Below are 56485 nucleotides of genomic sequence, written 5' to 3'. Positions count from 1 at the left end.
CCCAGTGCCGGCACGATTCTGCTGGGCGGCAATCCGGTCAGTTTCGACACCACCGCCGACGCCCTGCACAGCGGTATCGCCATCATCTATCAGGAGCTGCATCTGGTCCCTGAGATGACGGTGGCCGAGAACATCTATTTGGGCCAACTGCCCACTCGCCACGGCCTCATCGACAAGGAGCGCCTCTATCAGGATGCCAGCCGCCAGCTGACCCGCCTGGGCATGGATATTGCGCCAGAGACCCCGCTCAAATACCTCTCTCTTGGCCAGTGGCAGATGATTGAAATTGCCAAGGCGCTCACCCGTGACGCCCGTATCATCGCCTTTGACGAGCCCACCAGCAGCCTCTCCTCGCGCGAGATTGAGCAGCTGTTTAGGGTGATTCGCCAGCTGCGTGACGAAGGCAAGGTGATTCTTTATGTCTCGCACCGCATGGATGAAATCTTCGAGCTGTGCGATGCCATTACCGTCTTTAAAGATGGCCAGTATGTGCGCACCTTCGAGCAGATGAGCGATGTAACCCGCGATCTGCTGGTCAAAACCATGGTGGGACGCGAGCTGACCGATATCTATGACTACAGCCCGCGTCCCCACGGGGAGATGGGCCTGGCGGTGCAGGATCTGTGCGGCCCGGGACTGGCCGAGCCGCTTTCGTTCGCGGTGCGCCGCGGCGAGATCCTCGGCATCTTCGGGCTGGTGGGTGCCGGGCGCAGCGAGCTGATGAAACTCATCTTCGGCGCTGAAAAGGCCACCGGCGGCACCATTGCGGTGTATGGCAAAGAGGTGCCAATCCGCAACCCCATCGACGCCATCCACAGTGGCATCATGCTCTGCACCGAAGATCGCAAGGCACTTGGCATCATTCCGATCCATTCGGTGCAGGAGAACATCAACATCAGCGCCCGCCGTCACAAGGCGCGCCTGGGCTGCATCATCGATCAGTCGTGGGAGAACGAGAACGCCCGGCTGCGGATCCGCGACATGAAGGTGAAGACTCCGTCGGCCAATCAGACCATCGCCAACCTCTCCGGTGGCAACCAGCAAAAAGCCATTCTCGGCCGCTGGCTGTCAGAGGACATGAAGGTGATTCTGCTCGACGAACCCACTCGCGGCATCGACGTGGGCGCCAAGAACGAAATCTATAACGTCATCTACGATCTGGCCCGCTCCGGCATCGCCGTGGTGGTGGTCTCCAGCGAGCTGCCAGAAGTGCTGGGGATCTCGGATCGCATCCTGGTGATGCGTGAAGGCCGGGTTGCTGGCGAGCTGCTGCACGGGGAAGCCAACGAGGTCAACACCCTGAACCTGGCCATGCCGGCACGCCACTGAGAACGATTGCTCAATTCAAGGAGATGCATATGGTAACCACCACACATTCTGTAGCGAGCGAGCACAGCGGCGCCGGAGCCCAGACGGTTCGGACCCTGGCCCGCGTCTGGGATCAGTACGGCATGCTGGTGATCTTCGCCATCCTGTTTGCCCTGGCCTGCCTGTTTATTCCCAACTTCAGCAGCCTGATTAACATGAAGGGGTTGGGGCTGGCGGTCTCGATGACCGGCATGGTCGCCTGCGGCATGCTGTTTTGTCTGGCGGCTGGCGAGTTTGATATGTCAGTCGGCTCCATCGTGGCCTGCTCGGGGGTCGCCTGCGCGGTGGCCATCAACCTGACCGAAAGCATCACCATGGGGGTGTTTGCCGGGCTTGGGGTGGGTCTGCTGTTTGGCCTCATCAATGGCATCGTGGTCGCCAAGTTCAAGATCAACGCCCTGATCACCACCCTTGCCACCATGCAGATGGCGCGCGGGATGGGCTATATCATTTCCGATGGTAAGGCGGTCGGGATTGCCGAAGAGTCGTTCTTCGACATCGGTAACTCCGCGTTCTTCGGGATCCCGACTCCGGTCTGGATCACCATCGTCTGCTTCATCCTGTTTGGTCTGCTGCTCAACAAAACCACTTTCGGCCGTAACACCCTGTCGATCGGTGGTAACGAAGAGGCGGCTCGTCTGGCCGGTGTCAATGTGGTGCGCACCAAGGTGATCATCTTCACCATGACCAGCCTGATTGCCTCGCTGGCCGGCATCATCCTGGCCTCACGCATGACCTCGGGCCAGCCGATGACCTCGATTGGCTTCGAGCTCATCGTCATCGCCTCTTGCGTGCTGGGTGGGGTGTCGATGAAGGGCGGGATCGGCAAAATTTCCTATGTCATCGCCGGGGTTCTGATCCTGGGGATAATGGAAAATGCCATGAACCTGCTCAACATCTCGCCGTTTGCCCAGTATGTGGTGCGCGGCCTGATCCTGCTCGCCGCCGTGCTGTTTGACCGTTACAAACAGGTGCGCAAGGCGCGTGTTTAAGGCACTGTCGGAAGGGCCAGCCAGACGCTGGCCCTTCCTGTTTTTGTCCATGTTGCCACGCCGCATCACAACCGGCGTCGCAGCGCAATCATCCATATGGTCGGCAGGAAGTGTGAGCCGTTTCAACCAATCGATTATTGATACAGGGTTTATTAAGCGAGGCAAGCTAGCATGAAAACGATTCCTTGGAACCTGGACATAAGCTACGCCCCCATGATGCCCAAAGATCAACAAGGTGTGCAGAACAATCCCCTGCTGCCCGGGTATGCCTTTGATGCCTTTCTGGTCTCGGGCCTGACCCCGATTGAGCAGGGCAGCGTACTGGATTTCACCATCGACCGCCCGCTCGGGATGAAGGGATATATCATCAATCTCACCACCCGCGGCAAGGGCTATATCTATACCGGAGCGCAAGAGTTGACCGTCGAGCCCGGCGATCTGCTGTTGTTTCCGCCCAACACCATCCACCACTACCGGCGCGCTGATGACAGTGATAGCTGGTATCACCGCTGGGTCTATTTTCGCCCCCGCGCCTACTGGGCTGACTGGCTGAAATGGCCTAATACGCGCGACCACATCGGCTTGATGACGCTGCCCGATGCCGCCACCCGGCAGGAGTTCGATGACCTGTTTCAGGAGATAGAGCAGCGCCATAAAGAGATCCGCCCCATGTCCGAGCAGCTGGCCATGAACCGGCTCGAGCAGCTGCTGATCCGCTGCTATGAGCAGCACGCCCAGGCCAATCAGGCGCCGATGGATCCGCGTATTCTGCAGGCCTGCCAGATCTTGAGCGAATCGCTCTCGACCGAGATATCGATTGAGGAGCTGGCCGAGCGGGTATTTCTCTCCCCTTCGCGTCTTTCGCACCTGTTTCGCTCTCATGTCGGGGTGAGCATCGTGCGCTGGCGCGAGGACCAGCGAGTCATACGCGCCAAGCTGTTGCTACAGACCACGCCGATGCCGATCGCGGTGGTCGGCCAACAGGTGGGCTATGACGATCAGCTCTATTTCTCGCGGGTGTTCAGAAAGCGAGTCGGGTTAAGCCCCAGCGAATACCGCAAAACCACCCACCACTTCTGTAACTAGGCCACCCGGGCCGGGGCAGAGTGCACCGGCCAATTTTTTCATTCGATCCCCAGCCGCAGCAGAATGTGCTCTAATGGCACTCACTTAGTTGCTGCCATTGCTCATTGCGGGAGTTTCCATGCTGCATCGTCTGGCCATTGCCCTCTCTCTCTCCCTGTTTGCCTTGCCAAGCGTGGCCTCAAGTGATGGCGATGGCTGCGATTTCTGGCTCGACGACTGCCCGCTACCGACCTATCCCTTCCTCTGGAGCGGCAACGACACCCGCGCCAACCTGATGCTGCTGCAGGCAGAAAAAAAGCAGCTGACACTACCCTTTGAACAAGCCGGCGATCCGCACGCTGCACGTCTGCTCTCCCCCTTCAACATGGTGCGGGTACCGCAGCCCGGCAAGGGTGATGATGCGCTGGCCAAGCTCAACACTGCCGTAAGCGCCGTGGATGCCAGCTTGCCGCCACTGCTCGATGGCTATGCGCTCGGTGAGCCCGGCGAAGGACGGGTTATCTCCAACCAGCCGGCCAACGCCTTGCGCTTTATCGAGGTGCTGACCGCTGATCACGCCTTAAACCCCGCTGAGCGCACCGAGCTTGCCACCGAGCGCCTGCGTCTGCTACGCGGTGAAAGCGCCATCTCGCCGGCCACCGTCCCGACAGCGCAGGCTGCACCGCTATGGCAATACCTGACGGCAGCGCGCGCGTTTTATGATGGCCGTTTTGCCGAGGCACTGACCGCATTTCGCACGCTCTCCCAAGCCAACCAGCCCTGGATTGCCGAAACCGCCCAGTACATGGTGCTGCGCACCCTGCTCAACCAAAGCATGGAGGGCGCCCATGACGAATATGGCTTTGTCGATATCAGAAAGAGTCACAAAGCACTGCTGGCCGAGGCGCTTGGCGCAGGTCAGGAGTACCTCAACCGCTACCCGCAAGGGGAGTATGCCGACTCGACCAAGGGGCTGTTTCGCCGCCTGCACTGGATGGCGGGAGAGACGACCCACTTGCTGGCTGACTACCAGAGCGAGCTCGACAAAGTGAGCGATCTGCCGACCCTGCAGGCACTGGTCAGCGAGCTCGATCAGACCCTGCTCAGCGCCCATATTGGCAACGACCAACTCCCGCCGTATGACCAGACCGGTGATGCGCCGCTGACCTTGCTCAATGCCTTGCGCGGTCTTCGCAGTGACCAGTGGCGCGGCGGGGATTGGAATGACGAACAGTTCGCGGCAGCCCGTCAGGCTCTGTTGGATAAACAGCAGCCAGATATGGTTCGATATCTGGATGCCAGCGTGCTGCTGTTTGACAAACAGGATTATCCGGGCGTCCTGGCGCTGATCCCAAGCAGTGATGAGGCACATGATACGCTGGGGTTCAGCCTGCAGATCTTGCGGGGGCTGGCGCTCCAACAAGGCAACCAGTTACCAGAAGCCACGCTGCACTGGCAGCAACTGCTCGCCAGCCGTGATAACCCGCAGCAGCGCGCCTTTGTCGAGATGATGCTGGCAGGGGCCTGGCTGCAAGCCGGCTTGCCCGAGAAGGTATTTGCCGCCGACTCACCAATCACTCAGGTCAGGCTGCGCAGCCTGCTGCTCAAAAAAACCGCTTACCGTGACCTGCTGCGCCAGCAGCGCGACAAGGGAGCCAACGCGGTCGAAAAACAGGTCGCGCTGCACACCCTGCTGGTGCGGGATCTCGAGCTCGGAGATCTGAAGGCCGTACTCGACGATCTGCGCTATATTCCGGCCGATTACCGCGACCCAGAGCCCTCGAGCGAGACCCCCTGGTTGCTGCCACCCGATGCCGACATCGCCCTCGGCCAGTTCCAATGGAAAGGGGAAGGCACCCAGCCAGGTTATCACTGCGAAGGGCTCGAGCCCGTTCTTAAGAACCTCATCGCCAATCCCAAGGATGGCCATGCCCTGAACTGCTTTGGCGAATACCTGCGCCTGAAAGCACCTCATATTGACAGCGCGGCCGAAGAGGCCGGTATGTGGCCCCTACCGCCCTTTGCCGATCCGTTAGCCGGCGAGCAGCAAGGTGCCACCACGCTGAGCCGCCTGCGCCTCTATCAAACCGTGATGACGCTGCCCGGCGTCGAACCGGAAGACAAAAGCTATGCCCTCTATCGCGCCGTGATGTGTTATGCCCCGTCTGGCTACAACGGTTGCGACGATCAGGAGATCAGCAAGACCCAGCGCAAAACCTGGTTTGATACCCTGAAATCGCGTTATCCGGGCTCCCCCTGGGCGAAGAAACTGCGTTACTACTGGTAATGATGCATCGCTTCAGCCGGGCGGTACTGCTGCTCGGCGCCGCCTTGGCGCTGCCGGCTTATGGCGATGCGCCTGTCCGAGTCGATGCCAGCCGCTATCAGGCATTCTGGCTCTGGTCGGGCACCCGACCGCAGCCGGTATTGTCGGGGGCGGACACCCTCTATTTGCAGCAAGGGGAGATCCTGGCCCGTCCGGCCGGTCCGCGCTTCTATCCACTGGGCCGACAGCCCAGCCGCCTGCCGGTCAATCGACTCTGGCTGGTGGTCAGGGTCAATCTGCTGCCGCTAACCGCTATCCACCACACTCGATTGGCCCATCTCTGCCAGCGCTGGCGCGCGGCGGGAAATCCCCGGGTCGGGATTCAGATTGATTTTGATGCGGCCACCCGCCGGCTGGCTGACTATGCCGACAACTTAACCCGGATCCGCCAACAGCTCCCAACCTGGTGCGGCCTGAGCGTTACCGGTCTGCTCGACTGGGCCAGTCAGGGGGATGTGACGGTACTAAACCGCTTACCGGTCGATGAGTTGGTGATCCAGACCTATCAGGGGCGCCACAGCGTCCCTGACGTTGAGCGCTATCTACCGGCGCTGCTTAAACTAACGCGCCCGTTTCGGATTGGGTTGGTTCAGGATGGACAGTGGGACATGGCGTGGGAGCAGGCGCTGGCCCGCTCGCCTTGGTATCGCGGGGCGGTGGTGTTTTTGCTCAATCCCCGCCAGGGAAAATAACGCACATCAAAAACCAAGGGGCCCGCAGGCCCCTTGAGATACGCAATTACGACTTCGCCGGTTTCTCTTCCGGCTCCTGCCAGCCACCGCCGACCGCCTTGTAGAGGGCGACCTGGTTTTGCAGCAGCGCCAGACGCGTTGAAATCAGCGTCTGACGGGCGCTGAACAGGGAGCGCTGGGCATCCAGACGGGTCAGATAGCTGTCGACCCCCTGGTTGTAACGCAGATCTGCCAGCGTGAAGTAACGCTCGTAAGCCTTGACCAGCGACTGCTGGGCATCGAGCTGATTGACATACTCCTTCTGCGCAATCAATCCGTCCGACACTTCCTTGAACGCCGTCTGTATAGTGCTCTCGTAGGTCGCAACCGCCTGATTGGTCTGGATCTTCGCCACATCCAGCGAGGCTTGCAGCTCGCCGGCATTGAAGATGGGCAGACTGATTTGCGGTGCAAACGACCAGGTTCCCGAGCCAGCGTGGAACAGATCCGACAGATCGGTGCTGGCACTGCCTGCCTTGGCGGTCAGGGAGATGGACGGGAAGAAGGCTGCACGAGCCGCGCCAATATTGGCATTGGCCGCCTTGAGGCTATGCTCGGCGGCCAGAATATCCGGGCGCTGCAGCAGCAGACTGGAGGGCGCCCCCACCGGTACATCCGGCAGTGCGACGCTCGCCAGCGATCCCGGCAGCGAGATATCCTTCGGCCAACCGGAGCCAAGCAGCAGGGTCAGGGCATTGCGATCCTGCTCTACCACACGGCGATACTGGGCCACACTCACCCGGGCACTCTCCAGCGAGGTACGGCTTTGCGCCAGATCCATCTCGGACGAGGCGCCCAGATCGTACTTCTTCTGGGTCAGTGCGAAGGTTTCCTGCTCGGTCTTGTAGGTCGATTCGGCCAGATCCAGCAAATCGCGATCAGCCAGCAGGGTCAGGTAGGCATCCGCCACCGACGCCACCAGCGCGATATGGGTGCTGCGACGGGTCTCTTCCTTTGCCAGCCAGGTCTCCAATGCCTGCTCACGCAGGCTGGCGACGCGGCCGAACAGATCCAGCTCGTAGCTGCTGATCCCGACCGTACCACTGAAGCTGTTACTGATAGAGGCCTGCCCTGAGCTGCTCGACGCCGCCGACGTGCGTTGACGGGTCATACCGCCGTCAGCGGTAATGGCCGGCAGCGAGTCAGCCCGCTGAATGCGGTACTGCGCTTCATACAACTGCACGTTGAGGATCGCGACCCGCAGATCGCGATTGTTCTCAAGGGCGGTGGTGATAAGACGCTGCAGCACCGGATCGGTGAACTGCTGATTCCAGGCGCGCGGGGCCACCGCATCCTGATTACTCGACCACTCTGCCCCTTGCGGCAATTCAGGACGGTCGTAATGGGGGGCCATGGAGCAGCCCCCGATAAGCAGGGCCACGGTCATGGCCAGCAGACTCTTAGTCATGATGTACGTCTCCCTGAACACGCGAACGCTCGGCGGCAGTACGATGGCGGGTGAAATAACGCATCACCAGCACAAAGAACAGCGGCACGAAGAAGATGGCCAACGCAGTCGCACTCACCATCCCGCCAATCACACCGGTACCGATGGCATGACGGCTGTTGGCACCCGCGCCAGAGCTGGTCGCCAGCGGCATGACACCCAGAATAAAGGCGAGCGAGGTCATCAGGATTGGACGCAGGCGCATGCGCGCTGCCTCAACCACCGACTCGGTCAGACTCTTGCCGTGCTTGTCATACAGCTCTTTGGCAAACTCCACGATAAGAATCGCGTTCTTGGCCGACAGACCTATGGTGGTCAGCAGACCCACCTGGAAGTAGACGTCGTTCTCAAGTCCACGCAGGGTAGCCGCCACGATGGCACCCAGTACCCCGAGCGGCACCACCAGCATGACCGAGAAGGGTACGCTCCAGCTCTCATAAAGCGCGGCCAGAGACAGGAACACGACCAGCAGCGAGATGGCGTAGAGCGCCGGCGCCTGCGAGCCAGCCTGCCGCTCCTGCAAGGAGAGACCAGTCCACTCGATGCTAATCCCTTGCGGCAACTGCTTGACGATCTCTTCGATGGCAGCCATGGCTTCACCGGTACTCTTGCCTGGCGCGGCTTCACCGACGATCTCCATCGCTGGAACACCGTTATAGCGCTCCAGACGCGGCGAGCCAAAGCTCCAGTCGGTCTTGGCAAAAGCCGAGAAGGGCACCATCAGGTCGCTGTCATTACGCACATACCAGAGGTTGAGATCTTCAGGCTTCATGCGAAACGGCGCATCGGCCTGCAGATAGACCTTCTTCACCCGGTTACGATCGACGAAGTCATCGATGTAAGAGGCCCCCCAGGCAATCCCCAGCGTGTTGGTGATGTCACTGATCGACAGCCCTTGCGCCAGCGCCTTGTCATAATCGATCTTCACTTCAAACTGCGGCGTATCTTCCATCCCGTTCGGACGAACCCGAACCAGATTGGGGTTTTGCGCCGCCATGCCGAGCAGTTGGTTACGCGCCTGCATCAGCTTTTCATGACCCAAGCCACCACGGTCTTGCAGATAGAAGTCAAAACCGGTGGCCGTACCGAGCGAAGGAATGGCCGGCAGGTTAAAGGCAAACACTTGGGCTTCCTTGATGCTCATCAGATAGCCCATGGCACGGCCGATGATGGCATTAGCACTGCGGTCGGCCGAATCACGCTCACTCCAATCCTTGAGCTTGATAAAGGCCATACCGGTATGCTGACCACTACCGGCGAAACTGAAGCCGGAAACCGTCAGCACCGAGGCAACATTATCCTTCTCTTTCTCTTGGAAATAGTTGCGCATGTTGTCGAGCACGGCTTCGGTGCGCTCGGTAGTCGCCCCGACTGGCAGTTGGACCATGGCCATCAATACGCCCTGGTCCTCTTCCGGCAGGAAGGAGCTCGGCATACGCATAAACAGGGTACCCAGCACCGCCAGCAGGATGGCGTAGAGAACGCCAAAGCGCACACCCTGACGCACCACCTTGCTGACACTGTTCTGATAGCTGTTGGCACTGCTGTCGAACATGCGGTTGAACCAACCGAAGAAGCCCTTCTGCGCCCCAAATTCCCCATGTGCCACCGGCTTGAGCAAAGTGGCGCACAGGGCCGGCGTCAAGATCAGCGCAACCAGCACCGACAGCACCATGGCCGATACGATGGTGATTGAGAACTGACGATAGATGGCGCCGGTCGAACCACCGAAGAAGGCCATCGGAATGAACACCGCCGACAGGACCAGCGCAATCCCCACCAGGGCACCGGTGATCTGGTCCATCGATTTACGCGTCGCTTCGAGCGGCGAGAGATCCTCTTCGCTCATCAGACGCTCGACGTTCTCCACCACCACGATGGCATCGTCCACCAACAAACCTATCGCCAGCACCAGACCGAACATGGTCAGAGTGTTGATGGTAAAACCAAACGCCGCCATCACCCCGAAGGTACCCAGCAGCACCACCGGCACCGCGATCGTGGGGATCAAGGTGGCGCGGAAGTTCTGCAAGAACAGGTACATGACGAAGAAGACCAGCACGATCGCTTCGATCAGGGTCTGTACCACCTCCTCGATGGAGATCTTCACAAACGGCGTGGTGTCATACGGATAAACCGTCTTCATGCCGCTCGGGAAATAGGGTTCCATCTCGGTAATCTTGGCTTTGACCTTGGCGGCTGTGTCCAGCGCGTTGGCGCCGGTGGCCAGCTTGATGGCAAACGCCGCTGTAGCCTGACCATTGTAACGGGCATTCGCGGCGAAGCTTTCACCATTGAGCTCGATACGGGCCACATCGCTTAAGCGAACCTTGGAGCCATCCTGCTTGACCTTAAGCAGGATCTGACCAAACTCCTGCGGCGAGGTCAGGCGGCTCTGACCCTTGATGGTGGCAGTAAACTGCTGACCATCCACAGCCGGGTTGGCCCCGAGGCTACCAAAGGCAACCTGGGCGTTTTGCGCTGTGATGGCACTCTTGATATCGCTCGGGGTCAGGCTGAAACTGTTGAGCTTGTTCGGGTCGAGCCAGATGCGCATGGCGTACTGGCTACCGAACACCTGCATCTCGCCGACACCATCAACCCGGCTGATCGGGTCCTGGATGTTGGAGACCACATAGTCAGCCAAGTCGTGGCTGTCCATGCTGCCATCGGTCGAGATGAAGCCTGCCACCATCAGGAAGCTACTGGTGGTTTTCTGCACCTTGATGCCTTGCTGCTGCACGGTGTCGGGCAACATGGTGGTGGCTTGCTGCAGCTTGTTCTGCACCTGCACCTGAGCGATATCCGGGTCAGTGCCCGGCTGGAAGGTGATGGTGATCGACACCCGTCCCGACGAGTCACTCTGGGAGGACATATAGAGCAGGTTATCCAGGCCGGTCATGTTCTGCTCAATGATCTGGGTCACTGAACTTTCCACGGTTTCAGCCGAGGCGCCCGGGTAGGTTGCCGAGATGGCAACCGCCGGCGGCGCAATGGTTGGGTACTGTTCGATAGCCAGACGATTAATGGAGAGCAGACCGCCCAACATAATCATCAAAGCAATGACCCACGCAAAAATCGGTCGGTCAATAAAAAATCTTGCCATCAGGAATTACTCCTTGCCCTGCTGTGCACTGCCGTCGGTCACATCATGGGGATTCACTGCCGCGCCGGCTTTAATCTTCTGCAGACCGGCAACCACGACGCGCTCACCCGCCTTAAGACCAGATTCCACCACCCAGTCCTGACCTTGCGACTGGCTCACCACCACGTCACGGCTTTCCACCTTGTTCTGGGCATCCACCACCATGACCGTCGAGCCGCCACGGGCGGTACGCACCAGCGCCTTTTGCGGCACCAGCAGACCATTGCTGCGCTCACCTTCAGCGATGGTGGTACGCACAAACATCCCCGGCAACAGCAGGCGATCCGGGTTCGGCACCAGCGCGCGCAGGGTGACTGAGCCGGTGGTTTCATCCACGGTCACGTCAGAGAACTGCAGGGAGCCTTTTTGCGGATAGGCCGTGCCATCTTCTAAGGTGACATCAACCGGAACGCTCTTGCTAACGCTGAGTTTGCCGCTGGCAAGCTGCTGTTTGAGTTGCAGCAATTGGGTCGTGGATTGGGTCACGTCCACATACATGGGATCAAGCTGCTGGATAGTCGCCAGCGCAGTGGTTTGCGATGCAGTGACCAGTGCCCCTTCGGTGATGCTCGACTTACCGATGCGACCAGAGATGGGCGCAGTGATTCGGGTATAAGCCAGATTGATGCGGGCGCTCTTGAGCGTCGCCTGCGCAGAGGCAATGTCGGCAACGGCCTGCTTCCAGCTGGCGTCTGCATCGTCATAGTCCTGCTGGCTGATGGCACGGGCCTTGACCAGCTCGCTGTAACGCTCGGCCTTGAGGCGGGCGCTCTGCTCGGTGGCTTTAGCCTTGGCCAACGTGGCTTCAGCACTGGCGACCGTGGCTTCGTAAGTGGCCGGGTCAATCTGATAGAGCAGTTGGCCGGCCTTGACCTCGCTGCCTTCGGTGAACAGGCGCTTGATCACAATCCCGCCCACCTGAGGACGCACTTCCGCTACCCGCCGGGCGCTGGTGCGGCCACTGAGCTCACTGGTGATCTGGATGGAGCTGGTTTTGAGGGTTACCACATCCACCGCTGCCGGCGGCATCTGCCCCTGCTGGGGAGTGCCCTGCTGTTCACCACAACCGGTCAGCGCTCCGCCCGCCATCACGGCAAGGAGGATTGCACGCGCGATAATATGTTTATGCATGAAGGATCTACGCCTCTGTCTACCTGACTGATTTGAAGAAGCAACCATCGCCCTGTGCCATGGTTGGTAATTGTGCACGAGTGCAGTAATATACAAACGTTCATGTATGTATGTAAGTTGGTTTATCAAATTTTTTACGTAACAGCCTGTAAGTGCTAGGAGTCCTCTCTCACCATGGTCCGTCGTACAAAGGAAGAAGCCGAGCAGACACGCAGCCATATCATGGCGACTGCCCTCGATCTGTTCTGCCGGCATGGGCTGGCCAAAACCAGCCTGACCGACATCGCCCAGACTGCAGACCTTAGCCGGGGCGCCATCTATTGGCATTTTCGTAATAAAGAGGAGTTGTTCGTGTCGCTCTGGGAAGAGCTGTGCGCCCCTCTGGCTGAAAACATGTACGCCTGCCTCAATCCCGACGAGCCGGATCCCCTCGGCAGGTTGCGGATATTTTTGCATCAGGTTATGCACAAGATAGTGACAGAACCGGCTCACCGCCAAATGTTCAGCCTGATCTTTCATGTGGAATCGCTGGAGGGAGAAGGGGTAGCGCTGCGCGAGCATATGCGCCAGCAATCGATCCGGTTTCACCGCGACCTCGAGATGACGCTGCTTAACGCCCGCAACCACGGACAGTTGCCGTCGCACGCCGATCCCAAGCGATTGGCCATCCTGATGCACTGCATGCTTGATGGCTACATCATCAACTGGCTGCATTTTCCGGAATACATCAACCTGGAAGAAGAGATCGACTTTATGCTCGATACCCTGTTTGGCCTCTTCACCATTCAGAGGGTTGACAACGATATTCTCACCCCAAATGCGTGAACTCGATCGTTGGCTGGCACGCTTGCCGGCAAACAGCCACCTGTTGATTAGCAATGATGATGGCTACCTCTGCCGCACCCTGTTGGCCCAAGAGATGGTCGTTAGCGCCTGTTGCGACACGCTAGACGCGGCCATGCGCACCTCGGTGGCAGCCGGCCTGCCGGTGCGCGCAGCAACGGTTTTGCACTGCCGCAGCGTGGTGCCGTTTGCCGGTGCTTGTCTGTGTGATGAAACCGCCCCCGATGCGGCGACGCTGGCGCATCTGGCCACGCAGCTGGCCCCGGGTGCAGCACTACTGTGTGCTCATCTTCCCTCCGGCTGGAACACCACCTGCTGGCGCCGTGACGGTGCGCTGCTGATACGTCTGTAAACAAGGGTGCCAAGCGGGTTTTCTTTGCCTTGCTCCTTGATTACACTCGAACGGTTGTTATCCACGGGAGATTGGAATGCGAAACCTGCTGTCGGGCGCCTGCCTGCTACTGCTGGCCGCCTGCTCCAGTACTCCGCCCCCCGCGCCCCATCCGGTCAGGCAAACTGCCTTTGACGGCTTTTATCAGCAGTGGCGTGGCGTACCCTATCGCATGGGCGGCACGAGCCCGGCCGGGCTCGACTGCTCGGCGTTTACCAAACTCGCCTACCAGCAGGTGCTGGGTCTCTCTTTGCCGCGCACCACTGAATCCCAGGCTCAGGTCGGCATGCCGGTGGCGCGCAGCCAGTTGCATCATGGGGACTTAGTGTTCTTCAAGACCGGCTGGAATCAGTACCATGTCGGCGTCTATACCGGAGAAGGGGAATTTATCCACGCCTCCACCAGCAAGGGGGTGATCCGCTCCCGGCTGGATAATGTCTATTGGCGTCAGCACTACTGGCAGGCACGCCGCGTGGTCGCCACACCGCTGCGGGTGCAGTGACGCCACACCTCGATTTCGGTCACGAAACACCCTGAAAAGCTTGAAAAATAAGCAAACAAACCCTTTTTTGCGACCAACCAGACTTTTTTCTCACTCTTTTTGGTTTTCGGGGTTCACAAGCGCACGGATTCTGGTAGTATGCGCCTCGCACTTGGGGAGGGGTTCCCGAGCGGCCAAAGGGATCAGACTGTAAATCTGACGGCTCTGCCTTCGAAGGTTCGAATCCTTCTCCCTCCACCATCATCAAGTGCAAAAAGTAGGAATTCCCGTGGAGGGGTTCCCGAGCGGCCAAAGGGATCAGACTGTAAATCTGACGGCTCTGCCTTCGAAGGTTCGAATCCTTCTCCCTCCACCATTTTCCTACATACCCCGTGGAGGGGTTCCCGAGCGGCCAAAGGGATCAGACTGTAAATCTGACGGCTCTGCCTTCGAAGGTTCGAATCCTTCTCCCTCCACCATCATTCAGAACCCTCGGCTAAGGCCGGGGGTTCGTCGTTTCTGGCACTTCACATTTCTGGGCACGGTCATTTGACCCCATCTGACCCCGGTGTTAGCTTCTGGTGAAAACAGAGTGTTAACAAATGCCTATGGACAGCACCTTCACCATCGTCATCGCTGATGACCACCCCCTTTTTCGTGGCGCCCTCTATCAGGCGGTGCACCTTGCCATGAGCGAAGCCACCCTGCTGGAAGCCGACTCAATCGCTTCACTGCTGACGCTGCTCGCCAGCCATCAGGAAGTTGATCTGCTGCTGCTCGATCTGAAAATGCCGGGTGCCAACGGGCTGGAAGGGGTCGCACATCTGCGCGGTCAATACCCTGAACTGCCGGTGGTAGTGGTCTCGGCCAGCGAAGATCCGGCCATCATCCATCAGGTGATGCGTTTAGGCGCGCTCGGGTTTATTCCCAAATCAGCGCCGATGAAAACGCTGGTGGAGGCGCTCTCTTGCGTGCTGCAGGGTGATACCTGGCTGCCAGCCGATCTTCCCGCCGATGACGAGTCAGGGGACGATCTTGCCACCCGTCTTGGCAGCCTTACCCCGCAGCAATACAAGGTACTGTTGATGCTGCGCGATGGCAGCCTCAACAAGCAGATTGCCTGGGAGCTCAATGTCTCGGAAGCGACCATCAAGGCGCATATCACCGCAATTTTCCGCAAACTGGGGGTGAAAAACCGCACTCAGGCGGTGATTGCCCTGCAACAGTTGGAGTTACCCCCTACTTAATACTCACGGGCGTTGGGATGATCGCTCGACAAAAAGCACGAGCGTGCCGTATTCTGAGAGCCTTACGCCTACTCCCACGTTTATCATGAGCAAAGCCCAGACCACTCGCGAGGCGATCCTGCGGGAAGCCTTTGCCCAAGCCAGCCAGTTCGGGCTCGAAAGCCTGACTATTGGCGATTTGGCGCAGCGCTGTGCGCTGTCAAAAAGCGGTCTGTTTGGCCATTTTCGCTCGCGGGACAATCTGCAACTGGCGGTGCTCGAATACGCCGCAGAGGTCTTTCGCGAGCGGGTCATCACCCCGGTGCGGCAAGAGACTCATGAGAATCAAGCTGATAAACTGCGGGCGCTGCTGCGCGCTTGGCTGGCCTGGAATCAGGATTTCAGCGGGCGCTGCATGTTTCTCGACGCCTGGACCTCGCCGCAAAATGGCGCGGTCCAGCAGGGAGCCCGTCACTTTGTGCACGACTGGCTCACCTATCTGCAGCGCCAGATACATCAGGGCATCGAGCAGGGCGCCTGGCGACCTGAGCTGGATCCGTGGCAAGCCGTCTATCGCCTCTACAGCCTCTATCTTGGCGAGCAGGTGTTTGGCGATCTGGGATTAAGCCAGCATCCCGACCAGCGTTTCTGGCCCGAGGTCGAGGCGTTGTTGGCAAGTTGGCGCCACTGATTTTTTTAAAACCGATAAAAAAGCACGAACGTGCTAAAAGGATGTGCCATGAGCAGCAAGATCTACTTCAACACCGCTGGCCGCTTCTCATTCAAGCGCTGGCTGACCGGCATGAGCACGACCCTGCATCACCGGCTGGCCCCGCGTCATGCCCGCAAGCTGGCGCGCGATCTGCTGCTGACGCCTCAGCGTGATCAGCGTAGCAACGAGCCACCAGCCGGTCTGGTGCAGCAAAACGTGGCGACGGCCGAGGGCAGCCTGATGACCTACCGCCTCGGCGACGGACCACTGTGGCTACTGATGCACGGCTGGTCAGGCAGCAGCCGCCAGCTGTTTCCCCTGATGCAAGAGATTGCCGCAGCCGGCTTTACGGCGCTTGCCTATGATCATCCGGCGCATGGCCAGAGCAGCGGCCATCATGGTCACCTGCCCCGTTTTGTGCGCGCGCTGGAAACACTGCTCGACACCCTGCCGGCGCCAGTCGCGGTCACCGCCCACAGCATGGGCGCCGCGGTATTGCTCTCGACACCGCACCCGTCGCTGCAGCACTGCCCGCTGCTACTGGTGGCGCCGGTTCTCGATTATGTGCCGCAACTCTATGGCATGGTGCGCCGCTCGGGTTACTCCATGCCGCTGTTTAGCGAGGTGGTGGGCGAGATTGAACAGCAATACCGGATGCGACTGGCCGATGTCGACCCCTTGCAAGCACTGGCAGGGCGGGTGAAACCGGTGTTGATCGTCCACGATAATCAGGACCGCTTTGCCCCTTATGCCGATTCCCAGAAGGCCGCCCGCCTGCCAGAGGTGACCCTGCTGACCACTCAAGGCGAAGGGCATGGTCGTATCCTGGCCTGTGATGCACTGAAAGAGGCGGCTCGTTCACTGGCCACCATGATTCAATCGGGCAACGGAAGTCACACCACGATGGCGCACGCTGGCTTATAGTTAACGGCATACAGGTTGGCATTCCTTCTCAAGGATACGCAGTATGTCGAGACCCAATACCGCGCTGCTGTTGACCGGAGGTGGCGCCCGCGCCGCCTACCAGGTCGGCGCTCTCAAGGCGATTGCCGAATTTTATCCCCGCGACACCCCTATCCCGTTTCCGATTCTCTGTGGTACCTCGGCCGGCGCCATCAATGTCACGGCACTGGCCTGCTATGCATCGCGCTTTCTGCTTGGAGTACGCAAACTGGAGTGGGTGTGGCGCCGCTTTGATACCGACCATATCTTCAGCTTCTATCCCGGCAAACTGGTACGCCGTCTGTTGGTCGAGGGATCGGCCGGCCTTATCCGCCCCATCCCCAACCCGGCCTTCAACCTGTTTTCCCAAGAGCCGCTGCGCCAGTTACTCGATGAGCTCATCGACTATCGCAAGATTGACGAAAACCTGATGTACGGCAGTCTGGAAGCACTGGCCATCACGGCATCGGACTACATCAACGGCCTCTCCACCACCTTCTTTCAAGGACGCCCCGCTCACCACGCCTGGGAGCGCGCCCGCCGCCACGGGATCAGCACCACCATTGGCACCGATCACCTGCTCGCCTCGGCGGCCCTGCCCTTTATCTTTCCACCCATCGGGATCGAGGGCCATTACTACGGCGATGGCTCGATTCATCAGCTCAGCCCACTCAGCCCGGCCATCCATTTAGGTGCCGAGCACTTGCTGGTGATCACTCTCGAATCACCGCGCCATGAAACCCGTCTGCGCGAGGCGCTGACCACCTCGGACATTGCCAGCCACCTGCTCAACACCGTTTTTACCGATACGCTCAACTCCGATCTGGAGCGACTGTCGCGCATCAACAAAACGCTGTCACTGATCCCCGAGCGCGAGCGGCGCCATCTCAACCTCAAAGCGGTGCAAAGCTGCGTGCTCAAGCCCAGCCAGGATCTGGACGAGCTGGCACTTCCCTTCCTCAGCCGGTTGCCGGTCAAGGTGCGCCGCTTGCTGCGCGTACTCGGGGTTAGGGGGGATCACGCCAGCACGCTCGCCAGCTTTCTGATGTTTGTGCCGGGCTACTGTCAGGCACTGATTGCGCTGGGATACCAGGATGCGATGGCAGAGCGCGAGCGCATCCAGACATTTCTGGGGTTGGGAAACGGCAAGTAACGAGTGCGTCACAGGCCAAGCAGCAGGCGCTGCTCGGCCTCATCAATGGCAATGTTGTGGCCAAACAGCACCACTCTATCCCCCTCTTGCAGGACAATCCCCGCTGCGGGCTCCAGCGTGATATCCGCGCGCTGAATCGTCTTGATGGCGATGGCCAGACCCAGCTGATCAATCTGCTTGCCGACGGCCCAGGCCTGCGCCGTTAACAACACCGGGTGCAACCGCTCGAGCACCCTGTCATCCCCAGGCGCCGAGCCACTTTGATCACCCCAATAAAACCCATGCAAGAATCGGTATTGGCTACGTCGCTCCTGCTCCATACGCCGGATAATGCGGCCAATCGGGATCCCGCAATGAGCCAACACCTGAGACACCAGCATCAGCGCCCCTTCCTGGGATTCGGGGATCACCTCATGGGCTCCGCCACTGCGATAGGTTTCGAGATGCGTATCATCACGGGTACGCACCAGAATGCGTACCGCGGGCGCCAACTCACGCACCAGCGCTAAGATGGCCTCGATGCGTCTGGGATCATCAAAGGTGATGATCAGCATGCGTGCCCGTGACAAACCAGCCGCCAGCAAAATCTCGCGCCGGGACGCATCACCAAACGACACCTGCTCACCCGCCAGCTTGGCCTCACTGACCCGTTCAGGATCAAGGTCAAGCGCCAGAAACGGCAACCCTTCGAGGGTCAGAAACCGGGCGCAGGTCTGACCGGTACGGCCAAAACCGGCGATGATGACATGGTCACATTTTCCAAGGCCCGACTGGGCGACCTCGGATTGTGATAACAAGCGGGAACGGGTCAGTGACGCCGCCCAGGTCTGCGACTGATTGACCAGCCAGGGGGTAACGGCAATCGACAGTACCCCGCAACCAACCAGCAATGATGCTTCCCGACTGTCGAGCAAACCATGCTTGGCAGCCAGGGCCAGCAGCACAAAGCCAAACTCCCCCATCTGACTGAGCATGATGCCGGCCGCGAGACTGTCGCGTTTACGCTCCCCCATTAGTTGACCGGCCAGCATCACCAGCACCGCCTTGCACAGGATCAGCGACAGCACCGCCAGGCTCACCCAGGCCCAGTGCCGTGCCACCAGTTGCCAATCCAGCCCCATGCCGACGGTGACAAAAAACAGTCCCATCAACATGTCGCGAAACGGGCGGATATCCACTTCCAGCTGGTGTCGGTAGTGAGATTCACCCAGCATCATGCCGGCTAAAAAGGCCCCCAGCGCCATCGACAGTCCCAACCATTGGGTCACCCAGGCGGCGAGCAGCGCCACCGTCAGCGTGGTCATCACAAACAGCTCATCCGAGCGCGCCTTGGCCACCTCAAAAAACAGGTAAGGCAGCAACCATTTGCCCACGGCCAACAAACCGGCCAGCGCCAACACTCCTTTGCCACAAGCCAGCAGCACCACCGATACCAGCGCCCAGCCCTGCACGCTGGGCTCTGCCAGGATCGGAATCATCACCAGCAAAGGGATCACCGCCAGATCTTGCAATAACAGCACGCTCACCCCGATCTGGGCGCGGGCGGTATGCAGTTGGTTGAGCTCGCCCAGTTGCTTGATGACCACCGCCGTCGAGGACATGGCCAGCGTACCACCGACCACCAGCGCCTGCGGTAAGGAAAACGACCAGGAGGAGAGCACCAGCACGCAGACCCCGGTAGTCAACAAGACTTGTAGCCCACCAACCCCTACCACTAGCCTGCGCATGGCAAACAGGCGCGGCAGCGAGAACTCCAACCCGAGGGAGAACATCAAAAAGACCACACCAAGCTCGGCCAGGGTGTGCATCACATCACCGGACGGGATCAAGGCGATGCCATATGGACCCATTAACACGCCCACCAGCAGGTAAGCCAGGATCACCGGCAGCTTCAAACGGCGGAAAACCGCCACCAGCAGCACCGCCAGCAGCAGCAGGATAAGCAGGTCACTGTGCACGTTTTTCCTCCCGAATGATTGGCTTAAGTCTAGTCAGGGGAAACGGACGAAGCGTGTTCACTTTCCGGCATGAGCTTTGCAATGACACAGGGAAGTCATAGCAATGCCGTCAAGGAGTACTCTGTGGACAATACAGCCATGGGAATGTGGAGCCAAGGGATCGAGCAGTGGGTCAGACAGGCCGAGCGCCTGACGCCGCTGCCCGACACCGAGCGTTTGCTGCTGCTCGACCAACTGCTGGCCCAGCAAAGCCTTGACGAACTACTGGCAACCTTTGCCAGTCAGGTGGCAAGGATCGTCCGGATCCGCTCGCTGCGCTTTGAAGGCAACCAGAGTTACAACCTGTTAAGCGGTGAAGGTGCGCCCCACCACCACAGTGCCGAGATCCGGGCACAGACCATGCGTTTGGGGGTGTTGCACTATGGCTTCGAGCAGCCGCTTGGCGGCAGCCAACTGCGCCTGCTGCAGCAATATCACCACCTGCTGGCCTTGCCGCTGCGCCTGATGCTGCGGGTTGAACAACTGCAACAGCAGGTGCGCCTCGATTATCTGACCGGGCTGGGTAACCGGGCTCATTTCGATGAGTCCATCGGCCGGGCGGTTGAGCAAAATTGCCGGGAGGCCAGTGGTCTGGTGCTGGTACTGCTCGATCTCGATCACTTCAAACAGATCAACGACACCTGGGGCCATCCGGCCGGAGACATGGTGCTCAGCCGCTTTGCCCATCTCTTGCGCGATGTGATTCGTACCTCGGATCAGGCGTTTCGGCTGGGTGGGGATGAGTTTGCCTTGATCTTGCAGCCGGCAGAGTCTCACGCCTGGCAACCGGTCTGGCATCGTCTGGATGAACAGCTCAAGCTCCATCGCGAGCTCTCCACCTTCTCGGTGGGTTGCAGTCTCGGGGCTGCCAGCTGGAAATCGGGGATGAACGTGCATCAGCTCTATGAGCTGGCCGACGCCGATCTCTATCTGCACAAGCAGCAGCGCCGCTAGGCGCGCTGCCACTGCCAACCAAGGCGCGCCTCGTCCGCCTCGGCGGCAAACCCAGCACAGACAAAGACCCCGAGCACCGCGGCCGGTGTCTCGTTGTAATAGAGAATCGGAATGCTGCCGCGCAGCCACGGGGCGATGGCGTATTCCTGCCACAGCTTTTTAAGCCGCCGGCTGCCGGCTCGTCCCACCGGGTGCAGCCTGCTGCCATCTTCCACACTAAAGCGAATCGAGAGCTTCTCTCCTGACCTGGGTGCGCGCAGCGCCCCCTGCGGGTTGGGCAGCACCCGCAGCCGGCCCAATCCCGCCGGCAGCGTCAACCAGTTGTCACCATTGAGCATCCCTTGCCAGTCAGGAGCAGGCATGTGCAGCGCCGCTTGTGGCAGTACCACCAATCGCCCCTGATAGCGCCGGGCGCACCACTGCTCCCAGCAAAACTGCGGCTCAGCATCGGTCCGTGCCAAGGCAACCTCCTGCCACAACCGCTGTAACTGCTCACGGGATAAGGTGGCCGCCCCCAGGCTTCGTAGCCAAAAACGGATCACATTGGCCCGTCGCGGCGCATTGAGCTGCTCGAGCGGCGCAATCAGCAGCTGACCTGACACCATCACACCGGCTGCGTCCTGCTCGGCCAGCTCATCGAGTAAATCAGAGCTCTCGGCGCAGAGCTCAGCACTGCGGGCCGCCGTCGTCACCATCGCAGGCCAGCGCTCACGCAGGAGCGGCAACAGATGCAAACGCAGGAAGTTGCGATCAAAGCGATCGTCCTGATTGCTCTCATCCTCGACCCAATCCATACCCAGTGCCTGCGCCGCCTCAAGTAACTGCTCCCGTGCCAGCGCGAGCCAGGGGCGCAGCAGTTGCCCGCCGGCAAACGGCTGGGATGGGCGCATCGCGCCAAGGCCGCGCACGCCGCTACCGCGTTTTAACGCCAGCAACAGCGTCTCCAGCTGATCGTCACCGTGATGGGCGGTGAGCAGCAATCCATCGGGTGGCAGATGCTTGGCTAGCGCCTGATAACGCGCCGTACGCGCCTGCGCCTCCAGGCTCTCGCCATTGCCGGGGGAAAGTTGCACCCGCTCGGCCACAAAGGTCACGCCCAAACCTGCGCAGCGTTCGCGGCAAAACGCCAGCCACTGGTCGGCATGAGCACTCAAGCCATGATGCACATGAATCGCCTGCAGCCGATCGCGCCAATCGGGCTCGGCAGCCAGTAGATGCAGCAGCAAGCAGGAATCGAGTCCGCCACTTAATGCCAGCCGCAGCGGCGCCTGGCCGGGATAAGCGGCAAGCTGGGTAGCAAGAGCGTGTCGGGCAGCGGTCAGAGCATGGTTCATGGCTATTTAGGGTCTGGTGGCAAGATCTCCCGGCGGGAGCAAGGCATCATCATAGCACTGCCATCCACCTGGGTTAGAGCGCAGCGCGTGGCTTATCAAGGCAAAACCGTGCTGCTACAGTAATTTATCACGCTTGATAGCCGCCGCTGACAGGGGAGTCCATGGCAAACACAAGAAGCAAGGTACTGCTGGTGCTGTTGGCCGCGCTGGGGGGCTGCACCAAACCCTCCGAGCCTCACCTTACCAGCGGTCTGCCCACCGCTGATCGCCCCAGCCAAGTGCTCCCCGGCGATGACTTTTATCACTATGCCAATGGCCATGCGCTGGCCCGTCAGCTGCCAAGCCCGGTGGATGCGCTGCAGGCTAAAACCCGCGCCGAACTCGAGGCGGTGGTGACTGATGCGGTGCAACGCCGTGGGCCAACCGCAAGCGCCGCGCAGCAAATCGCAGATCTCTACGCCAGTGCCATCGACAGCGCCACCCGCGAGCGAGTGGGCATCGCACCGATCACCCCCCTGCTGCGTGATATCGACAACATCCAAGATGCCACCACACTGGCGCAGGCCATGGCGCAGCTGGCACAAACCAGCGAACACTCACCGCTGGCTATCTGGATTGGCGCAGTGCCACTTCATGGGCACCAGCCTGCGCTGACCATCACACCCGCAGTGAGTACCGTCTCCCCCGAGCCGCAGAGCGTTTTTGCCTTGCTGGTTCGAAGCGGTATCAAGCCGGCCGATGCCAGCAAACTGGCGCCCCGCGTCGTGGCGCTCAACGGAAAATTACGGGCGCTTGCCGAGCAGCGCGGCGCCTATCAACAGCTCGACCCCCGCTCGCTCATCGCGCTGTATCCCACCTTTGACTGGAGAAGTTGGCTCGATAGTGCTGGCCTTGCCGGGCAACCGACTCTGTTTGCACCCAGCGACTATCTGGCTGGGCTGGGTGCACTGCTGCAAGCCACGCCACTGCCCGATTGGCAGGCATACCTGCGCTGGCAGTTGATGGTCGACTGGGCACCCTATCTTGATAGCGCGAGCGCAGCTCTCGTCGGTGCCGCGCCCCTTGCTCAGCGCGAGCAGGCGCTGGGGCTGGTCCATCACTATCTTGGCAACCAGCTTGGTCAGCGCTATGTAACCCGCTTCTTTGCAAATGACGCCAAGGCGCGGGTGACCCGTATCGCCGAGGGGCTGCGCCGCGCCTACGCCAAGGCGCTGAATGATGCCAGCTGGATGAGCCCGGCAAGCAAAAAACAGGCGCAAACCAAACTGGCGCAAATGGCGTTCAAGATTGGCTATCCCGACGCCTGGCCCGATACATCCACACTACGCCTTGAACCGGACGATCTGGTCGGCAATCTACTGCGCATCAAAGCGTGGGATTATCGCCGCCAGCTGGCCAGTCTTACATCAAACGCAGCACTCTCGAGCTGGCCTGTCACGCCGCAGACAGTCAACGGGTTTTACCGCCGCAGCCACAACGATCTGGTGTTACCCGCCGCCCTCTTGCAACCCCCCTTCTTTGACCCCAATGCCGACGAGGCCATCAACTACGGTGCCATCGGGGCGCTGATTGGCCATGAGATGAGCCACGCCTTTGATGAGCAAGGTGCGCGCGTCGCGGCCGATGGCACAGCAGGAGCGCCGTTAAGTAGTAAAGAGCTGCGAGATTATGCTGCGCTGAGCGAAGCTCTGGCGACCCGCGTCGCGGCAGGCAACCCGGCACTTGGTGAGGCGCTCGTCGCCGATCTGGTCGGGGTGACGCTGGCGCTACGCGCCTATCACGACTCACTGCATGGCGAAGAGGCTGCGCCGATTGAGGGTTACAGCGCCGAGCAGCGCTTTTTTCTGGGATGGGCGAGGTTGTGGCAGCAACCCGAGGCCGATAACGCAAGCAGCCAGCCACCTGCGCCGGCTATCTTGCGGGTCAACGCCATCGTCACGCAATTTGCCGAGTTTTATGACGCCTTTGCCGTGCAACCCGGCGCCAAGCTCTATCTGCCGCCAGAGCAGCGTGCCCACCTCTGGTAAGAAGCGGACACGACTCATGGATTAGAGACGGGCATGTCTCATGGATGAGAGACAGGCATGTCTCATGGATTGAGACGGTCAATCCAGCCATCGAGCCAGGCCAGCGCCGGGCGCTCCGGCTGATCCTCTTCGCTGGCATCAATCTCAAGGCGCGGCAGCAAGGGCTTGGCACCGAGCTCTTGCAGCAACGTATCGAGCGTTCGTCCGGCGCCACAGAAGGTATCACCATACACGCTGTCGCCCATGGCAATCAGGGCATATTGCAGCGGCGCAAGCCAGGGGGCGCGGTTTTTCAGATCGTCGGCAAACGGGGCCAGATTATCGGGAATATCGCCCTGCCCGGTGGTCGAGGTCACCAACAGCAAAAAGCGTTCAGGCGAAAGATGCTTGGCACGCGCCTCTTCATTGATGGTGACGCGATGACCGCGCGCTTCGAGGCGTGCAGCCAATCGCTCGGCCACCAGTGCGGCGGCGCCATAAACAGTTCCGACAATCAGATCGACCTTGGCCATGACACGCTCCTGTATGCAATGAGGAGCCTTGAGCATGGCATACCGAGTGCCTAGTAGTCACTCTCGCTGGCAGGCCAACCCAAACGTTCAAACAGGGCCAGCACCTCTTCCCCAAGTGGCGCCTGAATACGCATCGGCACGCCGTGCACCGGATGGGTAAAGCTTAAGCTGCGTGACACCAGCAACAGGCGATCGAGCCCGAACTGCTCTTTGAAAAAGCGGTTATGACGGCCATCGCCGTGGGTGGTATCACCGATGATGGGGTGGAAAATATGGTCCAGATGGCGGCGCAGCTGATGCTTGCGACCGGTCGCTGGATGCAGCTTCACCAGACTGTAGCGACTGGTCGGGTGCTTTTTGGAGACCGCATGAGGCAACTCGACTTGGGCCAGTGAACGGTAATGGGTCACGGCCTCCTGGGCCGGGCGATCCGGATCGCTGAAGGCATCGGCAATCTTGTCGAGCTGCTCTTTGAGCGGATAATCGATGATCCCCTGCTCCGGCACCCAACCACGCACCAGCGCCAGATACTCTTTGTGCACCTGGCGATTGGCGAACGCTTCGGTGAGGGTGCGGGCCGTTTGCGGGTCGAGGGCAAACAGCAGGACACCGGAAGTGGGGCGGTCGAGGCGATGCACCGGATAGACATGGCGTCCACCAATCAGATCGCGTGTCATCTGCATGGCAAAGCGGGTTTCGTGCTTGTCGAGCCAGCTGCGATGCACCAGCAGTCCCGACGGCTTGTTAACCGCCACCAACCAGTCATCCTGATACAGCAAGGTCAAACTCATCGATCCACCACTTTCCCCGACAACACCAGATCAAAGCGGCCAATTAGGCGCAGCAGATGCTCCACATCGGCCAACTCCTCTTTGTAGACCTCGGTCGCCATCGGATAGAGGGAGACACTGCTCGGCAATTCGGCCTCAAGCAGCACCAATTGCTGCATGCGCGGGATCAGGATGAACTGGATCCACTGATCGAAACTTAAGGTATCGACGCAAAACGGGAGCTGGCTGGAAAGCGCCTCGGCGCTGGGAGCCTCACTTTGCCAGCGGCCAATCCGCTGCATCTCGACGGTCAGCTCGCAGAGCAGATCACTGACCAGCAGGTGCTTGTTAAACATGGGAATACTCCTCTGGCTGGGCGGGCCGACTCGGGCCACGCAAGGGGGCGCCACTATACCATGCCGACTGCGGCTAAACAGTTACGCGGGGCCGATTCCTTGAGGATCGGTCACATGGCCGCTTTGCGCCACGCGTCAGCCTCCCTATAATCGGGCCACCCCTTGCGATTGACCAACTTGAATCACGCCATGTCCCGCATCGATACCTTGACCCAATTTCTCACCGAAGCGGGTACCCGCTTCGAGATCTACGATCTTGGCCGCCAACTGCGTCCGCTGCCGCTCGAACAGTTCCAGCGCATTGAACAGCAACATGAACCCTACCCCTGGCCGCTGCAGCAAAAAGCCTGGCTGGCGGTTCACTTTCATCAGAGCGAAGGCAAGCATTTCCTCTGGTTTTTGCGCTTTGCCCTCGATGAGCAGGGGCTACTGATGAGTGCCGGCCCCAAACAGTTTATGGAGTTGGTGGTCGAAACCCTCGGCTATCAGCTGACCGGCGAGCTCGATGAGAGTAAAGCCGACAAGCTGGCGAGCAACCCGTGGACCTTCCGCCCGGCCGAAGCCAAGATGGCCTCGCTGCACGCCCGGCTGGCCCGCCAGCTCGGTCAGGAGCCGTCGGCCTTCTTCGCGCCGCTGTGCCACTACCTGACCCAGCCCGCCACCCTGCCGTGGCAACAACTCGGCGTGCAGGGTTTTTCCGATCTTGCCGAGCGCATCGACGATCCGACCTTGCTGGCACTGGTGTGCAAAAGTTTGCCCACCCTGCCCGAGCCGGTGCTCTGCGCCCTGTGCCAGGCACTCGAAGCCGTCCCTCTGCCACCGGCCCTGCAAGGCGCACTGCTCGAGCGCCTTGGCCGTGAGCAGGAGCGCACTGAAGCCAATAACGAGACCATCGCCCATCTTTGCCGTGCCCATGCCTCTTGCGGTCCGCAGCCGCTGCGCCGCGCCAAGCTGTTGACGCTGTTGCAAACCCGTCCCGATCCGGCGCTACTGCTGGCTATCGCCGGGCGCCTGGCAGGCGATCTGGACGATGAGGGACTACTCGACACCTACCTCGAGACACTGGCGCAGACCGATATCAGCCTGTTTGCCTCCCTGTTTGGCGAGTTGGTGATGCAGCCACGCCTGCGCGCGCCTCTGCTTGGCAAGTTGCGCGACCCCAACCGCAGCGCCGCGCTCAGTCAGGCGATCGGCCATCTGTTCAAGGCAGCCCAGGCCTGATGCTGACCGATATATTCTGCATCCTGCTGTTGCTGCTCGTTGCCGCCTTGTTCTGGCGTGAACGGCAGCATAGCGAGCTGGCCGCGCTGGCCCTGCGCCGTTACTGCAAAAGCCAGGGCCTGCAACTGCTCTCGGTGGCGTTGGCCCACCGCCGTTGGCAACGCGGTGCCCTGACGCGCAGCTATCAGTTCGAGTTTTCGAGCGATGGTGAGCAGCGCTATCAAGGGGTGCTGCGCCTGCGCGGTCTGCAGGTCGAGGCGATCGACTTGCCCCCCTTTCGCATGCAGGATGCCGATGAGGTATCAGGGCAGACCTACAGCGCCGAGCCAACACAGCGCATTGCAGCGCCGGTGACGCTCGGCCCACTGTTTGACATGCTGGGCCTGCCCACTGATGAGCTGGCCATCCACCGCTTTATTCGCAGCCACTCGCTGGATGATGCACAGGCACTGGCGGATGCGCCGTTCTGGAGCCCGCAACAGGCGGCGTTTTTACACAGCCAGCGCCATAGCAGCCGCTGGCACACATCCCTTGGCGAGCTGGAGCGTTTGCTGCGCCATTAACGGCGTAGGCATCACAGAAGAGAGAGACCATGTCCCATCGTGACGAGATTTTGAAAGTGGCCAATGAACTGGCTGCCCGTGGCACCACTCCCACCACCGCGCTGGTCAAAGCGCGCCTGACACCGGGTGTGCCCATGGCCGAACTGCTCTCGGTGCTGGCGCACTGGAAACAGAGCCAGCAACAGGGAGTGACGCTTCCTATCGAAGCGAGCAGCCAAGCCCCCGCCACCGAGCCGGCCGCCACCGGTGAATCGGTCGAGCAGCGCTTAAGCCGCATCGAGGCCAAGCTCGATACCCTGATCGCCCTACTTTCGCGCGGATAAGGCCACCTAGCGACATGTACGTTGTTGAACTGACTTTCGAGTGTTTTGAAGACACCACCTTAAGCCGCGCCGAGCAGGCAATCCTCGGTTATCTGGATGCCCTGCGCTACAACGGCCAGATCCTCGGGCGCGAGCTGCCCACCAGCCTGCAAGATGGCTGCTTTAAAAGCCGGGTGGTCTGCCCCGAGCCAGAGAGCCTGCATCCACGCCACCACAGCCAGCAAGTTGAAGTGGCCGAGCAGCGGCTGCATCAGGCTGGCCTGCTCGCCCCCAAGGTGCAGCTGGAGGGGCCGGATCTCTTCTCTGACAGCACTGACCCCTGCCCGCAGCCGAGCTGGCAGGTGCTCTACACCAGCTACCTGCACACCTGTTCGCCCCTGCGCTGCGGCGAGCACTTTGCCCCGATCCCGCTGTATCGCATTCCACCGGTGGCCAATGGCGATCACAAGCAGGTGATCAAGTGGCAGGAGGATTGGGAAGCGTGCGATCAGTTGCAGATGAATGGCTCGATTGCCGAGCACGCCGCCCTGCATGAGCTGGGCGATGTGGATAGCCGCCTGTTTCGCCGGGGCTGGGATCTGTGCAAGCGCATCCAATATCTGACCAAGGTGCCGACCTACTACTACCTCTACCGGGTCGGTGGCCACCGCGACGAAGAGCTATCGCGCCCCTGCCCCCAATGTGGTCAACCCTGGCGTCTTGCTGAGCCGCTGCACGATATCTTCGATTTTAAATGCGACACCTGCCAGCTGGTATCCAATATCTCCTGGGATTTCAAGGAGTAACATTCACGTTGGCCAGCATCAAACACTCGCTGGTCCTGTTTGGGAGTCTTTTGTTTATGCCCACTTCGCAGCGCAACGCCGATAGCCGTATGGCGACACTGATCGGCATGTCAGCCATTTTGATGTGGAGCGCCTCGGTCGGACTGTTTCGCAGCGTATCGGAATTTTTTGGCGCCACCGGCGGCGCGGCGCTGATCTTTACCACCAGTGCCCTGCTGGCAACGCTGGCTTCTGGCTGGCCGCGGCTGCGCACCCTGCCCAAAGCCTATCTGCTTTGTGGCGGTGCCCTGTTTGCTGCCTATGAAATCTCGCTGGCCCTCTCTATTGGCATGGCCCATAACCGGGCCCAAGCGCTGGAGCTGGGGATGCTCAACTATTTGTGGCCGAGCCTGACCGTGCTCCTTGCGGTGATCACCCGCCAGCAGCGCGGCTCTTGGCTATTACTGCCGGGGCTCACCCTCAGCCTTGTCGGGATCGTCTGGGTGATGAAGGGAGACAATCCGTGGTCGCCTGCCCTGCTCTGGCAGCACATGACCAGCAACCCGCCAGCCTATCTGCTGGCGCTGGCGGCCGCCTTTATCTGGGCCGGTTATACGGTGGTCACCCGCCTGCTTAGCGACGGGCAACCGGTTATTCCGCTGTTTTTAGCCCTGACGGCGCTGCTACTGTGGATCAAATATGTGGCCGGAAGCGAGGCCTCACTGCATATCAATCTGGCAGGCATGGCGCAGGTGCTGCTGCTCGGTTGCCTCACGGCTGCCGCCTATTCTTGCTGGAATCACGGGGTGAAGGCTGGTCAGATTGCGCTCATCGCCAGCGCATCCTACTTCACCCCCGTGCTGTCGATGACGCTGGCCAGCCTCTGGCTTGGCGTCGCGCCAGGCAAGAGCTTCTTTCTCGGGGTGGTGATGGTTACCGCAGGCTCACTGATCTGCTGGTGGTCAACCCGACCACGCCACTGACCGCGACGCTTCAGGGCTCCAGTCGCGCCAAAAAGCTGGCCAGATCGGGGCTTAATACGACCCGCTTACCGCTATCAAGGCGCTCGAAAATCACCTCGCCGCTCTGGTTATCAAGGCTTACCAGCGCCATATCGCCGCGGCAACTGGCCAAAAACAGCGACGGCTCGCGCTTGAGCTTGCGCAGCATCAGCAGGTGACCGATCTGGTTCTCTTTGAGAAGATCAAGATCGTCACCATTCCAGGGTTGCAGCAAGGTAAGCTGCAACCCTTTGAACCAGAGTGGCAGCGGCCGGCTAAACCAGTGGCCATAAAACGCCTTGATGGCCGGATGAAGCGTCAGCTCCAGCGCCTGCTCGAGCGCGGAAAAATCTTCTGCGCTGTCGCGCCGGGTCGGACGCCAGGCAATCTGCCCGGCATGGGGTTCACCTAACTCACAGGGGGAGCGCCAACTGGCATCCCACTGACACAAGGGCAGGCTGCCCTGGTTGGTTCCCTGATTCAGCCAGCGCGCAAACAGACGCTCCAGCGCAGACAACACTTGATCTGCCATGCAAATTCACCACAATTGCCGCCAAAGCCCGTTATTCTAAGCGACATCATCATCATGACCAACCAAGACCGTTACGCTGGCAATCCGGCACTGGCCGCGCTGGCACTGGGCCAGAAATCTGCCTATATCAGCACCTACACCCCGAGTCTGCTGCAACCGGTGCCGCGCAGCCTCAACCGTGACGATCTGGCGTTAGCCTCTCCCCTGCCCTTTCAGGGTGAGGATATCTGGACCCTGTATGAGCTCTCCTGGCTCGATGGCAAAGGCAAACCGGTGGTGGCCATGGGCGAGGCGCGGGTGCCCGCCACCAGCCCCAATCTGATCGAGTCCAAGTCATTCAAGCTCTATCTCAACTCGTTCAACCAGACCCGCTGCGAGAGCCTGGCCAAGGTGCAAACCCTGCTTGAGCAGGATCTCAGCGCCTGCGCAGGCGCGCCGGTAGCGGTCACGCTCTGGACGCTGGATGCGGCCCCCGCCACCATCACTACCTTGCCGGGCGAGTGCATCGACGGGCTTGATATCGAAGTGGACGATTACCACTTCTCCACCGACTGGCTCAAAGGCGCCGGCAGTGGTGAGCTGGTCGAGGAGACCTTGCACAGCCATCTGCTCAAGTCCAACTGTCTGGTCACCAGTCAACCGGATTGGGGCTCGGTGGTGATCCACTATCGCGGACCCAAACTCGATCGCGAAAAGTTGCTGCGTTATCTCATCTCGTTTCGCCAGCACAACGAATTTCACGAGCAGTGTGTCGAGCGGATCTTTACCGATCTCAGCCGGCTGTGCGGTTGCCAGCAACTGACGGTGTTTGCCCGCTACACCCGGCGCGGTGGTCTCGATATCAATCCGTTTCGCAGTAATATCGAGCAAGCACCTGCCAATATCCGCCTCATCCGACAGTAATCATTAGCACTACTGGACGCGCAGGGAGCCCTTGGCTAACATGCCCTGAACCCTGCGCGCTGTCACCGTATCGATGAATCCACTGCTCTTGCTGGCAATGATGATGACCTCTCTGTCGACTCCTGATTTGGAGTTGGCGCAAAGTGCATTGCCAAGCGAACTGCTACCGGCGCAGGCCCAGGCCTTTCATCATCCCGATGAGTGTTTGCACCAGAGCAGCGAGTTTCTCAAACAGGCTGGCGACAACCCTAGCCAGGTGATGAGCAGCAATCAGGCGCTCTCCTACCGCGAACCTTTGTTAAATTATCGCTCGGTCGAGCAGATCAACAGTGCCCGCATGCTCAAAGGGTTCTGCCAGGCGCTGAGCGGTCAGTCAGAGCAGGCCCTGCGCACCTTTGGCGTGGTGCTTGAAGTGGCCAACCGCGATCATCTGCGTGGCCAAGCCGCCAGCGCCCTCTATCTGCAAGCCCGCCTGCTGGCGCTTGATCCCAATCGCATCGGGCTGGCCCGCCCGCTGCTCGATCAGCTCGACAAACTGCTGGCCGAGCCGGTTTTGCAAAATCACCCGCTGCAGGTCTACAGCCGCCTGCAAGAAGCGACACTGGCTATCGATGATCATCGCTTCGATGATGCCAAAGCGCTGCTGAAAAAGGCCGAAGAGGCCGCTGAGCGCAGCCGCGATCCCGAGCGACTAGCCTGGCGCAGCGCCGTGCAAGGCGATCTTTATCTTGCCATTCGCCAACCCGAGTTGGCACTGGGGCAATACCTTGATGCTCTGCGCCGCATGGAAGATCGCGATGAGCATCTGTTCCTCGGTCGGCTGACCGGCCAGATTGCCTCACTCTATCGCGCCGAAGGCGAGCTGCAAAAGGCGCTCGGCTTTGCCAGTGCATCGGCGGATCACTTCCAGAATGTGGGCAATCCGGTGCCACTGGTCGATGCCTTGATCGAGCTGGCCCAGCTCAATCGCGACCTTGGCGATATCAATATGGCGCTGGTTTACTTCTTCAACGCCCTCGACTTGGTTGACGGCCAGCCGCAGACCGACCTGACCGCCCGCCTCAAGTACGAGGTGGGCAAGACCTATCTGCAAACCGGCAATCTGGTGCTGGCCCGCAACTATCTCAACGCCGCGCGCATGGCCTATGAAAAGAGCGGCAACCGCATCGCCCAGATTGATACCCTGCTGCGCTTAGGGGAGCTGCATCTTCGTCAAAACGAAGCGGCCATTGCCATTTTGCAGTTGGAAAACGCCCTTAATCTGGCCAACCGGGGCAGCCAACCGCAGCAACTGCTGACCATCTATCAACTGCTGGCCAACGCCTACGAGCAGAAGGGCTACTTCCAGCAGGCGCTGGCAAGCTACAAAAAATACCATCAGCACAGCGAGCAGCTGCGCCAGCAAGAGCGCGAGCTGGGACAGGATGATCTGAACGAGCACTATCAAGAGGTGGAGCGCGAGCAGCAAATCAGCCAGCTGACCCACGATCTGCAGCAGGAGAAAGGCGCCCGCCAACGTTACCAGTGGGTGTCGGTCTTTACCGGACTGTCACTGGCGCTGTTTACCTGGCTCTTTTTCACCCTCTGGCTCAAGCTGCGCACCAGTCGCCAACAGAACCGGATGCTGGGACGTGAACTGGAACTCGAGCCACGCACCGGCCTTGCCAACTGGCAGCGCCTGATTTCGCGCGCCCCGATCGAGCTGGCCAAGCGCCAGCAAAGCTCCGATCTCTGGTATCTCGGCGAGCAGACCGACAAAGAGTTTGACGACAAACTCCACTATTTGCTGTTCAAGGTGCCATTCCTTGCCAGTTGCCGTGAGCGCTTTGGCCACCAGAAGGCCAGCGAGATGGAGCAGACCTTCGGCGAATACCTGGCCGAAGGTACGCCGCAAGACGGGCGTATTTACGATCTGCGCGAAGGGCATCTGCTCTATGTGGTACCACAGCGCCACGTGGCCGATCTGCATGAACTGGCGGATAACCTGCTCGCCTGGTTACAGGCATTTCCGAGCCCACTTTTGCTCGATCGCAGGGTTTCGCTCGGTATTGTCAGCTATCCTTTCCTGCCCAAAGCACCGGGCTCCCTTGATCACCAACGCCTTTTTGACCTCTGTTTCCTGGCGCTTGCCGGTGCGCTGCAAGTTTCAGCGCAGCACGATGAGGTGGCTTGGGTAGAGCTTGCTGCGGTGGATTGTCAACAAGCTGCTTTTTTCCACGGAGATGTGTGGGAACGTTGCCTGATGGCAATTGACAAGGGACTGGTTAAAGTGAATTCTTCTCATGAAAAACAAGGGATTAATTGGCGCTCGCTAGCACGGATGCAACATGCGGGTGACCCCTGAGCCCTGTTTAACAACACAATAATTGGCGATGCCCCCTATGATGGACAAGCCCACAGCGGTAGATAACGATGAGATGCTGCGACTCAAGCAACGCGAGCTTGAGGAGCTAAAACAGCAGACGGTTGCCGAGCGCAATCGGGTTACCCAGTTTATCAGCAAGCTGATGCTGGCATGCCGTGGTCATGATCGCGAACTCGATACCAAGCTGGCCAAGCTTCGGCACCGGCTCGATGTCAATCAGCCCTATACTGTGCTCGACGCCGAGTTGGCACTGGTTGAACGCCTGCTGCAGCACCACGCCGAGGCCGTCAAAGGGTCCATCAAGTCAGCACGCAACGCGCTGCAGTATGGCGCCAAGCACATCAAACCGGTCAAGGATTTCTCGGAGAAAGCCTGCCAGGCCCTGCGTGAACACCTGCTGGCGGACGATGGCTACAGCTTCGGTGATTACCACCTCAAGGTGCTCAAGTTGCTGGAGTATTACCAGCAAGCGCTCAAATACCAGCAGGCGGGCGATCCTCTACTGCGCTCCCATCTCGATGATGGTGAGCTGGAGCCGGCCTACAGCAAGCTGGCGGACGAATTACAGCGCCTCATTACCGAGCTGGATTTCGCCGGCGACGTCGGTGAGCGGCTTGATAATATCCGCCGTGAGCTGCTAGGTGGCGTGCCGCTGCCCAAGCTGGCCGAGCTGTCGTTGCAGGTGATTGAGCTCATCATTCAGGGCACCCGTGAAGAGCGCAAGGCCTCACAGACCTTCCTGATTGGGTTGAACGAGAGCCTCAGCGCCGTCCATTTCAGCTTTACCGAAAGTCTGGATGAAGGGCGCGCCCTGCAGGATGAGACCAGCCAGAGCCGTCAGGCGCTTAATCGCGAGCTGCAATCCATCGGAGTCACCCTCGACAATCATCACAAAGTGGATGATCTGCGCCTGGCCGTCCATCGCCATCTGGATTCCCTCTCCCGCTTGCTCGGCGAGCGCGATGCCCTCTATCAACGCGAGCGCCATCTGCTGACCCGGCTCTCGTCAATGGAAGCCAAGCTGCGCCTGATGAAGGACGAGACCGCCGAGTACAAAAAGCGGCTCGCCATCCAAAAGCACAAGCTGTTCCTCGATAGCCTGACCCAGGTGCACAACCGGGCGGCACTCGATGAGCGGCTGGAGCTCGAATACAAGCGCTGGTTGCGTTATCAGACGCCCTTGTGTCTGGCCGTGATCGACATCGACCACTTCAAGAGCATCAATGATAACTATGGTCACATGGCCGGTGACAAGGCGCTGAAAGTGGTGGCCAAGGCACTGCAGCGCGCACTGCGCGACACCGACTTTATCGCCCGTTTTGGCGGCGAGGAGTTTGTGGTGCTGCTGCCCAATATCAACCCGGACAAGTTCTTGAAACCGCTCGACAAGCTGCGACAGACCATCAAGAACATCCCGTTTCGCTTCAAGGATGCCAAGGTGGAGATCACCATCTCCGTCGGCGCCACTCTGTTTCGGGATGGCGATGAAACCACCGATGCTTTCGAGCGGGCCGATCAGGCGCTCTACAGTGCCAAACACTCCGGTCGCGATCAGGTCAATATCGTCATCTAAGGCGACTGCCGCTTAAAAAAGCGGCAGTCGCGTTTTCCCCCATTCCCTTTTACCAAAGCTTCCCACTAGTATCGATGCAGGAAGGGGATGAAACGCCGCATTCCCATATGGCACTACAACGATAACAACGATACCTGAGGGGGCCTTATGATCACCCACATCAATCCGGTCGGCAGCATGGATTTGCTGTCGCAGCTGGAGGTCGACCGACTCAAGCAGACGGCCGCCAGCGACATCTACCAACTGTTTCGCAACTGCTCACTGGCGGTGCTCAACTCCGGCAGTCACACCGACAGCTCGAAAGAGATCCTTGAGCAGTACAAAAGCTTCGACATCCATGTGCTGCGCCGCGAGCGTGGCGTCAAACTCGAGTTGTTCAACGCACCGGAACAAGCCTTTGTCGATGGGGAGATCATTCGCGGCATTCAGGAACACCTCTTCTCGGTGTTGCGCGACATCCTCTATGTCTCCAACCAGCTTGAATCAAACCGGCTGGTCAACCTCACCAACTCGACCCACATCACCAACGTGGTGTTTGCCATTCTGCGTAACGCCAAGGTGATCATTCCTGGCGCCGATCCCAATCTGGTGGTCTGTTGGGGCGGTCACTCCATCAATGAGCTGGAGTACAACTACACCCGGCTAGTGGGCAATGAACTGGGCCTGCGTGAGCTTAACATTTGCACCGGTTGTGGCCCGGGCGCCATGGAGGGGCCGATGAAAGGCGCCGCCGTTGGCCACGCCAAGCAGCGCTTCAAGGGCGGCCGCTATATTGGTCTGACCGAACCTTCCATCATTGCCGCCGAGCCGCCTAACCCCATCGTCAACGAGCTGGTGATCCTGCCAGATATCGAGAAACGGCTGGAAGCCTTCGTACGTCTGGGTCACGGCATCATCATCTTCCCGGGCGGAGTGGGCACCGCCGAAGAGCTGCTCTATCTGCTCGGCATCATGATGAACCCGAGCAATGAGCGCCAACCGATGCCGATCGTGCTGACCGGACCGAAAGAGAGTGCCGACTACTTCCGCGCCATCGACGACTTTATCCGTGCCACCCTGGGCGAGCCGGCCACCCGCCTCTATCGCATCATCATTGGTGATCCGGCCGAAGTGGCGCGCACCATGAAGCAGGCGATGCCGCAAATTCGCGAGTACCGCAAGTCGGTGGGTGATGCCTACTCCTTCAACTGGTCGCTGAAAATCGAGCCGGAGTTCCAACTGCCGTTTGAGCCAACCCATGACAACATGGCCAGCCTCAACCTGCACCGGGATCAGCCGCCACAGATGCTGGCAGCTTACCTGCGCCGCGCCTTCTCGGGCATCGTCGCCGGGAACGTCAAAGAGGGCGGCATCCGCGCTATCGAAAAACGCGGGCCGTTCAAGATCGATGGCGACAAGGAGATCATGCAGCTGATGGACAAACTGCTGCAAAGCTTCGTGCGCCAGCAGCGCATGAAGTTGCCGGGCACGGCCTACCAGCCTTGCTACGAGATCGTCCGTTGAAGCGAGGGGTGCAACTGCGCCCCTTCTGTTACAATGACTTTCCGGTTTTTTTGCCCCAACTATCATGCACCTGCTGATCATCGACGCACTGAATCTGATCCGGCGCATCCATGCGGTGCAGGCCGGTCAATCCCTCACGCCCGAGCAAGCTGTGATTGCCACCCGCGCAACCCTGATTAACACCACCCGCAAGTTACTCGAGCAAGCCACCCCCACCCACGCCATCGCAGTATTTGATGCCGAGGTCGATGGCTGGCGCAAAGCGCGCCTGCCAAGTTACAAGGAAGGGCGCACACCGATGCCCGCCGAACTGCGCGCAGGCCTGGCTTCGTTGCAGGATGCCTTCTGGGAGCTATCGGTCGATTCGCTGTTGTCAGAAACCGATGAGGCAGACGATCTGGTGGCCACTCTGGCACGCAAAACCGCCCAGCACGGTGCTCCGGTGACCATCATCTCGACTGACAAAGGCTTTTGCCAACTGCTCTGCCCCGAGATCCGCATTCGTGACTATTTCAATCGCCGCTGGCTCGATCAGCCGTTTGTTGCCAGTCAGTTTGGGGTTGAACCGACCCAGCTCGTCGATTACTGGGCGCTTACCGGTGTTGCAGGCAGCGGTATCAAGGGGGTACCCGGTATCGGCCCTAAAAGTGCCAGCGCCCTGATTGGCGAGCACGGCTCCCTGACCGCCATATTGGCCAGTCAATCTGATGATCGGTTGGTCAAAAAAGTACGGGAGCACGAGGCTGAGGCACGGCTTGCCTGCGAGCTGGTGAGGCTCTGTGACGATATCGAGCTGGGGTTTAGCCTGCGCGATTTGCGTTTGCCGGGATGATTGAATTTGTAAACACTTTTTGGTGCAAATGTAGCGTGGTTGGTATAATCAAAAACGCTTTATTACCTTCATCAGTACCCTGGATGTGTCCTATGCCTAATAGAAGAATTACAGTCATCCCCGGCGACGGTATCGGCCCGAGCATCATCGAATCTGCCATCCGTATCCTACAAAAGGTTGGCTGCCAGTTTGATTACGACTACGCCGATGCGGGCCTGGTTGCCATGGAAAAGCATGGCGAGTTACTGCCTAAACAGACGCTCGATCTGATCGAACAAAACAAGGTTACCCTCAAAGGCCCTCTCACCACCCCGGTCGGCGGCGGTTTTACCTCCATCAACGTCTCCCTGCGCAAGAAGTTCAACCTCTACGCCAACGTGCGCCCGGTGATCTCGTTCAAGGGCACCAAGAGCCGTTACGAGAATATCGACATCATCACGGTGCGTGAAAATACCGAAGGGATGTATTCTGGCGCCGGTCAGCGCCGCAGCGATGACAACAACAGCGCCGAGGCCACCAGCATCATCACCCGGGAAGGGGCTGAGCGCATTGTGCTGTTTGCCTTCGAGCTGGCCCGTAACGAAGGGCGTAAGAAAGTCACCATCGTGCACAAGGCCAATATCCTCAAATCCACCTCTGGCCTGTTCCTTGAGGTAGCCCGCCAGGTCGCGGCCCGCTTCCCGGATATTCAGAGCGAAGAGATGATTGTCGATGCCGCCTGTATGAATTTGGTCATGTACCCGGAGCGCTTCGATGTGATTGTCACCACCAACCTGTTTGGTGACATTCTCTCGGATCTCTGCGCCGGATTGGTCGGTGGGCTTGGCATGGCACCGGGCGCCAACATCGGCAGCGGTGCGGCCATTTTTGAAGCGGTACACGGCTCGGCGCCGGATATCGCTGGCAAGAACATCGCCAACCCCACCTCGGTCATCCTGGCGTCGGTACAGATGCTCGAATACCTCGGTATGCAAAGCGAAGCCGAGCGCATCCTCAACGCAGTGCGTACCACCATTGAAGCCGGTGAAACCGTCACCCGCGATCTGGGCGGCAGTGCCAGCACCAGCGAATTCACCGATGCGGTGATCGCGCGGCTGTAAGCGGCGAGTAAAACAGAACGGGAGCCTGTGACGGCTCCCGTTTTTGTTGGTGCAGGGTGCAGGGTGCAGGGTGCAGGGTGCAGGGTGCAGGGTGCACGATTACCCTTTACTACCGACCAGTTTGCCAACGGCAAAACGGTTATAGACGTGCACGGTGATCTCTTCGCGGTCGTGATAGAGCTGCTTTGCTTCAATCACAAAACCGTTGTCGACTTCGGCCAGCAACTCGCGCAGCACATCGAGGTTGTGCTCACTCTCGGCAAAGCGCTTTTTCATCGGCAACTTCAGGTTGAAGATTGCCTCCTGGCACAATCCGTCGCGGAACCAGTCAGCGACCATGTGCACCACCCGAGCCGGCTTGTCGACCATGTCGCACACCAGCCAGTAGTTGTTCTTCTTGGACGGTTTCCAGATAAAGCCGTCATCGCGCAGGTGCTTCACCTGACCGGTTTCCATCAGGGATTCGGCCATCATGCCGTTATCAACCGCTGTCACCATCATGCCACGACGCACCAGCTGATAGGTCCAGCCACCCGGACAGGCCCCCAGATCGACCGCCTTCATGCCGGAGGTCAACCGCACATCCCAATCCTCTTTCGGAATGAAGACGTGAAACGCCTCTTCCAGCTTGAGGCTGGAGCGGCTCGGCGCATCGGGCGGGAAACGCAGGCGTGGAATGCCCATGTGGAACGACGAGTTGTTAAACGAGTAAGAGTAGCCGAGCAGCACATGGTCCGACGCCAGGAAGAAGGCGTGGAACACCGGGCGATTCGGCGTCTCTTTCTGGGTCAGCAGCTCGTTGCTGCGCAGCGCCTGGCGAAGCGGCACGGTGAACTTGCGGCAAAAGCCCGACAGCTCTTTGGCTTCATTGGTATCGGCCGTCTCAACCCGCAACTCGCCACAGATGGCGTAGTCACGGCAGGCTTCAACAATCGGCCGGATCCGGTCGCCCGGATCGAGATCGGAGATATCGTGGGTGACCACCAGCATCTGGCGAGCGAAAATCAGCTCCTTAAATGGCAGCTTGCGCGCCAGCAGATCGGCTTGCTCCTCGTCATACAGCTCGAAGAGCACGTAACCGCTGTCGTCCTTGACCCGGGCAAAGCCGTAACACTGCATGTCACTGGCGCGCTCGGTGATCTCTGCCGCCGCCTCTTTCTCAAAGCCGGGGCGGCAATAAATCAAAAGGTTATTCATTCTTTCCTCCAAGACGACAGCCAACCCAAACCAGGGCTGCCCATCCCAACATAAAACAGAGTCCACCCGCTGGAGTGATCAAACCAATGCCCTTGGTTCCGAGCAGCACCATGGCATAGATGCTTCCGGAAAAGCCCAGCGTCCCGAGGGTAAACAGCACGCAGGCCAGGGTAATGGCATGACCCCTAAGCGGCGACAACCCAAGCGCCAACAGCGCCAAGGCGTGGAAAAACTGATACTGCACCGCGGTGTGGAAAGCCGACAGGTGCTCGGGGGTGATGCCACTGGCAGGCAGACCGTGCGCGCCATATGCTCCCAGTATGGTCGCCGTCAGCCCCAGCAGCGCGGCGATCACCACCCACAGGCGTTTTTGCTCCATCACGCGACTCCTTTGGCAAAATCGATAATTCGGGCAGCCGCCAAGCTCAGGTTGGCAGCCTCGCTGTGACCACTGCTGCGACGGGGCGCAAAGCTGTGGTCCCCGTCAGGGATCCACACCACCTGCACCGCCGCAGAAAACGCAAAATCGGTGAGCTCGCAGCGGTTGCCGAAGCTGTCACGCTCCCCCTGCAGCAACAAGGTGGGGGTAGTCATGCGTTTGAGCACCTCACCACGCCAATGCTCCGGTTTGCCCGAAGGGTGGAAAGGATACCCTAGCAGGACCAATCCTGCAGCCTTGCTCTCATCAGCAAGCTCGGCCGCCATCCTGCCCCCCATCGATTTCCCGGCCAGCAGCAGGGGACGGTCGGCAAAACGCTCAATCATCTCGCGCCAACACTGCAGCAGCACCGGCGCGCGATCAGGCGGACGCCGGCGCCCCTCTTCGAGGCTGCGCGCCATATAAGGAAAATTAAACCGCACCACTTGCAGCAGGTCGCCGGCGAGGTGCTCGCAGAGCGAAACCAGAAACGGATGATCCATCCCGGCACCCGCTCCATGAGCGAGTAGCAGGCGCAGCGGCGCATGAGCACTTCCCGACAGACGCCAGGGGCTGTTCATCGATGGCGCTCCTTATTCGAGCAGAGCACGGGCACGGCGGCGGGCTTCTTCCTGCTCGACCAGCTCCAGCATCCATTCACGAAACGCCACAATCTTGCCCTGATCAGCCTGTTGTTCATTGCAGACCAGATAGTAGGCATTCTTGCTCACTAGCACCTGCTCAAACGGGCAGATAAGGCGACCAGCATCAATTTCGGGCTGGGCCAGCACGCTGTGTCCCAGTGCCACCCCCTGACCGTGAATCGCCGCCTGGATCACCATGGTCGAGTGGCTGAAAATCGGCCCTTGATTGACATTTGGCGCATCCACCCCAACCTGGCGAAACCAGGATTTCCAGTCGCGGCGCGAGGTGTCATGCAGCAGGGTATGGCGGGTCAGATCGTCCGGCATGCGCAGTGGCTTGGGGCCCACCAGCAACATCGGCGAGCAGACCGGGATCAGGTATTCGGTGTGCAGTTTGTCAGCACGCATGCCGGGCCAGCTGCCGCGGCCGTAATAAATCGCCACATCCACATCATCGGTCAGCGACCCTTCATCCAGATCGACCGCCTTGATGCGCACATCGATATCGGGATGGCGCTCGCTAAAACGCACCAAGCGCGGCACCAGCCACTGAATGGCAAAGCTTGGCGGCAAGGAGACGGTGAGCGCCCCCTTGGCACTGCGCGCCAACAGCTTGTCGGTCGCTTCAGAAATGGCCGCGAAGATGTCCTTGATATCCAGAAAGTAGCCCTGACCCTCTTCGGTCAGCAGCAAGGAGCGATTTTTGCGCCGAAACAGCTTGATACCAAGGTACTCCTCCAGCGCCTTGATCTGGTGGCTGACGGCTGCCTGAGTGACAAAAAGTTCTTCCGCCGCCCGAGTAAAACTCAGGTGACGGGCAGCAGCTTCAAAGGCCTTAAGCGCATTAAGAGGCGGTAAGCGACGCGACATGGCTCCTTCCGAGGATGAATTTTTCTAATGAGCCGCATTATAAATTGTCGGTTGCGACGCCGCCAGCTAATAAACATAATTCGCGGCACAATCAGTCGCCGTATGGCTCACCATCGAGATATCAACCTGTGTTCCCACAGTTTCTCCGAGCCTGTGACTGCCGATTGTGGTGTTGTGTTTTCTCCTGCGGGAGAAATAGGTTCAAGTCTACGATTTGACCCTGTCTGTCATCTGAATATCTTGGCGCCACCGTCGTGATGGCGCCCTTTTTCTATCCTTTATCAGACCTTGAACTGACCCATCAGCGCCTGCTGCTTGTCGGCCAGGGTGAACATTTCCCGTCCCACTTCGGCCGACGTGCTCGCCTCTTGATTGATCGAATGGCTCACATCGCGGATGTTGGTCACGTTGCCGTTGAGCGAATGGATGACATCGGTCTGCTGCTCGGCGGCATGGGCAATCTGCTCGTTCATCTGCAAGATGGTCTCTACCGCCGTACCGATACGCTCGAGCGTTTCGACCGAGGCCTCGACCTGCTGCCGAGTATGACCGGCCTGAGTGTGGCTCTGGGTAATCGCATCGACCACGGCACCAGTGCCCCCTTGCAACTTGTCGATCAGCTCACGGATCTGCACCACAGACGACTGGGTGCGTCCCGCGAGGTTACGCACCTCGTCGGCCACCACGGCAAAGCCACGGCCCTGCTCACCGGCTCGCGCTGCTTCAATCGCGGCATTGAGCGCCAACAGGTTGGTCTGCTCGGCAATCGACTGAATCACCCCGAGAATGGTACTGATGTTGCCGCTTTCGGCCGACAAGCGCTCCACCATGGGTTTGGCCTCTTCGATGGTCTGCATCAGCACCGCCATGGCCTGTTGGCTGTCGATAACCACCTGGCGCCCTTCGCGCGCCTTGCTACCCGCCTCGTCAGCGGCCGCCACGGCGCGCCCGGCATGACTCACCACTTCGATGGCGCTGGCGCTGAGCTCTTCAAAAGCGGTCGCCACCAACTCCACTTCACGCAGCTGCGACTGCATGCCATCGCGGGTGCGCACTGCGCCGCTCGCCGCCTGCTCGGCGGTGCCACGTGCCCCTTGCACCGTCACCGCCACGTCACTGATGGTGCCTTGCAACTTGTCGAGGAACAGATTAAACCAGTGCGCCAGCGCACCTATCTCGTCATGACGTGCAACCCGCAGCCGCTGGGTCAGATCCCCTTCCCCGCTGGCGATGTCACGCAGTCGCGCCACCACATCACGAATCGGCGCCACCACCTGGCGAGCCAGCAGGGTCACCGCGCCCAGCGCCAGCAAAGTGATGACTACGGCAATCAGCAATTGCTGCATGCTGCTGTCGCTCGCCTGCTGGCGCAGCTGGGCATCGAGCGCTTCGGCATCGGCCAACACCTGGCTGCGTGGCAGCTGGATAAATACCCCCCACTTGAGCGATGCACCGGCAATCGGGATCGGGATAAAGGTCTGCAACCAGTCAGCACCGCTCCAGCGCGTCTGCGACTGGCCACTCGTGAGCCAGCCGGCAATCTCGCCACCAATCTCCCCTAGCTTGGCTCCCACCGGTTGTCCCGGCTCGACCTGAAAACCACTCTGGCCCACCACATTGCCAGCCTGGCTCACCAGCAGCACATCACCGGCCCCTTGGTAGAGCGCCTGGTCAATCTGATCAACCACTTGCTGCATCGGCGCCAGCGCCAGATCGACCCCGACCACACCGATCACCTTGCCCTCGGAGACCATAGGTACAGTCACCGAGGTGAGCAGCATGGTCTGTCCCTGCCGCTCGGCCAGATAGGGATCGAGCAGACACGTGCTCTTCTTATCCATGCTGCAGCGATAGCGCTGGTTGCGCACCATACCGTTGGCATCGGTGCTGGCGTCAGCCAGATTGGCTTCGTTAATAATCTGCGATTCGATCTCGTTGCCCTTGCGGGTCCAGTAGACCGAGAAGCGCCCCTTGTCGTTGGCGCCAAGATAGGTGGAATTAACGAAAATGGCGTCGCCGGAGTCGAGTTGATCCGGCTCAAACACGGCGTAAACCCCAACCAGATTGGGCGCCGCAGCCAGCGACTCGCGCAGCAGCTGGTTGACCGAGGTGCGCAGCGCTTCGGAGCTTAAAAAGTTCTCTTCGGCATTTTTGCGTTGAAACAGAATATCTTGAGCCAGCAACTTGGCGCGGTAGAACGATTCGTCAAGGTAGGAGCTCACTTTGACCGCCTGGGCCTGACCCAGCGCCTGCATCAGCTGCTCGGCATTGGCGCGAGCACTCTGACTATTACTCTGGTTGACTTTATCCTGCATGACCGAGCCCTGATACAGGGCCAGACCACTTAACGAGGCAGCGAGCAGCAAGAGGCAAAGCCCAGTGAAAAGCGTAATGCGCCACTGGACCGAGAGTGACTTCATGATGACATCCTTATCTGTGATCTAGCTCGCTATAATATCGGCTAATGATATGAATTTCTTAAAATTTTATTCACATATCAAAAGAGAGCTGTTCTCGTTTCTGATTGACTCCGGCCACCACACCGACCAGCCGGATGGCTCGGCCGTGACTGCGCAGCAATCCCTCCCGTAACAGAGACTCGAGCAGTTCCGATGTGATGTGATCGCAGGCGCGATAAACGGTGGTTTGCTGAAAATCGACAAATTTAAGCTTGATGCCAAAACCGCTGATCGGTCGCCCTGCCTGATGGCGCTCGAGGCGGCGTTGCAGCTCGGGTAGCAGTGAGTGCAACAGAGGTAATACCGAGGCCTCATCAGCACGCAGGTCGTGATCCAGCGTGGTCTCCACGCCCACACTCTTGCGCTCACGGCTCACCTCGACCGGCCGTTCATCACGGCCCCAGATACGCTCTTGCAGCATGTCACCCAGCTTGCCAAACAGGGCGTGACACTCGGCCAAGGAGAGCGCCCGCACATCTTCACAGGTGATAAGCCCAAGCGCCGCCAACCGCTCGGCACTCTTGCGACCGATACCGGGAATAGCCGCAAGCGGCAGCTGGCGAACAAACTCATCCACTTCACCGGGCGTAATAACAAACAGTCCGTCAGGCTTGTTGCGCTCGGAGGCGATCTTGGCCAGAAACTTGTTGGGCGCCACGCCGGCCGAGGCGGTCAGCTGCAGCTCGCGGCTTATCGCCTCCCGGATAGCCATCGCCATGCGGGTGGCAGAGCCGCCCAACTGATCGCTGCCAGTCACATCCAGATAGGCTTCATCCAGTGAAAGCGGCTCGATGCGGTCGGTGTAGCGGGCAAAAATGGCGTGCAGCTGGTGCGAGATCTCCTTGTAGTAACCGAGGCGACCGGGCAGCAGTACCAGGGGTGGGCAGAGCCGCTGGGCCAATGCCGTCGGCATGGCCGAGCGCACGCCAAAGCGGCGCGCCACGTAGTTACAGGTTGAGATCACCCCCCGCTTGGCCGCCGCGCCCCCGATGGCCAGCGGCACATCACGCAGATGTGGCTGATCGCGCATCTCTACGGCGGCATAAAAGCAGTCCATATCAACGTGGATGATCTTGCGTCCGGCTTCACTCATCAGATAACGCCAAACTGGATAAAAACACAGTATACCGTTGTCACTGGCGCTTTTTACAGGGGGTAACCCTCTTTGGCTGCGCTTATCTCTGATCACCGTGATGGGGAGATTGACCATGAAAACAGGATTCATCCTGCTCTTGCTGGCGCTGCCACTGGCGGCCAAACAGCAGCCCACCGCCGAGTGCCTCTGGCTGCATCAACGCATCGAAGCGCTGGATCAAGCCATTGCCAAAGGGGATCACCTTAAAACCGAAGAGGAGCGAGAACGCTGGAAAGCCGAATTTCACAAGAAAGGATGCGAAGCGTATGACTACTAGGATTGAACCCTGCCATACCGATAAAAGCGAGGCGGCTTCACGCCGCCCCATATCAACACAAAAGAACTGCCTCAGATAATACGCTGCTCTTGCAACTGCTTGAGACGCGCGGCTTCTGCCATTTTCTTCTTGCGGTTGTCGCACGGCTCGGGGCAATCACACTCTTTCTCGATACCGATGGAGCCAAGGCCCCCACACGAGCCGGAGATGCTGCGGCGCTTGACGATGTAGCCGATGGACATCCCCAGCACCACCAGCAAAAACACGGCGAAGGTTATCAAAAACGTCTGCATTGCTACTTCCTCACAAGATAGGGACGAAACGCATCGGAGTATGCCTCGTCAAACCCCTTGTCGGTTTTGGTGACCATGAACACAGCCAATCCCTTCTCTTTGGCAAAGGCCATTCCCTGCTCCGGCCCCATCACGGTGAGTGCCGTAGCCAGCCCATCTGCCGTCATGCAGGAGGGGTGGATCACCGTCACCGACACCAATTTGTGCCGGATAGGATGGCCGGTGGCCGGATCAATGGTGTGCGACAGGCGCTCGCCATCGAGTTCATAGTAGTTGCGATAATCTCCCGAGGTGGCCACTCCGTTGTCACCGGGCAGGATCACTTCTTGAACGCTGCCACCGACATCGCCGCTGACCGGCTTTTCGATGGCCACCCGCCACGGCTGAGCGCGGCCATTGTGTCCTTTGAGACGAAGCTCACCGCCAATCTCGACCAGATAGTTGCGCGAGCCTTTTGCCTCCAGATAGTGTGCCACCTTATCGACACCAAAGCCCTTGGCAATGGCCGACAGATCCACATATAGATCCGGAATGTCTTTTTGCGCTACCGAGGCATCCACCGAGGTGGTCACATGCAAATTGCCAAGCCCGGTTTTCTGGCGGGTTTGATCAATCAGCTCATCACTCGGAATACGCAGCGGTCGTTTGTCAGGGCCAAATCCCCACAAATTGACCAGTGGACCAACCGTCACGTCCAGTGCACCGCGCGTTTCGCGGCCCAGACGCAGCGATTCGATGAGCACGCTCGCCGTGTCATCCGAGATCACTACCGGCTTGCCGTCGTGAGCGCGGTTAAAGCGAGAGAGCTCTGAATCGGGACGATAGGTCGACATCTGATCGTTGACCTGCTCGAGCAGGGCATCAATCTCACGCTGAAACGTGGTCGCATCGCCAACCGGCAGGTCGGCGGCCTTGACCGAATAGTAGGTGCCCATGGTGCTGCCACGCAGTTGCAGCTCAGGATGCTCGGCAGATCTCTTGACCACAGGCGTCGCAGAAGGCGTGGCCGGAGGGGTACAGCCTGTCAATGACATGGCCAGCCCGAGGGCCAGCCATGTTGTTGCACCACATCTCATGCATTAACCGCCAAAGTCATCGAGCAGGATGTTCTCATCCTCGACGCCCAGGCTCTTGAGCATTTTGATTACGGCCGCATTCATCACCGGGGGACCACACATGTAGAACTCGCAATCTTCCGGAGACTCGTGGTTCTTCAGGTAGTGCTCGTAGAGCACATTGTGGATAAAGCCGGTGTAGCCATCCCAGTTATCTTCCGGCTGCGGATCCGACAGGGCGACATGCCACTTAAAGTTGTCGTTCTCGGCCTGCAGCATGTCGAAATCTTCCACATAGAACATTTCGCGCTTGGAGCGGGCACCGTACCAGAAGCTCATCTTGCGCTTGGTTTTGAGGCGGCGCAGCTGATCGAAGATGTGCGAACGCATCGGCGCCATACCGGCACCACCGCCGATGAACACCATCTCGGCATCGGTATCCTTGGCGAAGAACTCACCAAACGGACCAGAGATAGTGACCTTGTCACCGGCCTTGAGGTTGAAGATGTAGGAAGACATCTGTCCCGGAGGCGCACTCCAGTTGCTCGGCGGCGGGGTTGCGATCCGCACGTTCAGCATGATGATGCCGAACTCTTCCGGATAGTTGGCCATGGAGTAAGCACGGATAATCGGCTCATCAACCTTGGACTCCAGATCGAAGATCTTGAAGCGATCCCAGTCACCGCGATACTCCTCGGGAATATCGAAGTTCTTGTAGTAGACGTGGTGAGCCGGCGCCTCGATCTGGATATAACCACCGGCGCGGAACGGCACGCTCTCGCCATCGGGGATCTGCAGCTTGAGCTCCTTGATGAAGGTGGCCTTGTTGTCATTGGAGATGACGGTACATTCCCACTTCTTCACACCGAAGATCTCTTCGGGCAGTTCAATGTCCATATCTTGGCGCACGGTGACCTGACAGGCCAGACGCTCGCCGTGGCGGGCATCGCGCTTACTGATGTGATCAAGCTCGGTCGGCAGGATATCACCACCGCCAGATTTCACCCGCACGCGGCACTGGCCGCAGGAACCACCGCCACCACAGGCGGAAGAGACAAAGATACCGCTGCCGGCGAGAGCGCCGAGCAGCTTGCCACCGGCCGGCGTTTTAACCGCCTTGCCCGGATCGTCATTAATCAAGATTGTCACATCACCGGCAGTGACCAGCTTGGACTTGGCAAACAGAATGACTGCTACCAGGGCCAGCAGGATGACGGTAAACATGACCACACCCAGGATAATTTCCATCTATATTTCCTTTCCGATTACAGGGAAATACCAGAGAAGGACATAAAGCCCAGCGCCATCAGCCCGGCGGTGATGAAGGTGATGCCAAGGCCACGCAGACCTTCCGGAACATCGGAATACTTCATCTTCTCGCGAATACCCGCCATGGCCACGATGGCTAGCATCCAGCCAGCACCGGAACCCACGCCATACACCACCGACTCGGCAAAGTTGTAGTCACGCTGCACCATGAACGAGACGCCACCAAAAATGGCGCAGTTCACGGTAATCAGCGGCAGGAAGATGCCAAGGGCGTTGTAGAGCGCCGGGAAGTACTTGTCGAGCGCCATCTCGAGGATCTGCACCAGCGCCGCAATCACACCGATAAAGGTGATGAAGCTCAGGAAGCTCAGATCCAGGCCATCCATCAACACGCCATCTTTGAGCACAAAGTTGTAGATGAGGTTGTTGGCCGGCACGGCAATGGTCTGCACCACGGTGACCGCGATACCCAGACCAATAGCGGTTTTCACTTTCTTGGAGACCGCCAGGAAGGTACACATCCCGAGGAAGAAAGAGAGCGCCAGGTTTTCGATGAAAATCGAACGAACTAACAGACTGATATAGTGTTCCATCGCTTACTCCTTGGCCTCCACCTGCTTCGGATCCTTGGTGCGCACGATCCAGATGATGATGCCAATCAGGAAGAAGGCACTCGGCGGCAACAGCAACAAGCCGTTGGGCACATACCAGCCGCCATTGCTCACCAGCGGCAGCAACTTGATGCCAAACCAGGAGCCAGAACCCAGCAGCTCACGCACGGTGGCCACGGCCAACAGCACGGCGCCGTAACCCAGACCGTTACCGATACCATCGAGGAACGCCGGCATCGGCGCACTCTTCATGGCATAGGCTTCGGCGCGGCCCATCACGATACAGTTGGTGATGATAAGACCCACAAACACCGAGAGCTGTTTGGAGATGTCATACGCCACGGCCTTGAGCAGCTGATCGACCACAATCACCAGCGAGGCAATGATCGCCATCTGCGCGATGATGCGCACACTGTTGGGGATATAGTTGCGGATCATCGAGATGAACAGGTTGGAGAACGCCGTGACCGCCGTCACCGCCAGGGTCATCACGAACGCCGTCTTCATCTGGCTGGTCACCGCCAGCGCCGAGCAGACACCGAGCACCTGCAAGGCGATCGGGTTGTTGCCAAGCACCGGGGTCAGCAACAGCTTTTTCATTTCACTCTTGTCAACCATTGTTCAGCTCTCCTGCACGCAGTTTGGCCAGGAACGGACCATAGCCCTTGGGCCCCATCCAGAAGTCGAAGGTGTGTTGCACCCCGTTACCGGTCAGGGTGGCGCCGGAGAGACCATCGATCTCATGCTCGGAGCCATCAGGCGCATGCCCCTTGATGACGCGCAGGGCCGGTTGACCTTGCTCGTCAAACAGCTTCTTGCCGACAAACAGGGCGCGCCAGGCCGGGTTTTCAATCTCGCCGCCCAGACCCGGTGTCTCACCATGGTCGTAGTAGGTGATACCCTTGATGGTCTGGCCATCCGGTGCGACCGCCAGGAAGGCGTACATGGTGGACCACAGACCCTGACCATAGATGGGCAGAATGATCGAATCGACCACGCCTTGCTCGTTCTTGGCCAGGAACACCGGCATCTGCTTGGCAATACGGCGCAGGCCAGCCTTGTCGTCTGCCGATGGCAACACCAGATTGCGCGCCGGATCTTTGGCCGCCGCCAGCACGTCGAAGCTATCAGCGTTGCCTTCGGCGTACTGACCGCTGGTCAGGTCAACCAGACGGGCTTCGATATTCTGGCCATAGACCTTGGCCACATTGCTCACATCCAGCCCGGCTACAGACAGGATATTGCGCTGCTTGTCGAGGGCCTTGTTGGCTTGTTGCAGTGGGCGCAGCCCGACTGCCGACACCGAGACCACGATGGAGCAGACCAGGCACAGGCCAGCGACGATGCTGACGGTGCCGATAGTGGAATCTTTATTAAACGCCACGAGCGATCCTCCGCTTGATGTTCGCCTGTGCCACGAAGTGGTCAAACAGCGGGGCAAACAGGTTCGCGAACAGAATGGCCAACATCATGCCTTCCGGGAACGCGGGGTTGACCACGCGCACCAGCACCACCATCACCCCGATCAGGGCGCCGTACCACCACTTGCCCTTGTTGGTAAAGGAAGCAGAGACCGGATCGGTGGCCATAAACATCATGCCGAAGGCAAACCCACCCAGCACCAGGTGCCAGTGCCAGGGCATGCTGAACATGGGGTTGGTGGCAGAGCCGATGATGTTGAACAGCAGGGAGGTGGCGATCATGCCAAGCATCACACCGCCAACGATGCGCCAGGAGGCGATGCGCATATAGATGATCATTGCGCCACCGAGCAGAATCATCAGGGTGGAGACTTCACCGATGGAGCCCGGGATGTTACCCAGGAACGCATCAATCCAGCTGATGGTTTGACCGGTTGCGGCATTGATCAGGGCAGCCTGTCCGCCTTGGGCCCATTGGCTCAGCGCAGTGGCACCGGAGAAGCCATCGACGGCAACCCAGACCGCATCACCGGAGATTTGACCCGGGTAGGCGAAAAACAGGAAGGCACGCCCGGCCAGCGCCGGGTTGAGGAAGTTTTTGCCGGTACCGCCAAACACTTCCTTGGCGAATACCACGCCAAAGCTGATGCCAAGCGCCGCCTGCCACAGGGGCAGATCCGGCGGCACGATCAGGGCAAACAGGATCGAGGTCACGAAGAAACCTTCGTTGATCTCGTGCTTGCGGATCATGGCAAACAGCACTTCCCAGAAACCGCCGACAAAGAAGACGACGATGTAGATGGGCAGGAAGTGGGTCGCCCCCATCAGCATTTTACTGCCAAAGCCGGCAACGGCCGGATCAAGGGATGCTCCCAACATGGATGCCAGCGCATATTGCCAGCTGTCGATACCGGCTGCGCTGCCCATATGGGCCACGGCGCTCATCGCCTGGTTGCCGACGTTATACATGCCCCAGAACATGGCCGGGAATACCGCCAGCCACACCATGATCATCATGCGCTTGAGATCAATCGCATCACGAATGTGGGCACTGCTGCGGGTGACACTTCCCGGGGTGTAGAACAGGGTGTAGGCCGCTTCAAACAGGGCGTAGTACTTCTGGTACTTACCGCCCGGCTCGAAGTGGTGCTCCATTTTTTCAAAAAGTTGCTTGAGACTCATCGCTTAACCTTCCACTTCGATCTTGGTCAGGCACTTGCGCAGCAGGGGACCGTATTCGGTCTTGCCGGGGCAAACGAAGGTGCACAGGGCGAGATCCTCTTCGTCCAGCTCCAGACAACCCAACGTCTGGGCACTGTCGGTATCACCGACCACCAGATCGCGCAGCAGCAAGGTCGGCAGGATGTCGAGCGGCATCACCCGTTCATAGTTGCCGATAGGCACCATGGCCCGGTCGCTACCGTTGTTGCTGGTGTTGAAGTTGAACAGCTTGCCCTTAAACAGGTGCGACAAGGTGGTGCGAGTGATCGAGAACTTCTCGGCACTGGGATTGACCCAACCGAGGAACTCTTTTTCACGCCCTTCACCCAGCACGCTGACCTGCAGATGGTAGCGCCCGAGATAGGCCACTTCGGCCTTGGCATGCACACCGCTTAAGACCGAACCGGAGATGATGCGATTTTCATCGGCACGCAGCTCGTTGTTGGTCAGCTCAAGTACGCTAGCGCCCAGGCGGGTTCGCAGCAGGCGCGGGCGCAGCACGCTGGGGCCCGCTAGCGACACGATGCGATCCGTGCTGATACGACCGCTGGTGAACAGCTTGCCGTAGGCGATCACATCCTGATAGTTGATGTGCCACAGCGTCTTGTGATTGCTGGCCGGCTCGAGGAAGTGGATATGAGTGCCCGGCAAACCGGCCGGATGGGGGCCGACAAACACCTCTTCGTGCACCTGGGCCAGGGGCGATTTGGGCAAACTGCCCTCCCCCTTACAGACGTACACCTTGCCGTCGGTCAGACGACTTAGCACCGCCAGACCATCGATAAAGGCCTGCGACTCAGCACGGATGATGGGCTCGGCATGGGCTGCCAGCGGATTGCTGTCCATCGCGGTAACGAAGATGGCGCGCGGGGAAGAGCCCACTGCCGGCACCTTGCTAAACGGGCGGGTTCGCAGGGCAACCCACTGGCCGGATTCGACCAGGATCTCTTGCACCTGGGCGCGTTCTAGCTGCGGCAACGCATCTGACGGGAAGGCGTCGAAGGTGATCTCGTCATCACCATCGATGTCGATGACGACCGACTGCAGAACACGCTTGTCACCACGGTTGATTTCGGCCACAACGCCGGCAGCAGGGGCAGTGAATTTGATGCCTGGGTTCTTTTTGTCTGCAAAAAGAACCTGGCCTTTCTTGACGCGATCCCCGACCTTGACGGCCATGGTGGGACGCATCCCCACATACTCCTCGCCGAGCGTAGCAACACGACTGATGGCAGGACCATCGTAGATTACCTGCTCTGGCATGCCCTGCAGAGGGATATCCAGTCCATGTTTGATTGTAATCATACTTTCTTGCACTACCGTTACGGGAAGACAATTGGTGAATATCGGGAGTGATCCCGACAGCGATTTGAATCTCCAAACAGAAGCCAGAATGTCACAGCTGACCACTCTGACTGAAAATTCAATAAGTGACTGATTTTAACCTTTAAACTTATGTTGAGACTATCTCGGATCAGAAAAACTAACCCTTCATCACAAAATTAATCTCAATCTTCAGGTGCATTTGAACAGAGCATGAACAGATAAAAAGAGGAAAGTCATTAGGGCTTGAATGCCTGACCTCCGTTTTCGTTCTAAGGTGCTTCATGCAAGAAAATTTTATGAATAATAATAAAGCCAAACGAACCCATCAGACCGCCGGGCGGCCGACACAGCTCGGCGTGTCAGGTGCCGACTGACGCGCCTGCCACTCTTCTGGCGTGTAGGTATGCAGTGCGAGGGCATGGACTGCGCCGGCCAACTCTTCCGACAGCAGCGCATTGATCTTGCGATGGCGGGCCAGCAGGCGTTCTCCAGCAAACGCATCGCTGACGATGATCACCTTGAAGTGGCTCTCGGAGCCCGGCGCAACCCGGTGCATGTAACTCTCATTAATCACTTCAAGGTGGTTGGGTGCGAAGACATCGCGCAGCTTCTGCTCCAGACGAACTTGCATGCTCATGGCTCTCTCCGTGTCGTGGTATCGGGCCCATTCTAGCGGCGAGGCAACAGGAAACGAAAGGTCAGGTTGATGCGCGGTGTGCTGATATGCCTGGCTTTGGGCAGTGCATGCTGCCACTGCGCCTGCATACCGGGGCCCATCAGCAGCAAGGTTCCCGGCGCCAACCAGCACTCATGGCGGCAAGCATGATCATCGCGCCGCCGCATCACAAAGCGCCGCTGCGCTCCCAGACTGAGCGACGCCACCGCGGGCGCGGGCCCCAGTTCAGGCTCGTTGTCGCGGTGCCAGCCGATATGGTCGTTCCCATCACGATAGTAATTGAGCAGCACGCTGTTAAAACCGTGCCCGGTGCTGCTTGCCACACGCTCGCGTAGCTCGGCAAGCTTGGCTGGCCAAGGCGTCGCCGGCAGTACTAACCCGCTGTAGCGATAGGGTTCATCGGCAAACCAGGCCGTTAATCTTGGCTGCAGATGGCGGCGGCCAAACAGGCAGATCGACTGCTGCTGCCAGCTAATCTCCTGTAACAACCATGGCCAGAGTGTCTCTTGCTCTTGCATACCCAACCAGTCAGGCCAGATGCCAAGTGAAGCACCTTGCAAATCGAGCCATTGCACCATGTCACTTCTCCCGCCAACCCGCTAGAATAGCGCCCCCGTTTGACCATAGCCCGGAGTCGTGATGCAAACGCATCTTGTCACCCCTTACGGCGAGTTTGAGCTGCTACGCTACCCGTCGCAATCTGATGATCCCTTGCAGGCCTGGGACGCCGCCGATGAGTATCTGCTCGATACCCTGGCCCAATCGCCGCTGCCGGATGGCCCGGTGATCATCATGAATGACAGCTTTGGCACCCTGACGCTGGCACTGCACAGCCATGCCCCGCTGCTGGTCAGCGACTCGTTTATCAGCCGCCGTGGCGCAGAAGAGAATCTGCGTCGTAATGGCATAGCGCCCGAGACTCTGCGCTGGCAAGACGCGCTCGCGCCGCTACCGGCCAATCCGGCGCTGGTGATCATCAAGGTCAGTAAATATCAAGCGCTGCTCGAGCAGCAATTGATATTGCTGTCGCAGGTGGTCACCCCGCAAACCCGCATTATTGCTGCCGGCAAGGCCAAGGAGATCCACTCCTCGACCCTGCAACTGTTTGAAAAGTGGCTCGGTGACACCACCACCTCACTCGCCTGGAAAAAAGCGCGACTTATCTATTGTCAACCACGCGCCAACGCTGCACAGATGCGTAATCCCTATCCGACCGTGTGGCCGCTGGAAGGCACCGCCATGCAGATCCGCAACCACGCCAATGTGTTTTCCCGTACCAGCCTCGATATCGGCGCCCGTTTTATGCTCGAGCATCTGCCGGTCATGAGCGCCCGCCATGTGATCGATCTGGGTTGTGGGAATGGTGTATTGGGTTTGTCACTGCTGGCGCGCGATGCCGAGGTTGACGTGACCTTCTGCGACGAGTCCTGCATGGCCATCACCTCGGCGCGGGAGAACGTGGAGCTCAATGTGCCAGACGCGCTCAGCCGCGCCCATTTTATGCTCAATAACTGCCTGGACAATGTAGCCAGCGGCTATGCCGATCGCATCGTGTGCAATCCACCCTTTCACCAGTTGCAGACCATCACCGATCATATCGCCTGGCAGATGTTTACCGATGCCCGACGAGTGTTGCCGCGTGGCGGCGATTTGTGGGTTGTCGGCAACCGCCATCTGGATTATCACAACAAGCTCAAGCGCTTGTTCGGTAACACACAAGTCATTGCAGCTAATAAAAAATTCGTTATCTTGAGAGCCATCAAACGCTAGGGGAACCCGTGATGAAGAAAACTATCTTTCTGCTGACTGCCATGCTGCTCGGCGGCTGTGCCACCCACTGGCCAGAAATTGCCTATATCAATCCGCAGATCATCCCGTCCAACCAGCAATATTACTCCGGTAACAGCGTGACGCTGGAAGGGGTGGATCGCCGTGAGGCCGCTTATGTCTTCTCGGTGAAGAAGAAGGATCAAGCGGCCATTCTGGTCGGCACCGATCGTCCGCTCGCCACCATCCTTTCCGACAAGCTCTCGGAGGGGCTGCGTAGCCAAGGGCTGAATGTCGGTAACATCGGCTCGACCCACGTCCAGCTGGAAGTGCTGCAAGCGGCCGTGACCGTGGAAGAGAAGACCTTCACCTATGTCACCCGGGCCAAGGTCAGCCTCAAGATCACCGCCGATTACCAAGGCAACAAGGTGAGCAAGCAGTTTAATGCGTCCTCTTCCAAGGAGGGCCCGGGTCAGCCTGACATGGCCGAACTCGAGTCCATCCTGAACCAGCATCTGGGCAATCTGCTGCAACAGATGATGAGCGATCAGCAGGTACGTGCTTACATCAAAGGCCAAGCCAGCTAACCGGAGAGCCCGCTCATGACGATGCACTTTAAACATGTTCTGGGCGTGGCCGCGCTGCTCGCTCCGCTGAGCCTGCTGGCCGCCCCGCTGGTGAAGTTTGAAACCAACCACGGCACTATCGTGGTGGATATGGCCTCCAAGCAGGCGCCCAAAACGGTGAAGAACTTCCTCACTTACGTGGCCGATGGCAGCTATGACGGCTCCATCTTCCATCGGGTCATTCCCGGCTTCGTGGTCCAGGGCGGCGGTTACAACCAGCAATATCAGCAGTTGCCAACCTATGAGCCGGTCGTCAACGAATCGATTGGGGGCCTGTCCAATCAACGCGGCACCATTGCCATGGCGCGCACTCAGGCTGTCGATAGCGCGACCCGCCAGTTCTACTTCAATCTGGTGGACAACACCAATCTGGATGGGGTGGATCACGCGGGTTACACCGTGTTTGGCAAGGTGGTGAGCGGTATGGACGTGCTCGACAAGATTGCCCAGAGCCCGACTCAATACAGCTCGATTCTGCGTGCCAATGACGTCCCGGCCACTCAGGTGATTCTGCGCCACGTGGAGGTGCTGCCAGAGCCCGCCACCAAGCCGCAGAGTGCAGCGAAGAAAACCAAGTAACACCAGAGACAGCCGGCCGATGCCGGCTCTCTTTTTTTCACGCCAGCAGGAGGGTTTT

The 56485-nt window shown here is 59.3% G+C and carries 54 protein-coding genes and 3 tRNA genes (1 of these 57 only partly in view); 32 read left to right on the top strand and 25 right to left on the bottom strand.

Features of this window, described 5'->3' with window-relative positions; all coding sequences use genetic code 11:
• The 5 genes from araG to BW958_RS00760 all read left to right on the top strand — a co-directional run.
• Window positions 1-1329, top strand: partial view of an L-arabinose ABC transporter ATP-binding protein AraG gene (gene araG / locus BW958_RS00780; RefSeq protein WP_076573398.1) — the 3' portion only. It extends 174 nt beyond the left edge of the window; 1329 of the gene's 1503 nt are visible here — the last part of the coding sequence; the start codon falls outside the window, past its left edge; the stop codon is at window positions 1327-1329.
• A gap of 23 nt (window positions 1330-1352) precedes the next feature.
• Window positions 1353-2360: an L-arabinose ABC transporter permease AraH gene (gene araH / locus BW958_RS00775; protein ID WP_076573397.1), complete on the top strand. Its 1008-nt coding sequence runs from the start codon at window positions 1353-1355 to the stop codon at window positions 2358-2360.
• Window positions 2361-2573: 213 nt separating this feature from the next.
• Window positions 2574-3446 carry an arabinose operon transcriptional regulator AraC gene (araC, locus tag BW958_RS00770; RefSeq protein WP_372628824.1) on the top strand — a complete coding sequence of 291 codons (873 nt, stop codon included), beginning with the start codon at window positions 2574-2576 and terminating at the stop codon, window positions 3444-3446.
• A 118-nt stretch (window positions 3447-3564) separates the two neighbouring features.
• The gene (locus tag BW958_RS00765; RefSeq protein ID WP_076573395.1) at window positions 3565-5712 is read left to right on the top strand and encodes a PA5441 family protein; all 2148 of its coding nucleotides are present in this window, start codon (window positions 3565-3567) and stop codon (window positions 5710-5712) included.
• Window positions 5712-6443 carry a DUF3142 domain-containing protein gene (locus tag BW958_RS00760; protein ID WP_076573394.1) on the top strand — a complete coding sequence of 244 codons (732 nt, stop codon included), beginning with the start codon at window positions 5712-5714 and terminating at the stop codon, window positions 6441-6443. Before BW958_RS00765 ends, BW958_RS00760 begins: the two co-directional genes overlap by 1 nt.
• Before the next feature lie 46 nt (window positions 6444-6489).
• Here the strand turns inward: BW958_RS00760 and BW958_RS00755 are convergent, their stop codons facing one another.
• Genes BW958_RS00755 through BW958_RS00745 form a run of 3 tightly spaced genes read right to left on the bottom strand, consistent with a single transcriptional unit; the run spans window position 6490 to window position 12205 of the window.
• Complete coding sequence (locus tag BW958_RS00755) at window positions 6490-7890, bottom strand: efflux transporter outer membrane subunit (RefSeq protein WP_076573393.1); 1401 nt, start codon at window positions 7888-7890, stop codon at window positions 6490-6492.
• Window positions 7883-11035, bottom strand: a complete 3153-nt coding sequence (locus BW958_RS00750; protein ID WP_076573392.1) for an efflux RND transporter permease subunit — start codon at window positions 11033-11035, stop codon at window positions 7883-7885. Before BW958_RS00750 ends, BW958_RS00755 begins: the two co-directional genes overlap by 8 nt.
• A 6-nt stretch (window positions 11036-11041) precedes the next feature.
• Window positions 11042-12205 carry an efflux RND transporter periplasmic adaptor subunit gene (locus BW958_RS00745; RefSeq protein WP_076573391.1) on the bottom strand — a complete coding sequence of 388 codons (1164 nt, stop codon included), beginning with the start codon at window positions 12203-12205 and terminating at the stop codon, window positions 11042-11044.
• A gap of 174 nt (window positions 12206-12379) precedes the next feature.
• On the opposite strand from BW958_RS00745, the gene BW958_RS00740 reads away from it, so the two are divergent.
• The 10 genes from BW958_RS00740 (at window position 12380) to BW958_RS00695 (ending at window position 17953) form a co-directional block, all read left to right on the top strand.
• A complete protein-coding gene (locus BW958_RS00740) occupies window positions 12380-13030 on the top strand; it encodes a TetR family transcriptional regulator (protein WP_076573390.1) in 651 nt (216 codons plus the stop codon).
• The gene (locus tag BW958_RS00735; protein WP_076573389.1) at window positions 13023-13400 is read left to right on the top strand and encodes a hypothetical protein; all 378 of its coding nucleotides are present in this window, start codon (window positions 13023-13025) and stop codon (window positions 13398-13400) included. The genes BW958_RS00740 and BW958_RS00735 overlap by 8 nt, the downstream gene beginning before the upstream one ends.
• A 76-nt stretch (window positions 13401-13476) precedes the next feature.
• Window positions 13477-13941 carry a C40 family peptidase gene (locus tag BW958_RS00730; protein ID WP_076573388.1) on the top strand — a complete coding sequence of 155 codons (465 nt, stop codon included), beginning with the start codon at window positions 13477-13479 and terminating at the stop codon, window positions 13939-13941.
• A gap of 155 nt (window positions 13942-14096) precedes the next feature.
• A tRNA-Tyr gene (locus tag BW958_RS00725) sits at window positions 14097-14181 on the top strand.
• Window positions 14182-14211: 30 nt separating this feature from the next.
• Window positions 14212-14296: transfer RNA gene (locus tag BW958_RS00720), tRNA-Tyr, on the top strand.
• An 18-nt stretch (window positions 14297-14314) separates the two neighbouring features.
• Window positions 14315-14399 (top strand) — tRNA-Tyr (locus tag BW958_RS00715).
• A 129-nt stretch (window positions 14400-14528) separates the two neighbouring features.
• Window positions 14529-15167, top strand: a complete 639-nt coding sequence (locus BW958_RS00710; protein WP_076574061.1) for a response regulator transcription factor — start codon at window positions 14529-14531, stop codon at window positions 15165-15167.
• An 85-nt stretch (window positions 15168-15252) separates the two neighbouring features.
• Entirely contained in the window at window positions 15253-15837 is a 585-nt protein-coding gene (locus tag BW958_RS00705; RefSeq protein ID WP_076573387.1) for a TetR/AcrR family transcriptional regulator, read from the top strand.
• A gap of 48 nt (window positions 15838-15885) precedes the next feature.
• Window positions 15886-16782, top strand: coding sequence for an alpha/beta hydrolase (locus BW958_RS00700; protein ID WP_076573386.1), 897 nt, complete (start codon window positions 15886-15888; stop codon window positions 16780-16782).
• A 43-nt stretch (window positions 16783-16825) separates the two neighbouring features.
• Window positions 16826-17953, top strand: a complete 1128-nt coding sequence (locus BW958_RS00695) for a patatin-like phospholipase family protein (RefSeq protein ID WP_076573385.1) — start codon at window positions 16826-16828, stop codon at window positions 17951-17953.
• Between the two features lie 8 nt (window positions 17954-17961).
• On the opposite strand, the gene BW958_RS00690 is transcribed toward BW958_RS00695, so the two are convergent.
• Complete coding sequence (locus tag BW958_RS00690) at window positions 17962-19911, bottom strand: cation:proton antiporter (protein ID WP_076573384.1); 1950 nt, start codon at window positions 19909-19911, stop codon at window positions 17962-17964.
• A 138-nt stretch (window positions 19912-20049) separates the two neighbouring features.
• Here BW958_RS00690 and BW958_RS00685 point away from each other — a divergent pair, with 138 nt between their 5' ends.
• On the top strand, window positions 20050-20904 hold the full coding sequence (locus BW958_RS00685; RefSeq protein WP_076573383.1) for a GGDEF domain-containing protein: 855 nt from the start codon (window positions 20050-20052) through the stop codon (window positions 20902-20904).
• Here the strand turns inward: BW958_RS00685 and tilS are convergent.
• Complete coding sequence (gene tilS, locus BW958_RS00680) at window positions 20901-22238, bottom strand: tRNA lysidine(34) synthetase TilS (protein ID WP_083687202.1); 1338 nt, start codon at window positions 22236-22238, stop codon at window positions 20901-20903. The two genes, BW958_RS00685 and tilS, sit on opposite strands and share 4 nt — an antisense overlap.
• Before the next feature lie 161 nt (window positions 22239-22399).
• Here tilS and BW958_RS00675 point away from each other — a divergent pair, with 161 nt between their 5' ends.
• Window positions 22400-24265, top strand: a complete 1866-nt coding sequence (locus BW958_RS00675) for a M13-type metalloendopeptidase (RefSeq protein ID WP_076573382.1) — start codon at window positions 22400-22402, stop codon at window positions 24263-24265.
• A gap of 62 nt (window positions 24266-24327) precedes the next feature.
• Here BW958_RS00675 and BW958_RS00670 read toward each other — a convergent pair whose 3' ends face one another.
• From BW958_RS00670 to BW958_RS00660, 3 genes are read right to left on the bottom strand one after another with little or no spacing between them, the layout of a single operon-like run.
• A complete protein-coding gene (locus BW958_RS00670) occupies window positions 24328-24777 on the bottom strand; it encodes a flavodoxin (protein ID WP_076573381.1) in 450 nt (149 codons plus the stop codon).
• A 50-nt stretch (window positions 24778-24827) separates the two neighbouring features.
• Complete coding sequence (gene truC / locus BW958_RS00665) at window positions 24828-25568, bottom strand: tRNA pseudouridine(65) synthase TruC (RefSeq protein ID WP_076573380.1); 741 nt, start codon at window positions 25566-25568, stop codon at window positions 24828-24830.
• Complete coding sequence (locus BW958_RS00660; protein ID WP_076573379.1) at window positions 25565-25903, bottom strand: YqcC family protein; 339 nt, start codon at window positions 25901-25903, stop codon at window positions 25565-25567. The genes truC and BW958_RS00660 overlap by 4 nt, the downstream gene beginning before the upstream one ends.
• A 189-nt stretch (window positions 25904-26092) precedes the next feature.
• Here BW958_RS00660 and BW958_RS00655 point away from each other — a divergent pair, with 189 nt between their 5' ends.
• The 5 genes from BW958_RS00655 to yddG are packed head-to-tail and all read left to right on the top strand — an operon-like array spanning window position 26093 to window position 29757.
• Window positions 26093-27124: a DUF3549 family protein gene (locus BW958_RS00655; protein ID WP_076573378.1), complete on the top strand. Its 1032-nt coding sequence runs from the start codon at window positions 26093-26095 to the stop codon at window positions 27122-27124.
• Window positions 27124-27687 carry a DUF2789 family protein gene (locus BW958_RS20615; protein ID WP_076573377.1) on the top strand — a complete coding sequence of 188 codons (564 nt, stop codon included), beginning with the start codon at window positions 27124-27126 and terminating at the stop codon, window positions 27685-27687. The genes BW958_RS00655 and BW958_RS20615 overlap by 1 nt, the downstream gene beginning before the upstream one ends.
• Before the next feature lie 29 nt (window positions 27688-27716).
• Window positions 27717-28010 carry a hypothetical protein gene (locus BW958_RS00645; RefSeq protein WP_076573376.1) on the top strand — a complete coding sequence of 98 codons (294 nt, stop codon included), beginning with the start codon at window positions 27717-27719 and terminating at the stop codon, window positions 28008-28010.
• 14 nt (window positions 28011-28024) lie between these two features.
• Window positions 28025-28795, top strand: a complete 771-nt coding sequence (locus BW958_RS00640) for a Zn-ribbon-containing protein (RefSeq protein WP_076573375.1) — start codon at window positions 28025-28027, stop codon at window positions 28793-28795.
• Window positions 28796-28851: 56 nt separating this feature from the next.
• On the top strand, window positions 28852-29757 hold the full coding sequence (gene yddG, locus BW958_RS00635) for an aromatic amino acid DMT transporter YddG (RefSeq protein ID WP_076574058.1): 906 nt from the start codon (window positions 28852-28854) through the stop codon (window positions 29755-29757).
• Between the two features lie 10 nt (window positions 29758-29767).
• On the opposite strand, the gene syd is transcribed toward yddG, so the two are convergent.
• Window positions 29768-30307 carry a SecY-interacting protein gene (gene syd, locus BW958_RS00630; protein WP_076573374.1) on the bottom strand — a complete coding sequence of 180 codons (540 nt, stop codon included), beginning with the start codon at window positions 30305-30307 and terminating at the stop codon, window positions 29768-29770.
• A gap of 54 nt (window positions 30308-30361) precedes the next feature.
• Here syd and queF point away from each other — a divergent pair, with 54 nt between their 5' ends.
• From queF to BW958_RS00600, 6 genes are all read left to right on the top strand, one after another.
• Window positions 30362-31210 carry an NADPH-dependent 7-cyano-7-deazaguanine reductase QueF gene (queF, locus tag BW958_RS00625; protein WP_076573373.1) on the top strand — a complete coding sequence of 283 codons (849 nt, stop codon included), beginning with the start codon at window positions 30362-30364 and terminating at the stop codon, window positions 31208-31210.
• A gap of 73 nt (window positions 31211-31283) precedes the next feature.
• Window positions 31284-33554: a hypothetical protein gene (locus tag BW958_RS00620; RefSeq protein ID WP_076573372.1), complete on the top strand. Its 2271-nt coding sequence runs from the start codon at window positions 31284-31286 to the stop codon at window positions 33552-33554.
• A 37-nt stretch (window positions 33555-33591) separates the two neighbouring features.
• A complete protein-coding gene (locus BW958_RS00615) occupies window positions 33592-35148 on the top strand; it encodes a GGDEF domain-containing protein (RefSeq protein WP_083687201.1) in 1557 nt (518 codons plus the stop codon).
• A gap of 147 nt (window positions 35149-35295) precedes the next feature.
• Window positions 35296-36651, top strand: coding sequence for a nucleotide 5'-monophosphate nucleosidase PpnN (ppnN, locus tag BW958_RS00610; protein WP_076573370.1), 1356 nt, complete (start codon window positions 35296-35298; stop codon window positions 36649-36651).
• A gap of 61 nt (window positions 36652-36712) precedes the next feature.
• On the top strand, window positions 36713-37483 hold the full coding sequence (xni, locus tag BW958_RS00605) for a flap endonuclease Xni (protein ID WP_076573369.1): 771 nt from the start codon (window positions 36713-36715) through the stop codon (window positions 37481-37483).
• A 92-nt stretch (window positions 37484-37575) separates the two neighbouring features.
• A complete protein-coding gene (locus BW958_RS00600) occupies window positions 37576-38583 on the top strand; it encodes an isocitrate dehydrogenase (protein WP_076573368.1) in 1008 nt (335 codons plus the stop codon).
• 99 nt (window positions 38584-38682) lie between these two features.
• Here the strand turns inward: BW958_RS00600 and rlmM are convergent, their stop codons facing one another.
• The 6 genes from rlmM to dinB form a co-directional block, all read right to left on the bottom strand.
• Window positions 38683-39780, bottom strand: coding sequence for a 23S rRNA (cytidine(2498)-2'-O)-methyltransferase RlmM (rlmM, locus tag BW958_RS00595; RefSeq protein ID WP_076573367.1), 1098 nt, complete (start codon window positions 39778-39780; stop codon window positions 38683-38685).
• Window positions 39773-40159 carry a DUF423 domain-containing protein gene (locus BW958_RS00590; protein ID WP_076573366.1) on the bottom strand — a complete coding sequence of 129 codons (387 nt, stop codon included), beginning with the start codon at window positions 40157-40159 and terminating at the stop codon, window positions 39773-39775. Before BW958_RS00590 ends, rlmM begins: the two co-directional genes overlap by 8 nt.
• Window positions 40159-40779 (bottom strand): alpha/beta family hydrolase, encoded by a 621-nt coding sequence (locus tag BW958_RS00585; protein ID WP_076573365.1) that lies wholly within the window; start codon window positions 40777-40779, stop codon window positions 40159-40161. The genes BW958_RS00590 and BW958_RS00585 overlap by 1 nt, the downstream gene beginning before the upstream one ends.
• 12 nt (window positions 40780-40791) lie before the next feature.
• Complete coding sequence (locus BW958_RS00580) at window positions 40792-41712, bottom strand: transcriptional regulator GcvA (RefSeq protein WP_076573364.1); 921 nt, start codon at window positions 41710-41712, stop codon at window positions 40792-40794.
• A gap of 281 nt (window positions 41713-41993) precedes the next feature.
• Window positions 41994-44132 carry a methyl-accepting chemotaxis protein gene (locus BW958_RS00575; RefSeq protein WP_076573363.1) on the bottom strand — a complete coding sequence of 713 codons (2139 nt, stop codon included), beginning with the start codon at window positions 44130-44132 and terminating at the stop codon, window positions 41994-41996.
• A gap of 70 nt (window positions 44133-44202) precedes the next feature.
• Window positions 44203-45264 carry a DNA polymerase IV gene (gene dinB / locus BW958_RS00570; protein ID WP_076573362.1) on the bottom strand — a complete coding sequence of 354 codons (1062 nt, stop codon included), beginning with the start codon at window positions 45262-45264 and terminating at the stop codon, window positions 44203-44205.
• Between the two features lie 115 nt (window positions 45265-45379).
• Between dinB and BW958_RS00565 the strand changes: the two genes are divergently transcribed.
• Window positions 45380-45583: a hypothetical protein gene (locus BW958_RS00565; protein WP_143232979.1), complete on the top strand. Its 204-nt coding sequence runs from the start codon at window positions 45380-45382 to the stop codon at window positions 45581-45583.
• Window positions 45584-45654: 71 nt separating this feature from the next.
• Here BW958_RS00565 and nqrM read toward each other — a convergent pair whose 3' ends face one another.
• The 10 genes from nqrM to BW958_RS00515 form a co-directional block, all read right to left on the bottom strand.
• On the bottom strand, window positions 45655-45876 hold the full coding sequence (gene nqrM / locus BW958_RS00560; RefSeq protein WP_076573360.1) for a (Na+)-NQR maturation NqrM: 222 nt from the start codon (window positions 45874-45876) through the stop codon (window positions 45655-45657).
• Between the two features lie 2 nt (window positions 45877-45878).
• Window positions 45879-46952: an FAD:protein FMN transferase gene (locus tag BW958_RS00555; protein ID WP_076573359.1), complete on the bottom strand. Its 1074-nt coding sequence runs from the start codon at window positions 46950-46952 to the stop codon at window positions 45879-45881.
• Between the two features lie 3 nt (window positions 46953-46955).
• Window positions 46956-48179 (bottom strand): NADH:ubiquinone reductase (Na(+)-transporting) subunit F, encoded by a 1224-nt coding sequence (gene nqrF, locus BW958_RS00550; protein ID WP_076573358.1) that lies wholly within the window; start codon window positions 48177-48179, stop codon window positions 46956-46958.
• Between the two features lie 17 nt (window positions 48180-48196).
• Window positions 48197-48793 carry an NADH:ubiquinone reductase (Na(+)-transporting) subunit E gene (nqrE, locus tag BW958_RS00545; protein ID WP_076573357.1) on the bottom strand — a complete coding sequence of 199 codons (597 nt, stop codon included), beginning with the start codon at window positions 48791-48793 and terminating at the stop codon, window positions 48197-48199.
• 3 nt (window positions 48794-48796) lie between these two features.
• A complete protein-coding gene (locus BW958_RS00540; RefSeq protein ID WP_076573356.1) occupies window positions 48797-49429 on the bottom strand; it encodes an NADH:ubiquinone reductase (Na(+)-transporting) subunit D in 633 nt (210 codons plus the stop codon).
• Window positions 49422-50195: a Na(+)-translocating NADH-quinone reductase subunit C gene (locus BW958_RS00535; protein ID WP_076573355.1), complete on the bottom strand. Its 774-nt coding sequence runs from the start codon at window positions 50193-50195 to the stop codon at window positions 49422-49424. Before BW958_RS00535 ends, BW958_RS00540 begins: the two co-directional genes overlap by 8 nt.
• A complete protein-coding gene (locus BW958_RS00530; protein WP_076573354.1) occupies window positions 50185-51414 on the bottom strand; it encodes an NADH:ubiquinone reductase (Na(+)-transporting) subunit B in 1230 nt (409 codons plus the stop codon). The genes BW958_RS00535 and BW958_RS00530 overlap by 11 nt, the downstream gene beginning before the upstream one ends.
• 3 nt (window positions 51415-51417) lie before the next feature.
• Window positions 51418-52758, bottom strand: coding sequence for a Na(+)-translocating NADH-quinone reductase subunit A (locus BW958_RS00525; RefSeq protein ID WP_076573353.1), 1341 nt, complete (start codon window positions 52756-52758; stop codon window positions 51418-51420).
• Window positions 52759-53104: 346 nt separating this feature from the next.
• Entirely contained in the window at window positions 53105-53416 is a 312-nt protein-coding gene (locus BW958_RS00520) for a BolA family protein (RefSeq protein ID WP_076573352.1), read from the bottom strand.
• A gap of 32 nt (window positions 53417-53448) precedes the next feature.
• Window positions 53449-54033: an alpha-ketoglutarate-dependent dioxygenase AlkB family protein gene (locus BW958_RS00515; RefSeq protein ID WP_076573351.1), complete on the bottom strand. Its 585-nt coding sequence runs from the start codon at window positions 54031-54033 to the stop codon at window positions 53449-53451.
• Between the two features lie 61 nt (window positions 54034-54094).
• Between BW958_RS00515 and BW958_RS00510 the strand changes: the two genes are divergently transcribed.
• The 3 genes from BW958_RS00510 to BW958_RS00500 are packed head-to-tail and all read left to right on the top strand — an operon-like array spanning window position 54095 to window position 56427.
• A complete protein-coding gene (locus tag BW958_RS00510) occupies window positions 54095-55225 on the top strand; it encodes a methyltransferase (RefSeq protein ID WP_076573350.1) in 1131 nt (376 codons plus the stop codon).
• 11 nt (window positions 55226-55236) lie between these two features.
• A complete protein-coding gene (locus BW958_RS00505) occupies window positions 55237-55809 on the top strand; it encodes a YajG family lipoprotein (protein WP_076573349.1) in 573 nt (190 codons plus the stop codon).
• 21 nt (window positions 55810-55830) lie between these two features.
• Window positions 55831-56427: a peptidylprolyl isomerase gene (locus BW958_RS00500; protein ID WP_076574056.1), complete on the top strand. Its 597-nt coding sequence runs from the start codon at window positions 55831-55833 to the stop codon at window positions 56425-56427.
• Window positions 56428-56485: the final 58 nt, after the last annotated feature.

It is taken from the genome of Aeromonas sp. RU39B, from assembly GCF_900156095.1.
In the GTDB taxonomy this organism is placed as follows: Bacteria; Pseudomonadota; Gammaproteobacteria; order Enterobacterales; family Aeromonadaceae; genus Aeromonas.
This window is presented reverse-complemented; position numbering and strand designations above follow the sequence as displayed.

What these genes read in the sequence shown, in the direction of transcription:
- BW958_RS00510 (WP_076573350.1), top strand. Translation starts at nt 54,095, where the DNA reads ATGCAAACGCATCTTGTCACCCCTTACGGCGAGTTTGAGCTGCTACGC.
- BW958_RS00575 (WP_076573363.1), bottom strand. Translation starts at nt 44,132, where the DNA reads ATGAAGTCACTCTCGGTCCAGTGGCGCATTACGCTTTTCACTGGGCTT.
- BW958_RS00745 (WP_076573391.1), bottom strand. Translation starts at nt 12,205, where the DNA reads ATGCATAAACATATTATCGCGCGTGCAATCCTCCTTGCCGTGATGGCG.
- BW958_RS00655 (WP_076573378.1), top strand. Translation starts at nt 26,093, where the DNA reads ATGTCCCGCATCGATACCTTGACCCAATTTCTCACCGAAGCGGGTACC.
- BW958_RS00695 (WP_076573385.1), top strand. Translation starts at nt 16,826, where the DNA reads ATGTCGAGACCCAATACCGCGCTGCTGTTGACCGGAGGTGGCGCCCGC.
- BW958_RS00620 (WP_076573372.1), top strand. Translation starts at nt 31,284, where the DNA reads ATGAATCCACTGCTCTTGCTGGCAATGATGATGACCTCTCTGTCGACT.
- BW958_RS00705 (WP_076573387.1), top strand. Translation starts at nt 15,253, where the DNA reads ATGAGCAAAGCCCAGACCACTCGCGAGGCGATCCTGCGGGAAGCCTTT.
- araH (WP_076573397.1), top strand. Translation starts at nt 1,353, where the DNA reads ATGCATATGGTAACCACCACACATTCTGTAGCGAGCGAGCACAGCGGC.
- BW958_RS00735 (WP_076573389.1), top strand. Translation starts at nt 13,023, where the DNA reads ATGCGTGAACTCGATCGTTGGCTGGCACGCTTGCCGGCAAACAGCCAC.
- BW958_RS00700 (WP_076573386.1), top strand. Translation starts at nt 15,886, where the DNA reads ATGAGCAGCAAGATCTACTTCAACACCGCTGGCCGCTTCTCATTCAAG.
- BW958_RS00525 (WP_076573353.1), bottom strand. Translation starts at nt 52,758, where the DNA reads ATGATTACAATCAAACATGGACTGGATATCCCTCTGCAGGGCATGCCA.
- yddG (WP_076574058.1), top strand. Translation starts at nt 28,852, where the DNA reads ATGCCCACTTCGCAGCGCAACGCCGATAGCCGTATGGCGACACTGATC.
- BW958_RS00675 (WP_076573382.1), top strand. Translation starts at nt 22,400, where the DNA reads ATGGCAAACACAAGAAGCAAGGTACTGCTGGTGCTGTTGGCCGCGCTG.
- BW958_RS00600 (WP_076573368.1), top strand. Translation starts at nt 37,576, where the DNA reads ATGCCTAATAGAAGAATTACAGTCATCCCCGGCGACGGTATCGGCCCG.
- BW958_RS00640 (WP_076573375.1), top strand. Translation starts at nt 28,025, where the DNA reads ATGTACGTTGTTGAACTGACTTTCGAGTGTTTTGAAGACACCACCTTA.
- nqrF (WP_076573358.1), bottom strand. Translation starts at nt 48,179, where the DNA reads ATGGAAATTATCCTGGGTGTGGTCATGTTTACCGTCATCCTGCTGGCC.
- BW958_RS00540 (WP_076573356.1), bottom strand. Translation starts at nt 49,429, where the DNA reads ATGGTTGACAAGAGTGAAATGAAAAAGCTGTTGCTGACCCCGGTGCTT.
- tilS (WP_083687202.1), bottom strand. Translation starts at nt 22,238, where the DNA reads ATGAACCATGCTCTGACCGCTGCCCGACACGCTCTTGCTACCCAGCTT.
- BW958_RS00520 (WP_076573352.1), bottom strand. Translation starts at nt 53,416, where the DNA reads ATGAGCATGCAAGTTCGTCTGGAGCAGAAGCTGCGCGATGTCTTCGCA.
- BW958_RS00585 (WP_076573365.1), bottom strand. Translation starts at nt 40,779, where the DNA reads ATGAACAGCCCCTGGCGTCTGTCGGGAAGTGCTCATGCGCCGCTGCGC.
- araC (WP_372628824.1), top strand. Translation starts at nt 2,574, where the DNA reads ATGATGCCCAAAGATCAACAAGGTGTGCAGAACAATCCCCTGCTGCCC.
- syd (WP_076573374.1), bottom strand. Translation starts at nt 30,307, where the DNA reads ATGGCAGATCAAGTGTTGTCTGCGCTGGAGCGTCTGTTTGCGCGCTGG.
- BW958_RS00755 (WP_076573393.1), bottom strand. Translation starts at nt 7,890, where the DNA reads ATGACTAAGAGTCTGCTGGCCATGACCGTGGCCCTGCTTATCGGGGGC.
- BW958_RS00660 (WP_076573379.1), bottom strand. Translation starts at nt 25,903, where the DNA reads ATGTTTAACAAGCACCTGCTGGTCAGTGATCTGCTCTGCGAGCTGACC.
- BW958_RS00765 (WP_076573395.1), top strand. Translation starts at nt 3,565, where the DNA reads ATGCTGCATCGTCTGGCCATTGCCCTCTCTCTCTCCCTGTTTGCCTTG.
- BW958_RS00590 (WP_076573366.1), bottom strand. Translation starts at nt 40,159, where the DNA reads ATGGAGCAAAAACGCCTGTGGGTGGTGATCGCCGCGCTGCTGGGGCTG.
- BW958_RS20615 (WP_076573377.1), top strand. Translation starts at nt 27,124, where the DNA reads ATGCTGACCGATATATTCTGCATCCTGCTGTTGCTGCTCGTTGCCGCC.
- BW958_RS00505 (WP_076573349.1), top strand. Translation starts at nt 55,237, where the DNA reads ATGAAGAAAACTATCTTTCTGCTGACTGCCATGCTGCTCGGCGGCTGT.
- BW958_RS00555 (WP_076573359.1), bottom strand. Translation starts at nt 46,952, where the DNA reads ATGAGATGTGGTGCAACAACATGGCTGGCCCTCGGGCTGGCCATGTCA.
- BW958_RS00615 (WP_083687201.1), top strand. Translation starts at nt 33,592, where the DNA reads ATGATGGACAAGCCCACAGCGGTAGATAACGATGAGATGCTGCGACTC.
- rlmM (WP_076573367.1), bottom strand. Translation starts at nt 39,780, where the DNA reads ATGAATAACCTTTTGATTTATTGCCGCCCCGGCTTTGAGAAAGAGGCG.
- BW958_RS00530 (WP_076573354.1), bottom strand. Translation starts at nt 51,414, where the DNA reads ATGAGTCTCAAGCAACTTTTTGAAAAAATGGAGCACCACTTCGAGCCG.
- truC (WP_076573380.1), bottom strand. Translation starts at nt 25,568, where the DNA reads ATGAGTTTGACCTTGCTGTATCAGGATGACTGGTTGGTGGCGGTTAAC.
- BW958_RS00580 (WP_076573364.1), bottom strand. Translation starts at nt 41,712, where the DNA reads ATGTCGCGTCGCTTACCGCCTCTTAATGCGCTTAAGGCCTTTGAAGCT.
- BW958_RS00750 (WP_076573392.1), bottom strand. Translation starts at nt 11,035, where the DNA reads ATGGCAAGATTTTTTATTGACCGACCGATTTTTGCGTGGGTCATTGCT.
- nqrM (WP_076573360.1), bottom strand. Translation starts at nt 45,876, where the DNA reads ATGCAGACGTTTTTGATAACCTTCGCCGTGTTTTTGCTGGTGGTGCTG.
- BW958_RS00740 (WP_076573390.1), top strand. Translation starts at nt 12,380, where the DNA reads ATGGTCCGTCGTACAAAGGAAGAAGCCGAGCAGACACGCAGCCATATC.
- BW958_RS00670 (WP_076573381.1), bottom strand. Translation starts at nt 24,777, where the DNA reads ATGGCCAAGGTCGATCTGATTGTCGGAACTGTTTATGGCGCCGCCGCA.
- queF (WP_076573373.1), top strand. Translation starts at nt 30,362, where the DNA reads ATGACCAACCAAGACCGTTACGCTGGCAATCCGGCACTGGCCGCGCTG.
- BW958_RS00500 (WP_076574056.1), top strand. Translation starts at nt 55,831, where the DNA reads ATGCACTTTAAACATGTTCTGGGCGTGGCCGCGCTGCTCGCTCCGCTG.
- BW958_RS00730 (WP_076573388.1), top strand. Translation starts at nt 13,477, where the DNA reads ATGCGAAACCTGCTGTCGGGCGCCTGCCTGCTACTGCTGGCCGCCTGC.
- dinB (WP_076573362.1), bottom strand. Translation starts at nt 45,264, where the DNA reads ATGAGTGAAGCCGGACGCAAGATCATCCACGTTGATATGGACTGCTTT.
- BW958_RS00710 (WP_076574061.1), top strand. Translation starts at nt 14,529, where the DNA reads ATGGACAGCACCTTCACCATCGTCATCGCTGATGACCACCCCCTTTTT.
- BW958_RS00760 (WP_076573394.1), top strand. Translation starts at nt 5,712, where the DNA reads ATGATGCATCGCTTCAGCCGGGCGGTACTGCTGCTCGGCGCCGCCTTG.
- BW958_RS00685 (WP_076573383.1), top strand. Translation starts at nt 20,050, where the DNA reads ATGGGAATGTGGAGCCAAGGGATCGAGCAGTGGGTCAGACAGGCCGAG.
- BW958_RS00515 (WP_076573351.1), bottom strand. Translation starts at nt 54,033, where the DNA reads ATGGTGCAATGGCTCGATTTGCAAGGTGCTTCACTTGGCATCTGGCCT.
- ppnN (WP_076573370.1), top strand. Translation starts at nt 35,296, where the DNA reads ATGATCACCCACATCAATCCGGTCGGCAGCATGGATTTGCTGTCGCAG.
- nqrE (WP_076573357.1), bottom strand. Translation starts at nt 48,793, where the DNA reads ATGGAACACTATATCAGTCTGTTAGTTCGTTCGATTTTCATCGAAAAC.
- BW958_RS00565 (WP_143232979.1), top strand. Translation starts at nt 45,380, where the DNA reads ATGAAAACAGGATTCATCCTGCTCTTGCTGGCGCTGCCACTGGCGGCC.
- BW958_RS00645 (WP_076573376.1), top strand. Translation starts at nt 27,717, where the DNA reads ATGTCCCATCGTGACGAGATTTTGAAAGTGGCCAATGAACTGGCTGCC.